Genomic DNA, 57,671 nt, shown 5'->3' with positions numbered 1-57,671 from the left:
GGAGCTGGCCGACGGCATGATCGCGCATCTGTGGGGCTATAACGGCCAGTCCACCGGCCCCACCATCGAGGCGGTGGAGGGCGACCGGGTGCGGATCTTCGTGACCAACAAGCTGCCCGAACATACCTCGGTGCATTGGCACGGGATGATCCTGCCCTCGGGCATGGACGGGGTCGGCGGCCTCAGCCACCCAGGCATCCCGCCGGGCAAGACCTTTGTCTACGAGTTCGACCTGATCAAATCCGGCACCTTCATGTACCACCCGCACGCGGATGAGATGGTGCAGATGGCGATGGGGATGATGGGCATGTTCATCGTGCATCCCAAGGACCCGGATTTCATGCGGGTGGACCGGGACTTCCTGATCATGCTCAACGCCTTCGACATCGACCCAGGCTCCTATGTGCCGCGGGTGATGGAGATGACGGACTTCAACCTGTGGTGCTGGAATAGCCGGATCTTCCCGGACATCGACCCGCTGGTTGTGAACCAGGGCGACCGGGTACGGGTCAGGACCGGCAACCTGACCATGACCAACCACCCGATCCACATGCATGGTTATGATTTCGAAGTCACCTGCACTGATGGCGGCTGGGTGCCCGAAAGCGCACGCTGGCCGGAGGTGTCGATCGACATTCCCGTCGGCGCCATGCGCGCCTATGAGTTCGACGCGGTGCATCCGGGCGACTGGGCGATCCACTGCCACAAGTCGCACCACACGATGAACGCGATGGGCCATGACGTCCCGACCTTCATCGGCACCGACAAGCGCAAGCTGACGGGCCAGATCCGCAATCTGCAGCCCGAATACATGCCGATGGGCACCGCCGGCATGGCCGACATGGGCGAGATGTCGATGCCGCTGCCCGACAATACCGTGCCGATGATGGCTGGCTGGGGCCCGTACGGGCCGCTGGAGATGGGCGGCATGTTCTCGGTCGTGAAGGTGCGCGAAGGCATCGATGCAAACGACTACAGCGACCCCGGCTGGTACGAGAACCCGCCCGGCACCCAGGCCTATGAGTGGACCGGCGAACTGCCGGACTTTGCCCGCGCCGAAGACGCGCAGACCCGCATTACCCCAAAACCAACCGCCAAAGGCTGAACGGCCTCAGGCACCCACCCAAACCTCACGAGGAGACAGACATGAACAAGATCCTTTCCGCAGCCCTGATTGGAGCTCTATCCGCTGCGCCGGCCCTTGCTGGCGGCACCCACGGCGGCGGCCATGGCGGCATGGAAGTGGGCAAGCCCGGCGATGCCGCCCATGCGGACCGGGAAGTCGCCGTGACCATGAAGGAAACCGATGACGGCGAGATGCTGTTTGAGCCGTCGAGCTTTTCCTTTGCCAAGGGCGAGACGGTGAAATTCGTGATCACCAACGCCGGCGAGCTGGAGCATGAGTTCGTGCTGGACACGGCAGAGCGCAATGTCCACCACAAGGAGCTGATGGCCAAGATGGAGATGGAGCATGACGACCCGAACTCGGTGCGTCTGGACCCGGGCGCCAGCGGCGAAGTGGTCTGGACCTTCTCCAACGCCGGCACCTTCGAGTTCGCCTGCCTGATCCCCGGCCACTACGAATCCGGCATGCACGGCCCGGTTGCCGTGCTCGAAGGCAGCGGCGGCACCTTCACCGCGGGAACGGTCAAGAAGGTCGATCCCAAGTCCGGCAAGGTCACCATCATCCATGAGGAGCTTGTGGATCTGGACATGCCGGCGATGACCATGGTGTTCCGGGTCGCCGATGACACGATGCTGGAGCAGCTGAAAGCCGGCGACGCCATCGAATTCGTCGCCGAACGGGTCAAAGGCAAACTGACCCTGACCGCCCTGAAATAACCGGTGGCGGAGGCCGCCCGCCGGCCTCCGCCTTTTTCAAACCCCAGCGGTCCCAGCCAGCGCCCAGGAGCAGAAAAACACTTACTTTTCGGCGCCGCTGGTGAACATCAGACAACAGGCAATCATTCCCGCGATGCTGGATCTGCATTCTCTCACACACGACGCCGCGGGCGCTTTCGGGTTCTGGTATGATGATACCGCGCCCGGATGGCTGCACCCGGTGATGCATCTGGTTCTGGTGCTGGCGCCCGCGCTGCTTGTGCTGACCCTGGCAGGTCAGGCCGCCTGGCTGCTGCGCCAGCGTTTTCTGCGGCGGGCGGCACCGTTTACGCCACCCCAGTTACCGGCAGGCGGTCTGGAGCCGGGACTGCCACGCCATATCCTGCGCACGACCGGTAAGCAGCAGACGGTCCTAGTTCTGCTCAGCCTCAGCGCGATGCCGATCCTTTACCTGACCCTGGAATTGCCAAAGCAGATCGTGAACCGGGTCTTCGAAAGCGGAGACGCCGCGATTCCGGTCCTGAGCTTCGAGGTCTCGCAGGTCTCGCTGCTGTTTCTGCTCTGCGGCGGCTATCTGGTCGCGATTTCGCTCAACGGGCTCAACAAATACTGGCTGAACATCCGCAAGGGCCGGGTGGCTGAAAGCTTCGTGCGCCGGCTGCGGCTTGCTGTCTACCGCCAGTGGAGGCAGGATCAGCCCGCGCAGCGCCAGCCTGCCATCATGCCGGTTCTTGGACCCGAGGTTGAACCTGTCGGCGGCTTTGCCTCTGAACTGCTGACCGTCCCGCTGCTGCAGGGCGGGACGCTGGCGACGATCCTTCTGTTCATGTTTGTGCAGGACCCGATCCTTGCGGCGGCCGCCCTGACGGTGCTTCCGCTGCAGCTGATCATCGTGCCGCAGCTGCAGCGGCGGGTGAATGCGGTGTCCCGCAAACGGATCCGCGAGATGCGCCTGCTGGGTGAGAATCTGGACCGGGACATGCGGGCTTCGGGGCAGGGCGCGCTGCCGGTTGCGCGCAGTTTCCGGCAGCTGCAGGACCTGCGGCTGCAAATCCACCGGCTGAAGTTCCTGGCCAAGGCGATCAACAACTTCCTGACCGCCCTGACCCCGTTCCTGTTCTACTCCTTGGGCGGCTATTTCGTGCTGCAGGAGCGGGTTTCGCTGGGCGCGCTTGTGGCGATGCTGTCGGCACACAAGGAGTTTTCTTCGCCGCTAAAGGATCTTTTCCGTTTCTATCAGCAAAGCGAGGATGTGCGGATCCGCTACCAAGAGATCCGCGCCTTCGCATCCGGCTCCCGCGGGGAGCCCGGACCGGCGGAGGCCAGCCAGCATCAGTATGGCCCGAACCCGGCTCACGGCAATTCATTCACCTATGAAAGAAAGAGACCCTCATGAATAAGATTCTCGCCATCCTCGCGGCCGCAGCCGTGGCAGCGGCGGCGGCCTATTTCGTCTACAGCAGCGCCGGCGGCAACGATGCAACTGCGCAGCGCGCCGTTCCGGAGCCCGGCGCCCCGCTCGCCGAGGTTCAGCTGCCGCCGGACCTGAGTGAGGCCGCAAAGATCGGCAAGCGCGCCTTTGACGCGGTCTGCGCCGACTGCCACGGTGACAATGCCGCGGGCCGCAACGGCATGGGGCCGCCGCTGGTCCACAAGATCTATGAACCTTCGCACCATGGCGACGCCGCCTTCTTGCTCGCAGTCCGCAACGGCGTGCGCGCGCATCACTGGGATTTCGGAAGCATGCCTGCTCAGCAGGGGCTGACCGATGGCGACGTCAAAGGCATCACCCAGTACGTGCGGGAGCTGCAGCGTGCCAACGGCATAAATTAATTCGCCGGATGGCCAGGTCAGAGGCAATGTGGATGTGGGATCAAGGTGCGGCCTCCCCGGCCAGCCGGTCAAGTTGTTTAAGCACCGCAAACTGCGCAAGAGCGGCGGTGATGGCCGCCGCAAAAACCGCGGGCGTGGCGATCAGGCTGGCGAGGATGGCGCCCAGCAGGGGTGAGAGGGCGGCAGGTGCAGCGAAGGTGTTGAACCACGCTGAATAGGCGGGACGCCGGTCATCGGGCGAGATTTCCATGAGAAAGCTCAGGTAGCTGATGGTCACGCCATTCATCATTGCGCCGATGACAAGATAAAGCGCCGCAAAGCCCAAAATTCCCGCTCCGGCGGCGAGCAGGGCAAGCATGAGGGCGGGCGCCATGAGGCGGAGGAACGTCACGCACCACAATAATGGCAGTTTGCCCATGCCGTCGCCGATGCGGCCCCAAAGCGGGTTCGAGACCAGTGCTCCTGCGGTCTGCGCGGCCAGGAGCGTGCCAACCCCGGCCAGCCCGATCCCGCTTTCACGTGCAGCTACGATGTAGAAGGGCAGCGCCATCAGCGTGGCGGAGCCAAGCCAGTGAAAGATCAGAAACAGGCGGAACGCGCGGTTCTGCCGGAAGGTGACCAGCCCCTCGCGCAGAAAGTCAGCCGCTCCCGCGCTCCGGACGGCGGGACGCCTGCCGGGCGATGAAGGCGGCTCTCCGGCCGAGACAAACAGTGCTGAGGATAGGAACATCAGCGCCGAACCCAGCGCAAACATGAACGCATAGGCCTGCAACGGGGGCATCACTTCGAGGGCCAGACGCAGCGCCCCCGCGGCGGCGATGGCGAGCAGCCCGCCACCGAAAAACCGCCACGCCAGCATCCGGCTGCGGCGGTTGGAGGGGATCGCACGCCCTACGATATCGTTGTACGGAACCGCAACGACGCCGCTGACAAAAGCATAGGCCGTCCAGAGCGCAAGAAAGCCAGCGGCGAGCGGCTCCGGCGGCCAGTCAACTTGCGGCCAATCCGCTCCACGCCAGAGCAGAAGCGCGATGGCTCCGGCTGCTGCAGCCCGGCCAAAAGCACCAAAAACATAGAACGGCATCCTGCGCTTGGCGCGTTCGGCGAGGTATCCCACCGGCAGCTGCGGCAGAAGCCATCCCAGCCGCAGCACGGCGCTGGCATAGCCGACGGCCAGCGCGCTGCCTGTCAGCATGTGGGTCAGGCTGGCTACAACTGTTGCGCTGTCCACTGCCGCGGATCCGCCCTGAAAAGCCGCGCCCGCACCGGCAATCCGCCAGAACCCCCGCCGGCGTACGGCTTCTTGCGCTTCATGGCCCGGCATTGCCTGTCTCCGCCTTTACACGGGCATGGCGGATGTCGAGACCCGATTGCCAAAGCACAACAAGCCCGATGCCGACCACAAGAATAATCGTGAGGATATAGCTGAAAAGGATCATCAGAAGCGCAGGCTCGTCAGCAACCCCAAGCGCCTTGAGCGCAAAGCCCGCACCGAACACAAAGCCCGCCGGGATCCGCACGAACCGCCCGAGGACCATGGCAAAGCCTGCGAATACCATCAGAAAGAGGTAGTCCCAGGGCCTCAGGAGCACTCCCACCGCAAGTCCCGCCCAAAGGAAATGCGTCGCCGCCACCAGCTTGCCCGCGACGGCCGCGATGATAGCCGCGATGCGCCGCGCGCGCGCCCTTGGCCAGACGATGCCCGCGCCTAGCGATGCCCGCAGCCCCGGACCGCTCGCGCCCATGCGTTCGGTGATCCAGTCGAAGAGACGGCAGATCAGCGGTTCCTCGCGGTTGAAGAGGTCACGGAAACGAAAGAGCACCCAGAGCAGCCCGCCGAAGAGCAGCAGATTCAAGGCACCCGCAACGCTAAGACCGAGGCGCAGATCCCCCTCAATCTGCGGAATGCGCCCTGCGGCAGCCACCGCTCCGGCAAAAAGCGCGAACACGACTCCGTCGAGAAACCTGGCGATGACTGCTGTCGAAAGCACCGTGGCCATTTTTAACCCGTGCAGGCGCGCGACCAGCCAGGCCCGCACCAGCGGGCTGACGCCCAGCGGTACAAGAACGTTCACGCCGTACCCAGCGAGCAGCGCACCTGTCAGTGGCAACGAACCGACCGGTTTCACATCAAAGAGGATTTGCCGCCACTTCCAGCCGCTCAATAGCTGTTCAAGCAGGATCGTGGCCGCCAGCACAGATAGCCAAACCGGATTGGCGTAGCGCAACCCGTCAAGGAAGCGTGCGAAGTCAAGGCTCCCGTACAGCCGGAAGATCAGCCAGAGCGCCAGTGCTGCACCCAAGACAGGAAGAAGCCAGCGTTTGATGAAAGGTCCCATGCAAATCCCGCTTGCAGTCCCGCTTGCCGGATATGCTACCCTCTGTATCATGGTACGGAGTCAATGGTTGATCCTGAGAGGAGGCTGCCATGGCAACTCTGACGATTGGAAAAGCCGCTCGTTCGGCGGGGATCGGAGTGGAAACTATCCGTTTCTATGAGCGCAAGGGGCTGATCCGCCAGCCGCCGCGGCCAACCGCTGGCGGTCCGCGGGACTATGGCGGCGGAACGCTGCAGCGACTCAGGTTCATTGCCGGGGCCAAGCGGCTCGGCTTTTCGCTGGCAGAGACCGCCGGCCTGCTCGCGCTTCTGGAAGCACCCGGCGCGAGCTGCAAGGACGTGCAGGCACAGGCTAAAGCCAAGCGCGGTGAAGTTCAGGCCAAGATCGAAGGTTTGATCCGCATCCGGGATTCGCTTGACCGCCTCCTTGGCGCTTGCCCTGGAAAGGGAAGTCTTGCGGGCTGTGCGATCCTAGAGGCAATTGAGAGTGCTGAGAACTCAGGAGGCACTTCCTGACAAGAGTACTGGTTGATGACGATGGTGTGATAACTGGTTGTCGCGGCCGGAAGCAGTTTCGCTGCCGCAGCGGATGAGTGCTTTCGTGGATGCCGTTCTCTGCCCGCCGTTTCCTGAATATATTGACGGATAACCTAACTGGTAGAACAAAACGTTCTGAGGACTATGAGCGCCGCCCATCGGCTTCGTGCCGGAATGAGTGGCAATGCGCTGTGCAATGAATACATATTTCAGCATCAACATGCCTGCCTGGAAATTTGCCCGCAACACATTGGTTGTCAGTTGCGCAGGCCTGTTTCCGCTACTGCTGCTCTATATCGCGCTCACGCCGGGTTTCGGGGCATTGCTATTGGGAAGCGGGCCCGCGTTCAGCCGGTTTTTTCGGCAGGTCGTGACAAATGGTTTACCTGTTGTATTTGCCGTCAACTACGTGAGCTTCTTTCTTTTTGCCGTAAGTACCGCCAAACAGCGTGAAGGAGCCGTGCCGGCCCGAATCCTCCTGATCGACCTGCCTGCAAGGGTCGTCATTTTCGTCCTGTTGCATGGAGTAATATATTTCATTTCGGCTGACTGGTTCGGCTCGTTCGGAGGGGACCATTGGCAGGCGCTGCAGGTGGTCGGCCCCACACTTGTCCGGTCCGCCTTCTTTGAGAACATTTCCGGTGTTTATCTTTACGCGACGCTGGTCAGCGCCTTGCCCCTATACGCAACAGTGATCGACAGCAGTCTTGAAAGGTGCTCCGGGCGATGGGCGTGGCTGCGCGGCCTGGCACACAGGCTGCCGGGCAAGCTCGGGCCGATCCTGCTTGCGCTGGGTCTCTTCGGCATATTCACGCTCGCATTGACGGGTGCGGCGGCGGTGATCATGCACCTGCAATCGGTTTGGATCTGAAGCGGATGAGACCCGTGGCGCTATGGCGGGCGGGGCGGGCCCGGGCGGTGGCGTGCAGGTCTGCGGTGGCGGGCAGCGGTACTGCAAATGTGAACGCCGCGCTTGATGAGTGACCCGCCCCGAGTTTGCCTGTGGCAGCGGATCAGCGGCGCGGCGTTCACGCCCCGAAACCGGAATTTCGGGGCTTCTGGCGCGGCTTCAATGCCGCGCCGGTCAATTCGGCATGATGGCACCGATTGCGTACATTCCGTCAGCGCCCTTGAACAGCATAAGGGTGACTTTGTCGCCGGGTGCGACGTCTCCCATGATCTGCGCGCCGGCCTGCAGTGGCAGGTCCATCGTCATGCCGGGCCAGCCGATTTCGGGAATCGGGTCGTGGCTGACATTTGCGGAACCCTCGCTGATCGCGTTGAGGACGGCGGTGGCGTGTACTGCACCCTCGATCTGGCTCTCGCTCATGTGCATGCCGGAGTGATCCATGCCGTGGGTTGTTTGCGCGAAAGCACCGCTGGCGCAGAAGGCCAGGACAATGCTGGAGAAGGTGAGGTTCTTCATTGGTTTTCCTCTCATGGGTCAGAATTTGGTGCGTTTCATTCGGCCGGAACGGCCCCTTCGTCTGCTGCTGGAGGGGCGCTGATCTCACGATTGACGCGCCGCAAGGCCAACCGCTTCCAGATGACGAAGATTGCGGGGATGACGAAGAGCGTCAGCAGCGTTGCCGTGACCATGCCTCCGACCATCGGCGCCGCAATGCGCTGCATGATTTCCGATCCGGTGCCGTGGCCGTACATGATCGGGATCAGGCCGGCGAAAATCGTCGCAACCGTCATCACCTTGGGACGGACGCGCAGCAGTGCCCCTTCGAACACGGACTCCTCGATGTCGAATGGCGTCAGGCTGCGGTTTTCCGAGATCGCAAGTTTCTTCCTCTTTTCCCAAGCCAGGTTGAGATACAGGAGCATCACGATCGCAGTTTCGACGGCGACACCGGCCAAAGCAATGAATCCCACCAGCACGGCGACTGAAATGTCGAAGCTGAGGTACCACAGGAACCAGACCCCGCCTGCCAGAGCCACTGGCAGCGCGGCAAGGATGATGCCCACCTCGATCACGCGGTTGAATGCCAGGAACAGCATCAGCGTGATGAGCAGAAGTGTGGCAGGTGCCACCAGTGTCAACCGCTCTTGCATCCGCTGAATGTATTCGTACTGGCCCGACCAGGTGATAGAGTAGCCTGGCGGGAGCGCTACCTCATCCGCGACGCGGGCGCGTGCCTCAGTCACGTAGCTGCCAAGGTCTCGGCCAGCGATGTCGATGAAGACGAAGCCGGTGCGCCGGGCGTTTTCGGACCGGATCATGCCCGGGCCGTCAACGATGCGGACCTCGGCAAGGGCACCAAGAGGGATGTGCGCCCCCGAGGGAGTTACAACCGGCAGACCCTGAAGGCGTTCAGGGCTGTTTCGCCATTCCTGCGGATAGCGCAGGTTGATCGGGAAGCGTTCGAGGCCCTCGACCGTTTCCGAGACTTGCATGCCCCCGATCGCTGTCTGCACGACATCCTGAACGTCACGCACGCTCATCAGGTAACGCGCGGCGGCTTCGCGGTTGACATCGATTTCGATGAAACGCCCGCCCACGGGCCGTTCGGCATAGGCCGATGCCGTGCCCTCGATCCCGGCCACGGCACGTTCGATTTCAACCCCGATCCCTTCGATGACAGAGAGATCCGCACCCGATATCTTCACCCCCACAGGGGTCTTGATACCGGTCGCCAGCATGTCGATCCGGTTCTTGATCGGCTGAATCCAAACGTTTGTCACCCCCGGCACCTGAACCGTGCGGTCGAGTTCCTCGCGGATCCGTTCCATCGTCATTCCCGGCCGCCATTCGGCCTCCGGCTTCAACTGGATTGTTGTCTCGATCATTGTCAGGGGCGCGGGATCGGTCGCCGACTCGGCGCGGCCCAGCTTGCCGTGGACCGTCTTCACCTCGGGCACCGTTGCGATCAGTCGGTCTGTCTGCTGCAGGATCTCGCGCGCCTTGCCGATGGACACGCCCGGATACAGAGACGGCATATAGAGGAAGTCGCCCTCGTTGAGTTCCGGCATGAATTCGGTGCCTATCCGCTGAAGCGGCCACCACATCGAGGCGACCAGCGCCACCGACAGCAGCGTTGTTGCCCAGGGCCAGGCAACCGCGGCGTCGAGAAACGGGCGATAGGCCCAGATCACTGCGCGGTTCAGCGGGTTCTTGTGTTCCGGCATGATCCGCCCGCGCACGAAGTACCCCATCAGAACCGGGACCAGCGTGATCGACAGGATTGCCGCCGCCGCCATTGCGTAGGTCTTGGTAAAGGCCAGCGGTTTGAACAGCCTGCCTTCCTGGCTTTCCAGCACGAAGACCGGGAGGAAGCTTACCGTGATGATTGCCAGCGAATAGAACAGTGCAGGCCCCACTTCGGACGCGCATTCGCCGACGATCCGCCATCTGTTCTGGCTGGTCAGCCTTTCGCTTTCCAGCCTGCGGTGCATCGCCTCGATCATCACGATCGCTGCGTCCACCATGGCACCGATGGCAATGGCTATGCCGCCCAGTGACATGATGTTGGCATTCACCCCCTGCAGTTTCATGATGATGAAGGCAGCGAAGATCCCAAGGGGCAGAGACAGCAGGATCACCAGCGATGAGCGCAAGTGCAGCAGGAACGCCGCACAGACCAGCACGACGACGATGAACTCCTCGGTCAGCTTGTCCTGCAGGTTGTCGATGGCGCGCTCGATGACGCCGGCGCGGCTGTAGGTGGTTACCAGTTCGACGCCTTCCGGCAGGTTCGGGCGGATTTGCTCGATCCGCTCCTCGACGTTCTTGATCGTGGCAAGCGCGTTGCCGCCCCAGCGCAGGATCACGACGCCCCCCACGGCGTCGCCTTCGCCGCCGAATTCTCCGACGCCGCGGCGAAGCTCGGGCCCAAAACGGATATCGGCGACATCTCCAAGTGTGACTGCCGCGCCGCGCTCGTTCACCATTAGCGGTGCGCGGGCGAGATCGGCCAATTCATCGACATAACCGGTCGAGCGCACCATGAATTCGGCCTCGCCCATTTCAATGACACTGCCGCCGGTTTCCCGGTTCGAAGCCTGAATGGCTTCGCGCAACTGCGGAAGCGTGATGTCGTAGGCGCGCAGCTTGTCCGGGTCGACCACGACCTGGTACTGACGAACCATGCCGCCGATGGTCGCGACCTCTGACACGCCGTCGACGGTTTGCAGCTCGTACTTCAAGAACCAATCCTGCAAAGTCCGGAGCTGCGCCAGGTCGTGGTTCCCGCTCCGGTCGATCAGCGCGTACTGATAAATCCAGCCAACGCCGGTCGCGTCGGGCCCCAGTTGCGGAGACACCTCTTCAGGCAGGCGGGATGCGATTTGCCCGAGGTATTCCAGGACGCGGGTCCGCGCCCAGTACAGGTCGGTGCCGTCCTCGAAGACAATATAGACATAGCTGTCGCCGAAGAACGAAAAGCCGCGCACATCGCTGGCGCCCGGGACGGCAAGCATCGCGGTGGCAAGCGGATAGGTGATCTGGTCCTCGACAACCTGCGGCGCTTGCCCGGGGTATGGCGTGCGGATGATCACTTGGACGTCCGAAAGGTCGGGGATGGCATCCACCGGGGTCTCGCGGATCGCCCATATCCCGGCAACTCCCATCATCACCGAAAGCGCGAGGATCATGAACCGGTTGGCCAGGGAAAGGCGGATGATAGCAGGTATCACGAGCTCACCTCCGGCACAGCTGTGATGCCGACCAGCGTCAGCGAGAAATCGGGGTTACGGCGGAACAGAAGGCCTACTCTCTCGCCGATCGGCAGGGTTGCCTGATCCAGGGTCTCATCCACCGCGAAATCCATGGTCATTCCCGGCATCCCGATCTCGGTCATGGCGTCATGGGTGATGTTCACCATGCCCCGCTCCGGATCCGCCGAGTTGATGGTGCCTGCGACTTTCATCGGGGCGATGACAGGTTCGGCATTCGCCAGCACCAGCGTCATCCCGTCGGGTCGGGCAAAGGTTAGGGTCATCTCGGTCCCAGTGGCCAATGCCGCCGGTTCCAGCTCCTCGGAGATGGGAAAGTCCATCGTCATGCCGGGCATCCCGAGTTCGGTCATCGGGGCATGGCTTATCGTCGCCGTGCGTTCAGCGGGGTCGACGGCGTCGATGGTGCCGCTGACGACGATTGGTGCCGCTGCCGCCATCTCGGTTTTCCCGGACGCCGGCGCCGCAGTGGCAGCTTTTTCCCGGACCGCGATAATGCTGAACATGCCCGCGTCGTTCTTGGCCAGATCGAACTCGACTGGTCTGTCCAGAACGACCGCCTCGGGATCCAGCCCGGCCACCTCGAACTCCATTTCCATTTCGGGCCAGCCAAGCGCCGGAATCGGATCGTGCGACACGGTCAGTGTGCCGTCCGGGTTCACCTCGTGGATCGTGCCAGTCCCCGTGGCGGCAATCCCGTCATCGGCACCGATCTCTATCAGTGCAAGAAGGTTATCCGCGCCCCGGGCAACCGTGAAAGCGATCCCGGAATCTTCGGCCAGATGATCAAGCGGCACATCTGCCCGCACTGGGAAAACGGAGGTCATTGCCGGCCAGTCGAGGCTGTCGAGGGGGCCGTGCTTGATCGTCGCCAGCCGGGTTTCGTGGTCCAGCGTGACAAGCCTGCCAGCGCCGTGCGCGGGCTCTTCGTCTGTTGGCGCCATGCGCATTAGACCGGCGCTGAGCGCGCTTTCGCTGTCAATCAGGAACTGCGCCGACGCGACGACTTCCTCACCCGGCGCGAGCCCTTGTACGATTTCAGTCCGGCCGCCCTCACCGAAACTGTCGCGCAGGCCGGATGTAACCAGCCGCGGTTTGAAGGTTCCTTCACCGGTCTTCAGAATCACGCGCTCGGCCGAACCGGTCCGGATGACCGCCTCGGACGGCACGGTCAGCGCTGTTCGTGTCCGGGACGGAACAAGACTGACGGTTCCAAACATGTTGGGCCGCAAAAGCCCCGCAGAGTTGTCGAACTTTAGCCGAACCGGCAGCGTGCGGGTTTTGGGGTCGAGTTCGGGATAGATATAATCGATTTCGCCTTCGAACGTGCGCCCGGCCAGATGCTCGAAGCGGGCGACCGCGCGCATGTCTTCGCTGAGCCGCGCGATGTCCCGCTCGAATACGTCAACGATCAGCCAGACAGTTTTCAAGTCGCTAAGTGAAACTGCAAGCGTTCCCGGCTGAAGGTACATGCCATCGGCAGCCGAAAGCGAGATCACGACGCCGTCTTGCGGAGCTTCGATCCTGATAGTCCGTGCAAGCTCGCCGCTAGCTTCGATCTCCGCAATCTGAGCCTCCGACATGCCGTGGCTAAGAAGCTTGTTCCGGGCGGCGTCGAGGATCCTGGCGTCTCCGGCCTTGACCGCGCGGACCAAATCTCCGGTCGCCGCGCTGATCACTGGCGAGAACATCTCGAACAGGACATCGCCTTTGAGCACGCGATCGCCGATGGCTCGGGTTTTCAGTTTCTCAATCCACCCGTCTGCACGGGTATGGACATGGCTCGTGCGATGCTCGTCGTACCGCACGAAGCCGACGGTCTCTATCCTCGACGATATGTCCGACATCCGTGAAACAGCGGTGCGTACACCGATTGCGTTGACCTCGGCCGGTGAGAGCGACACTTCAGCGGGATCACCTGCGGGCTCATGGCCGGCATAGACAGGGATCAGGTCCATGCCCATCGGCGATTTCCCGGGCTCGTCGCGCCGGTAGTTCGGATCCATCGGAGCAACCCAGTACAGGATCTCCGGGTCGCCCGAGGTCGGGCTTTCAGTGAGGTTGAGATATGTCCGTTCCAGAAGAACCCCGCCCACCGTTCCTGCGGCAAGGGCAAGGATGCTGAGCGCTGTGTAACGTCCGCGCATGATATCCTCCAGGCTGATCTTCCCGAAGCAGCCTACATAGTTGACAAATTACCGGCGCGTCTCATGAGCTCCGCCGGAAGCGAAATTTGTCAAACGTGCTTTGGAGGCCGGACCGGCGGCGGTGTTTCCAGGTGAACACCGAAATTACCCGCACCAGCTTTCAGGTGGAGCGAGGAGGCTGTCTGGGCTGCAGACGGGATGGCCGCGGACGGCAAGTCGGAGCTGAAGCATGAGCTGCCGATGCAACGGGAAGAAACCTGATCGTTTGCACAGCATGCAAGGTCAAGACTTTGCGATGGAGCCGCCAGGTGCAGGGAATGACCGGACCCGGAATGTGATGAGGGACTGGCTTCTTCCGCGAGGCTTTCCTGGTGCGGCATGTGCATGGCCATCGCTGACGTAAAATTCGCCGCAAAGGAGAAAGCCAGTGCGACGAGAATGATGGTCACGCGCCGTGCCAGACATATCAAGAATCTTCTGCCCACGGTCTGCATATAGCTGCGCTTTGTCTGGTTGCCAAGCTGTCCCGCTAAGGATCCTGTCTCCCAGAGTGCCGACCGCTGTCACAAACCGAGCGGCAGTTCACTTCGCGCTCTTCCAATGGGATGTGTTTCGTGAGTTGGAGCTGCTGGGGAACCTGGCGTGAGTTAGAGTGAGAAGAGGCCGCGCAAGGAACGTACCGGGAAGCTCGGTCAGATTTTGGAAGCTGGGCGTCGAGGCAAGAGTCCTTTCATTGTTACGAACAAAGCATCGGGTGCCCGCTTTTAGGATTTCGGTTTGCGCGATCCGTGATTTTCTATGCCTTTTGGGTTTGCCGTCGTTTCGTGCTGAGACTACGTGGCCTTAACGATGTGTGGGTGGAACGGGGTGTAATCTCCTCGTATGGATCTATCCGCTCGTGGTACAGGTGTTTCGGGTTTGATTTCGCTCTGTGGACACTCTCGGTGCATGCTGGAGCTGCGCAAACACCTCGCGGCTGCGACGACCATGTTTCCGCTCTCCTTCGAACCAGATCGGGCCAAAACTCGCCAGTTTGTACGCCGCCCGCAGCAAGGCCATGGATTCGCTGCCCTGGCAGGCTTTCGCACCGCTGCTTTCTCCCCCATGACCTGTTGCGCGTTGATGCGGCTCCAAGTATTGCGCTGGTTCAGCCACCGTTCACAACGTGGCACTGTCTACTTCCCATTCCGCTTTTCAGAGTTCCGCTTCGGTCTGGGTTTCGCAGAAAACCCGAAAGTGCTCTTCATCGTCCCAATCGTCTGCAACAAATTGCACCAACGAGCTCAGGTTGTCGGGATCCTGCACTGCGTCCAAGAGTATCTCAAAAGCTTCAGGGCTCTCGGCGGCATTGTAACGGGTCATATAATGCTGGTCATTTTCGGCAATGTCTGAAGAAATCGAGACACCCCAGTTCACCTCCATATCACCATCGCTGTCTGCTTGTACGATTTTATCGACAAACAGGAACTGGGTGGACAGCCTGGCGATGGCAGATTCACGGCTACCGCACTCCCATACGTATTCAGAGAGTGCTTCCTCGCAGACCAGGTGGAGAAGATTTTCCGCGCGCATGATGCGGACAAGGTTTTCGTTCATCTGGTGGTTCACCTTTCATCCTGAATTTAGACTTGGGAGTAATGTGGGCGATGAGGTCGAAAATCCAAAGAGGCATTTGTCAGTTCTCCACAAGTCACGGGAGACATGAACCGCAGCCCCCGTTAACCTTCGAGGATCCCGCGCCGAGACCTGCTGCTGTTGCGGCAAGACCAGGGCAGGCTGCCTTTCAAGCCGGCCATTGCCCCCAGATGGCGCTTTCCCTTCTGTTCAACACAGGCATCAGGGCTCGATTAGCATGCAGGTTCCGTTACATCTTTGAAAACATTTGGTGATTGTCTTTATTTCATTGGCCGCCATACACCGAGGAGCTTGAAAATGCGATGTTCCTACCGCAGGCGGGGGCAGTGGCTCTGAAAAAAGTCATTTAAAATCAACGATGTAACGGTGTTACGCTGAGCGTTACACGCCTGTTACGGGGTTAAGTTATTGAAAATACTGGAAGTTTGTATGTATGTCTATGTATGTAACAAATAAATAGTTATATATATAAAGAGAGAAAGAGATATCCTGCCGGAGAGAGTAAGAGGTATACACTCTCCCCCGCCGTTACAGGCGTTACGGCGTTACGCTTTGTCTAAGCCATTGAAATTATTGAGGCGGTCCGTAACGCTCCAGCTCGATAAACATGAACGTAACCCCTGATATGTAACGCGGGGGTAGCTTCCCGCTGTACCGTGGCGACCAAATCACCGCCCTTCATGCACAGAGGGGATTGCGGATGTTTCCCAAGACGACGGAAGGCAGTTCTTCTGTCATCCGTACCAAGCGCACACTGCTGCAGACGCGGCATTCCCGGGTCGCCTTCCCGGAAGCGGAGGCCCGGTGAGGCGGTACAGCATACTTTGATGCTGTCGGCTGCAATGGCGTCAGCGAAGCGCAATAGGCGTGCATTACATGGTCCAGGCGCAAGTACCTATCTGCCGAAGCGCTTGCAGCGATGGCCTGCGGTTTCCACTATCGCCAGGGGATAGTCTTTCGTCTCCATGTGCGGCCTTTGGAATGCGGTTTGGTGATTTGGCGACTCTCATTGCGACCGGAGCAGGGGAGGGAATCAAATTTAGATCGATTGCCGTGAACATTGCGCGAACACGGCTGCACGGATTTTGCACGTGAATCACGTGCAGTTCCGCAAAGGTTCCCTGAAAACCGGGGAAACTCCCTGTTTTGCTGGCGCGGAAAAAAATTGAAAAAACGCCTTGTTTCTCTGGGTTGCGGCACATATACGGGTCAGCGGAGACGTGGCCGAGTGGTCGAAGGCGCTCCCCTGCTAAGGGAGTAGGCGGGAAACCGTCTCGTGGGTTCGAATCCCATCGTCTCCGCCATAAATCACTGAAAATTATGCGGAATTTCTAAAGCGCTTTGGAGCGCTGAAGAAGTTTTTCGAAGCTGCACAATTCCCGGGCGGCAAATCCAGCAGAAGCCTAAGCTCAGTAAACGCTGCAGTCCAGGAAACGCGGTCAGGAGGACGAGGCCCGTCTGCATCACTGCCGCGGCTTGCCGGTCAACTCGTGCAACTGGCAGGGGATTACCGCGTAAGGCGCCGGCAATGCCAAATGCCGCGGATCAAGCGGACATGCAGGTTCTGGCTGTCCCGGCCTTCGGGACCTTTCCGGTCAAAGGTGCCGGATACGCCTCTGCATTTGACCGCAGGGGCGGCGGTCAGGTTCTTGCCGGGCACCCGGAGTGCGACCGCGGGTGCCTGGTGCTTCATTAGGGCTGGCCCGAAGGAGCCGGGCTGTAAGTGACACGTGTTCCAGCTGCGCGCCGCGCTCACAGCAAAGCTGTGCCCTGCAGGGCGGCTTTCTCCGGCAGGCCCTGCCATTTCCGGCGGAGCCAGCCGCTAGGGTTCAATTCTCTGACCGTGCTTCAGCCGGTTTCTCGGCACTTGCAAACTGGTGGTCGTACAAGGCCTTGAACGGGCCGTTGTTCTCGAGGAGCTCGCTTGCGCTGCCTTTCTCGGCAACCTGCCCGTTTTCGATCACCACGATCTGCTCCGCGTGCAGGATGGTGGACAAGCGGTGCGCAACGATGATGGTCGTCCGCCCCGCAGTCAGCCGCCGCAGCGCTTCCTGAACCAGATGCTCGGAGTTTGAATCGAGGGCGCTTGTCGGCTCATCCAGCAGCAGAATCGGGCTGTCCCGCAGCAGCGCGCGGGCAATCGCCAGGCGCTGCTTCTGACCGCCGGACAGGAAGGCGCCATTCTCACCCACCATCGTGTCGAAGCCGTTTTCCAGGTTCATGATGAAGTCATAGGCGTTGGCCGCCTTGGCCGCTTCGATCACCTCTTGCCGCGATGCGCCTTCGCGGCCCAGCTGGATATTCTGGGCGATCGAAGCGGAGAACAGGAATGTCTCCTGGCCGACAAAGGACATGTTTTTGCGCAGGGTTTCGAAGGAGGCGTATTTGATGTCCTGATCGCCAATCATAACCTTGCCTGACTGCGGGTCATACAACCGCAAAGCCAGGTTCAGTATGGTTGATTTTCCGCCGCCAGACTGGCCCACGAGCGCGGTTGTCTTGCCGGCTTCGAACGTCAGCGACAAATCCCTCAGGATCGGCTCCTTGAGGCGGTAGCCGAAGGTAACGTTTTCGAAGGTGACGTTTGCCGGACCATACGGCAGGCTTTGCGGGTTTTCGCCTTCCACCAGAACTTCGGGCTGGTCCAGAAGCCTGAACAGCATCCTGACGCGGCGCAGGCCGATCTCAAGGCCCACCCGCACACGGGAGAGGCGCTTGGCAGGCTCATAGGCCATCATCATCGCGGTCACGAAGGACATCAGTTCACCTGGTGTCGACCCGTCGGAGCCGAACAGGTTTGCGGCGCTCAGCCCGATGACGGAGGCAATGGCAAAACCGGCAAGGATATCCATCAGCGGGCTGGTTGCGGCCTTGAGGCGCTCCAGCTTGTTGCGCCGCTTTTCGACAGACTTCACGGAGGCGGACATGCGCTCTGCCATCCGTTCTTCCAGTCCGAACGACTTGATGACCCGGATCCCGGCAGAGGTTTCCTGAATGACCTGCATGATCGCGCTAAGAGACTTTGTCTCCATATCCGCGATTTGGCGGACTTTCCGCAGAAGGGTCCTGACACCCCAAATGGCTAGCGGGCCAATCACCAGCGTGAATAGCGACAGCATGGGCTGCTGATAAAACATAACCGCCAGCAGGCCGACCAAGGACAACGTATCCCTGACGGCGGTTGTCACGATAAGTTCGATCACGGTGCGGGCAGCCTGCGCCGACTGCGTGACCTTCATCAGCAGGTCAGAGCTTTCGGTAAAGTTGAAGAAGGAGACGCCCTGCCGCAGAAGCTTGTCGTAGAGCTTGATTTGCTGATGCGAAACGATCCGGTTTCCGGCACGGGTCAGCGCGACGACCTGAACATAGGTGGCGATCCCCTTGACCAGAAAGATGACAAACACGGCGATGGAAACGCCCATGACCTGAGCGGAGTTTTCAGCCTCAAACAGGGAATCCACGACGTCCCGCATGATCCAAGCGATGGCCGCGGTGGTGCCCGCGACAAAGACCATTGCGACGATGGCGATCATATACGGCGTGGCCTGGGACCGGATGTTTTCCCTGATCAGGCGCCACAGGATTGACTCGTCCAGATTTGCGGCAAAGTTTTTCTTCAGTTTTTGCAAAGCAAATTCCTACATTTGGCGGCGCTGCAACATGCCGTGCTCGATTTCAAGCCGCGATGCAACCTTGCTTGCTTGATAGTCGTCGGCTCCCCAATGGGCAAGTACACCGGCCCGGTTGCCGTCAGCGTGCCCGCCGGGCGGCGCGACGGCACTTTCCTGCCCGCAACAATTCCAGCGCTCCGACGGGGCTGCAGGCCATGGGCCGCGCAGCCGGAATCAAGCAATTATCCTTTATCCGGTGACAGGACAGGCCGCTTGCTTGCCTGCACGCTTAAAAATCGGGGCCCGGCCTTTCGGTGCAATGACAAGCGGTGCTCAGCAACCGCCTGGATATGGGCATCGCCTTCGGCAATTCCAATACCGTCGGCAATGGGCAAAAACTTGCCTCACTGCTGTTTTCCAGTTTGCTTTCGTGAATGTTTGGCGCGCTTAAACCGTACCGCCTTTGCTTGCCACAGGCAGCGCGAGACCCAGCCCAACAGGCCGCGTTCCTGGGGCAATTTCAGCTCATGCGGCAGGGAAATAAGCCATCTGGCCAATCCAAGATTGCCGAGGAGAGGTTCTTCGCGCAATGCGACGATCATTCGGTAAAGCCGGTCGTCATCAATCGTCACCACATCGCGAACCGCGCTGCCCAATTCGGGGGGCGGCGCAAAATCCCCGCGCTCCAGCCTGGGATAATCGAAATCAGGAAAAGTCACTCCGTACTGGTCACGCAATGTCAGCGCCATCGCGTTGCCAAAGTCGAAATAATCGCGAAGTTCCGGGCGCAATACAGGGCGGGGAGCGGCATGGTCTTCGTCCAGCTGGCAGAGGCGTTCCCTGAAGCGCGCGGTTTCCTTGGTGAACACATCATTGCGGTCGGCAAAGAAGTTGTGCCTGAAGGCCTGCAGCAGCGCCATGCCTTCCGCCGAAAGCGTTTCATTTCCCGAAACCTTCCGCGCTGCCTGCTGCACTGCTTCAAGGCATTCCGGAAAATAAAGCGACGCAAAGTCTGTCACGACGTCGCCCCCGGCCAGACTTGCCCGGTCGAAAAGGCGCACCGTGATCCGGGCTTTGGGGAAGGCCTTTGCATACGCATCAAGAACATGGCTGAAATCAAGAGATTCAGCGGGATACAAGTGAGTTGACGCGCGGAGGCTCTGCTGGGCCGCTGACAGGAAAAATGCTGACGGGCGCCGCACATAGGCCAGGAATTCGATGTCTCCAGCGCCAAGCCTGGCAAGCAGGCTCTGCAGTTTTGCCAGCACCTGCGGCTCATCCAGCCGCCAAAGATATTCTGACGACAGTATCAGGACGGCGGGCCGGACTTCCTTTACCTGCCTCTGCAGCCTCTCCAAGAAGCCTTCGACGCGCTCCGCGTGCTCCTGTTCTGAAACACGGCGATACACTCGGGGGCCGTCTTCATACGGCAGCACGGCCCCCGCGAGGAGGCCGTGATTGTATATCTTGTTCAAACCGGGGTCCGGGTAGAGAGCCCCGTTAGCAAGCAAAGTATCCCGTTCCAGGAACAATGTATCTTGCAGCACGGTACTGCCGGCCTTCGGCATGCCGATGTGAACAATCGTTTTCATTGCATTCCTCCGAATGCACTATTCACGAATTTTCAGTCAAGCGCCAGAAAGGCGCTATGCCGTCGTGAGGGAAGAAGCAGGCAGGCGCGGTATCTTCCGCCAGCATGCTTTCTCCGGTCCGTTGCTTCAAAGCTGCGTCAAGCGGGACGAGACGGGCTGCTTCAAACGGGCTGATCTGCGGAGCGGTCCAGCCGTCGATGGACTCCTTCAGCGTGCGGCGCAGCCCGGTAGCCAGGCGTTCTCCGGCCTCGCTGTCCCAGGGCCGCAATCCGGTCCCTTCAAGCAGGGTGAACAGGTTTACCCAGCTTTGCAGGTTAAAGGCGCAGTAATGCTGAGTCAGCGTGCGATCCATTTCGTGCGGCTGGACACCGTCCGGCGTGATTGAGCCAAGCAGCCTAGCCTGAGACCGCAGGTTTATTGCCTGCAGGTTTTCTGTATTGCCCAGGAAGGCTGACAGCGCTGCGTCCTGCAAGTCAAAGCAGGTGCCATGATTGTTGGCGGCTTTCCGCTCGCCAATGCCTTGCTCGCTCGTAGCGAACCACTGATGGAATTCCCGGAACCAGGGTTTCACAGCGTCAGTAAGTTTTGGATTGTCCAGCAGGCGCAGTGCATCGAGGAAGAAGTAGAAATCCTTGGTTTCGATCAGGCCGTGCGTCTGTCCCTTGTTTCCGTTCCTGCCGAGGCAAACCTGGGCATAGGTCAGGTTAGGGTTCATTCTGGTGCCGGCGTCGACAAACCAGGTCTGCACCAAACGTTCTGCGTGCTCGCGGTAGCGGTTCTCGCCAGTGATACACCCGGCCAGCGCCAGTGCAGTTGTGTCATCGAACAGGCGCTGCAGCCTAGTCCGGTCATAGCGGTCGCTTTCAGCCTCGTAGAGCAGGGTGCCGGGCACGCGTTCGCCGTCGCGCTTGATGTAGGGCAGCCCGTCCTTCTTTTTGGGGTCCGGCCACCAATAGGGCGCCGGGTGGAAATAGTCATGCAGGTCGCCGCTGGGGCCTGGCTCCGGCTTGTCAGTGACCGAAAACGGCCCGCGCGTCAGGGCTTCTTCCGCAGCAGAGATGATGGCGGCATGCAGTGGGTCCGCGGCGGTCCCGGACAGTGCCTCAATCCGGCCAGTATCGAAGAAGACTGGCTCACCGGATGTCAAATGCGGGGCGACCGACCGGGCTTCCAGCATATCCAGCGTCGCCTGAATGGCCTCTGACCGGGCAAGCCCGCGGTTCTTCAGGCTCTTCTTGCCTTCTTTTTCCAAGCTTGCCTGCCCGGAAAACAACCGCGCTACCCATCCGGCCCGTCCAGCCCGGTGCCCTTCGGAGTGAACCGGGCGAGGCGGCGTGTCGAAAGACTCCAGGAGCCACCTCTCCCACGGGCCGGGGACCCCCAGATGCAGAAGCAGTTCAACCTTGGGGCGGCGCCCGTAAGGATGCGCCTCGTCAAACCGAAGCGGCGCATCGCAGCGGAAGGCAATCTGCGGCTCTTCAACTGCATTTGGCACGTGGTCCGGATCCAGCAAATCGGCGTTGTCCGTCATCCGGGCCATGGGGACCACGAAATACCGGTTCTCACGGTTGCTCAGAATGTCGCCCTTCAAGGCCGAAAAGGCGGCTTGGGTGAAGTAGCAATTGCCGTCAAAGGGCAGCGCCCATTTTTCACCGCTGCGGATACACATCTCGAGCGCGGCGTTACGGGCGCCGTTGTTGTGCATGACGTAGTTGTTCTTTGCCCTGTAAGCCTGAACCTGTGCCGAAATGCGCTGCGTTGCCTCCAGGGAGTCCAGGCTGCCGTCGGCAAACGCCATCGGTGCATCAAATGTTTCGAAGTCGAAGCCGGTGCGCATGTAAGCGTCCTGATCAAAAGGCAGGCGCTCGTATTTCTGGCCATGGCTCTCGAGCAGCTCAATCAGGCGCGCTTCGTTTTCCGGATCAAAGATCCGGTTGAGCAGCCAAAGTTTCGTGCAGCCCTCAAACTCCGGCTCATTTTCGAGAATGAATTTCACGTTCTCAAGTGATTGCCCGGCCCGGTGGCGCGGAACCAGGTCGTTGCCGATGATCCGGCACAGAGCAAAAGTGTCCGGCATGGCATCCATACTGGCCTCGGCAGCGGCATCGGCTTCCGGCTTCGGAACCGCCGAAAGGGAGCCGGAAATTGAACCAAGATAAGGCAGTCGTTTGGGGGACAGATTTGCTTTCTTTTTCGAACGGCCTTTGCGCCAGAAGAAGTAGACAGGCAAAAGAACGGGAGACAGGAGCAGCAGCACTGGTGACAGGAGCACCAAGATGCGGTTACGCACGTATTTCCGCCGCCGGCGGCGATCAACATGCATGATTTGCTTTTCTGCTTCGGCCAATCGTATGCCTGCCACTGATTTACCCCTTTGGTAGCGCCTGTCTTGAAAACACTTGCTGGCGGCGCAGTGTTCCGTTCGAGGAATGCCCGTGTGGATTCCTCAGGCAGGCCTATAAAGACAACCGGCTTTGCTGAACAGCCCTCGGTCCGGTCTTGACCGGCAACAAACCGAGCAATGGCCGCTTTATTGCCAGAGGTTGCAATCGTGACACGCAGTCTGCCTGGGGTGGTCGGTAACGGGACGCCCTTTTCGTGCTTTGGACCACAAACCGGGGCCCGGCGGCGTGGGCCTAACAGCCGGTTTGCCGTGTCCGCTGGTCCCGGCTCTTTCAACGGCTTGTGCCACCCGCCCCGGCCTCGGTCCAACCGGACGGACGGGACCTTTCGCGGGCGGTTTCACTCCGATTCCGTAGCAGCCCTGAACCGCTGCTCAGGGCGTCTGTGATTGCGGTGCTTGAAGGGCGGGGCTGCTGCAAAGAGGCGTGGGTGCACGATAAGCCGCTGAAGGAGAACAGATATTCCCGGAGTGCATAGCCCTGATGTGCAACCTGCATACCCTATGCGATATCGGCATTTCACAGTTCCGGCGCCGCAGGCTAGCGTTTGCGGCATAATCACAGGGGAGTATGCCTAATGACGAAATTTGTCAGAAGCCTGGCGGCTGCTGCGGTGGTGGCGATGGCACCGGTTGCCTATGCCGAAACCACCGTGCGCGTCGCCTATGACGCTGACCCGGTCTCGCTGGATCCGCACGAGCAGCTGTCCGGCGGCACGCTGCAACTGTCGCACATGGTCTTTGACCCGCTGGTGCGCTGGACCCAGGACCTGCAGTTCGAAGCGCGCCTGGCCGAAAGCTGGGAGCAGATCGATGCAACCACCATGCGCTTCAAGCTGCGCAGCGGTGTCACCTTCCACAGCGGCAATGCGCTGACCGCCAATGACGTGGACTGGACCTTTGACCGGCTGAAGGAAAGCGACGACTTCAAGGCGATTTTCGCACCGTTCACCGACATCGAAGTCATCGACGACATGACCTTCGACCTGAAGACTTCCGAGCCCTATCCGCTGGTTCTGCATACCGCGACCTACATCTTCCCGATGGACAGCGCGTTCTACACCGGCACCACCGATGGCGGCAAAGACAAGTCCGAGATCGTCAAGCACGGCGACAGCTTTGCCTCCCGCAACGTCTCCGGCACCGGCCCGTTTGTCGTCTCTGAGCGCGAGCAGGGCGTGCGCGTGGTGTTCGACCGCTTTGACGGCTACTGGGACGCTGACGCAGGCAACGTCGACAAGATCGTGCTGACCCCGATCAAGGAAGACCCGACCCGCGTGGCGGCCCTGCTGTCCGGCGATGTGGACTTCATCGCGCCGGTTCCGCCGACCGACCTGAAGCGCGTGGAAGAGGCCGATGGCGTTGATCTGATCACCATGCCCGGCACCCGCATCATCACTTTTCAGATGAACCAGAACCGCGTCGAGGCCTTCAAGGACGCCCGTGTCCGCCAGGCCATCGACTATGCCGTGAACAACGCAGGCATCGTTGACCGCATCATGCGCGGCTTCGGCACCGTGGGCGGCCAGGCCAGCCCGGCCGGCTACCTGGGCTACAGCGAAGATCTGGCCCCGCGCTACGATCTGGAAAAAGCCAAGGCACTGATGGCCGAAGCAGGCTATGCCGACGGTTTCTCGATCACCATGATGGCGCCAAACAACCGCTATGTGAACGACGACAAGATCGCCCAGGCGGTGGCTTCGATGCTGGCTCAGATCAACATCAAGGTTGACCTGCAGACCATGCCCAAGGCGCAGTACTGGCCGACCTTCGACGAGCGCGCAGCGGACATGATGATGATCGGCTGGCACGCGGATACCGAAGACTCCGCCAACTTCCACCAGTTCCTGACCGCCTGCCCGGATGAAGCAACCGGCAACGGCCAGTACAACTCCGGCAACTACTGCAACGAGGAAGCCGACAAGCTGATGAACCAGGCCAACGCGGAAACCGATCCGGCCAAGCGTGCGGAGCTGCTGCAGAAGCTGGAAGGCATCCTGTATGAAGAAGCGGCCTTCATCCCGCTGCACTGGCAGAACCTGGCCTGGGGCGCCAAGTCCGGCATGAACGCCGCGGAGATCGTGAACGCGCTGAACTTCCCCTACTTCGGTGACCTGGTTGTCGAGACCGGCAGCTAAGCACTGAATACTTCCGGGCCGGTCCCCCCCGGCCGGCCCGGACCTTTCGAATAACAAGCGGCCGCCAAGGCTGCACCTGCAGGATCCGCGCCCCGCCGGGATGCCCGAGCCTGCTCTGTCATTAAACTCTACAAAGGTCAGGACGATGTTTGCCTATCTCGCGAAGCGAGTCATCCAGGCGGTTGCGGTGATGTTCGTCATCTCGCTGATTGCCTTTGCCATCCAGGGCAACCTGGGCGATCCGCTGCGCGAGCTGGTCGGGCAGTCGGTTTCGGAAGAAGTGCGCCAGCAGCTGCGCGATGAGCTGGGGCTGAACGACAGCTTCTTGACGCAATACCTGCGGTTTGCGGGCAATGCTCTGCAGGGCGACCTGGGCACCTCCTATTTCTTCAAGGAACCGGCGCTGGACGTGATCCTGAAGAAGCTGCCCGCGACGCTGGAGCTGGTATTCGGCGCCACGCTGATCATCGTCGGCTTCTCCGTGCCGCTGGGCGTCTATACCGCGATCAAGCCGGACAGCATCCTGAGCCGCATCATCATGGGCCTGTCGATCGTCGGCATCTCGATCCCGGTGTTCCTGACCGCCATCCTGATGATCTTTGTGTTTTCGGTGGAATACGGCTGGTTCCCCTCCTACGGGCGCGGCGACACCGTGCATGTCTGGGGCTATTGGGAGACCAACTTTGCCACCGCTGACGGCTGGATGCACATTATCCTGCCCTCGATTGCGCTGGCCTCCATCATGCTGCCGCTGTTCGTCCGCCTGATCCGGGCCGAGATGATGGAAGTGCTGCAGTCCGAATACGTCAAATACGCCAAGGCCAAGGGCATTAACCCGTGGCGCATCTACTTTGTGCACGCGCTGAAGAACACGCTCCTGCCGGTGATCACCGTGGGCGGCGTTCAGATCGGCACCATGGTGGCCTACACCATTCTGACCGAGACGGTGTTCCAGTGGCCGGGCATGGGCTTCATGTTCCTTGAGGCGGTGAACCGCGTCGACACCCCGCTGATCGTGGCCTACCTAATTGTTGTCGGCTTCATCTTTGTGGTCACCAACACCATCGTCGACCTGATCTATGGCCTGGTGAACCCGACCGTGAATATTGCGAGGATGGGCGCATGAGCACCGAAACGCTTTCCCCGAAATCCGAACCGTCGCGCTGGTCCAAGGCCTGGAACTCCAACATGGGCTACAGCTTCCGCCGCAACCCGGTGGCGGTGGTCAGCATGATCGTTTTCCTGGTGATTGCGGCCGCGTCCTTCCTGGCGCCGGTAATTGCCCCCTATAACCCGTACGATCCGGCGCAGATCGACATCATGAACTCGGAATACCCGCCGGCCTGGGTCAGCGGATCGCTGCCGGAGTTCGTGCTGGGCACCGACGATCAGGGCCGCGACCTGTGGTCCACCATCCTCTATGGCACCCGGCTGTCTCTGCTGATCGGCATCTGCGCTGTGGCGCTGCAAGCCTTCCTCGGCATCTCCATCGGCCTGATCGCGGGTTACGTTGGCGGCCGCCTGGACAGCCTGCTGATGCGGCTTGCGGATATCCAGCTGTCGTTCTCCACCCTGATGGTGGCAATCATCTTCCTGGCGGTGACGCAGGCGATGTTCGGCTCCGACACCTTCAACCAGTATGCGGTGATCTTCCTGATCGCGGTGATCGGGGTGGCAGAATGGCCGCAATACGCCCGCACCGTGCGCGCCACCGTTCTGGCCGAGAAGAAGAAGGAATATGTCGACAGCGCCCGGGTGCTGGGCTTTGGCCCGATGCGGATCATGGTGCGGCACATCCTGCCGAACTCGCTGTCGCCGATTTTCGTGATCTCCACCGTGCAGGTCGCCAATGCGATCATCTCGGAGGCTTCGCTCAGCTTCCTGGGCCTGGGCATGCCGCCGAGCCAGCCGTCGCTGGGCTCGCTGATCTCCTCCGGCTTCGACTACATCTTCTCCGGCAGCTGGTGGATCACCGCCATTCCCGGGGTGGTGCTGGTGGTGCTGGTCCTTGTCATCAACCTGCTGGGCGACTGGATGCGCGACGTCCTGAACCCGAAACTCTACAAGGGGTAACGCGATGAGCCTTCTTTCCGTTCGCGACCTCACCGTCAAATTCGCCATGCGCGACCAGACGGTCACCGCCCTCAACGGCATTTCCTTTGACCTGGCCAAGGGCGAGCGTCTGGGCATTGTCGGCGAAAGCGGCGCTGGCAAGTCGATCACCGGGTTCTCGCTGATGAACCTGCTGAGCCGACCGGGCTATATCGACAGCGGCCAGATCCTGTTCAACGGCGAGGATGTCGTTCAGATGAACGACAAGCGCCTGCGCAATCTGCGCGGCAACCGGATGGCGATGATCTTTCAGGATCCGATGGTGACCCTGAATCCGGTGCTGACCATCGGCCAGCAGATGATCGAGACGCTGATGGCGCACCGCAAGCTGAGCCGCGAGGAGGCGCGCCAGATCGCCATCGTCAAGCTGCGCGAGGTCTATATTCCGTCGCCGGAGGAGCGGCTGGAACAATACCCGCACGAGCTGTCGGGCGGCATGCGGCAGCGGATCATCATCGCGATTGCGCTGTTGCTTGATCCGCAGCTGATCATCGCGGATGAACCGACCACCGCGCTGGACGTGACCATCCAGGCCGACATCATGGAGCTGATGCTGGAGCTGTGCCAGTCCAACCAGGTGGGGCTGATCCTGATCACCCACGACTTGGGCGTCGTCAGCCAGATGACCGAGCGCACGCTGGTGATGTATGCGGGCCGGATCATCGAATCCGGGCGCACCCGCGAGATCATCAACGACCCGCAGCACCCCTATACCCAGGGCCTGATCAACGCGCTGCCGCAACAGACGGTGCCGGGCCAGCGGCTGAAGCAGATTCCGGGCAACATGCCGGGGCTGGCCAGCATTCCCGCCGGCTGCGCCTTCAACCCGCGCTGCAAATACGCCACCGACCTTTGCCGCAGCCGGGTGCCGGAAACCGTGCACTATGGCGAGGTCGAAGTGGCCTGCCATGAGGTGCAGCGCCTGAACAGCGATGAAGACCGTCAGGAGGCACGGGCATGAGTGACGCAAAGACAGACCGCCCGCTCTTGGAGATCAAGAACCTGGAAAAACGGTTCGATCTTGATCAGGGCTTCCTGGAAACGCTCAAGTTCAAGCAGGGCAAATTCGTGCGCGAAAGCCGATCTGTCCATGCGGTGAACAACATCTCGCTGGAGGCCAACCGCGGCGAGGCGCTGTGCGTGGTGGGTGAGTCGGGCTGCGGCAAATCCACTGTCGCCCGCCTGGTGGCGGGCCTGCTGACCCCGACCGCGGGCGAGATCCACTATGGCGGCCAGCGCATCGACAACCTGTCGCGCGGCGACATGCAGCCGTTGCGCAAGAAGATCCAGATGATCTTCCAGAACCCCTATGCCTCGCTCAACCCGCGCATGACCATCCGGCAGGCGCTGGAGGAGCCGGTGCGCCACCATTACCCGAGTGCGTCGGCAGCAGAAGTGCGCGACAAGGTGACCGAGGTGATGCTGTCGGTGGGTGTCGACCCCAGCTGGGCCAAACGCTATCCGCACGAATTTTCCGGCGGCCAGCGACAGCGGATCGCCATTGCCCGCGCCCTGACGGTGGACCCGGAATTCATCATCGCCGACGAGCCGATCAGCGCGCTGGACGTGTCGATTCAGGCGCAGGTGCTGAACCTGATGCTGGAAGCCAAGGAAAGCCGCGGCCTCACCTATCTGTTCATCACCCACGATCTGAGCGTGGTGGAGCACTTCGGCACCCGGGTTGCGGTTCTTTACCTTGGGTCGGTCTGCGAGGTTGCGGACACCCGGACATTGTTCTCCAGCCCCAAACACCCCTATACTCGGGCCTTGCTGTCCGCGGTGCCGCAGCTGAAGGACGACCGGCCGAACCATATCCGCCTCAAGGGCGAGATTCCGACGCCGATCAACCTGCCCACAGGCTGCCCGTTCCAAAGCCGCTGCGCCTTTGCGGACGCACGATGCAAGAGTGAAAAGCCCAAGGCCATTCACCAGCCAGACGGAAGCACCGTTGCGTGCCACGCCGTCGAAGAAGACAGGCTGGATGCGGTGGCCGCCGGCTAGGACGGGACGCCCAGTTGGATATCATCTGGCTCAAGGATTTCGAGGCTTTGGTCGCGTGCAAGAATTTCTCGCGCGCGGCCGAAGAGCGCAATGTCAGCCAGCCGGCCTTTTCGCGCCGGATCCGGGCGCTGGAGAATGAGATCGGCGTGCGGCTGATCAACCGCGAGACGTTGCCGCTGACACTGACCCCGGCGGGGGAGGTGTTCCTGTCGCAGTCGCGCATCATGCTGCGCACCTACGAGGAAACCATCGAGCGCTGCCAGACCATCGATGCGGCAGGCGAGAACGTGATCCGCTTCGCCGCCTCGCAGTCGCTCTACATGACCCATTACAAGGCTCTGATTGCGCCCTTGGCCAGCGAGGGCGGGGTGGATACCGATCTCAACTCCACCTCTTGGGCCGCCGACCAGTTCGTCAGTGCGCTGCAGCAGGGCTATTGCGACGTGATCCTGACCTACTGGCACCCGTCGATGGACTTTCTGGGGCCTTTGGAGGTCGCCAATTTCGAGTATCTGACGCTGTCCACCGACCGGTATGTGCCGGTCTCGCGCACCACCCCGGACGGCACGGCTGAGTTCGGCTTCAAGACGGGCGGCAAGGAGGCGGTGCCGCTCTTGTCTTATGGCGCGGTGTCGGCGCTGCGCTCGGTGCAGGAGTTTGCCCTGACCCAGCTCTTGTCCGGGCAAAAGGTGTTTGTCGTCAACCAGAACGCGCTGGCCAACAGCGTCAAGGCGATGATCCAGGAGGGGTTCGGCATGGGCTGGCTGCCGCTAAGCCTGTGCCGCCAGGAAATCGCCTCCGGCCGGTTCGCAATTGTGGACGAGCGGCTGGGCACCGACCTCGAAATCCGCCTGTACCGCGACCCGCGCAGCACCAAGCAGACGCTGGATGTGCTGTGGAAGCAGCTCAAGCGCTCGGCGATGAAAGCGGCCTGAAGCGGGCATCCTGCCTGGTAGTCGCCCGCTGATTGAACTGGCGCGCTTTCCATAAATCTGCCAATGCTTAGGGGAGGGCGCATATTGGCGCTGCAGTGCTTCATGGCCGGAAGGGCAGGCGGAAATGCATTATCTCAAACGCGAGTTGTATGATCTGGTCAAGCATGATGACGCCATCTTCGATTTTCTGCAGATCGGCTCGCTGGACGGCCTGTGGTACTGGGACCTGGAAAAGCCGGAACACGAATGGATGAGCCCGGAATTCTGGCGCCTGTTCGGGCTGGACCCGGAGACAAAGCAGCACTTTGCATCCGAGTGGCAGGATCTGATTCACCCCGACGATCTGGCGCTGGCGCTTGAGAATTTCCACAAGCACCTGGAGGACCCGGAACACCCCTATGACCAGATCGTCCGCTACCGCCATGCCGATGGCCATATGGTCACGGTGCGCTGCCGCGGCTTGGCGATCCGGGATGAGACGGGCAAACCGGTGCGGATGCTGGGGGCACATAACGATCTGACGGAGCTGAAGACGCGGGAAGCGGAACTGGCCGCAGCAATTACCGGACTGGCCGCGGAGGTGACGCGGGCCAACTCTGCCGTAGAGGCCCGCACCGCCTTCTTGGCAACCATGAGCCACGAAATCCGCACGCCGTTGAATGTGATCCTTGGCTTGCTGCATCTGATCAAGAGCGATGAAACCGCCTCAGAGAAAACCCGGGAGCGGGCGGATGTCGGGCACCGGGCCGCCGAAATGCTGATGACCCAGCTGGTCAACGTGCTGGAAGCCGCACGGATTGATTCCGATGCGGTGGAGTTCAGCCCCAAACCTGTGGAAACCGCAGGCCTGGCCGTACAATGGCAGGACGCGCTTGAGGCCAGCGCCAGCCGTTACGGCAAGCCATTGCGCACCTGGGTGTCTACGGCAGCTAATGTGCCGGAACAGCTGGTTCTTGATCTCCCGAAGGTCACCCAGATCGTGAACAACCTGATCGACAATGCGGTGAAATTCACTCCCAAGGGGAGCGTCTCCATAGCACTGGAGCATGACAAAGCGGCGGCCTGTCCGATCAGCATCACTGTTCTCGACACTGGTCCCGGCATAGCAGCAGAGGACAGCGGCAAGGCTTTCGAACGGTTCACTCAGCTCGAAAACGCCGTTTCCCAGCACAAGGGCGGTTCCGGCCTGGGCCTGTCGATCTGCGACGAACTGGCGGAGCTTATGGGCGGCAGTATGTCCATTCTGGACAATCCGCCGGAAGGGTTCAATCTGGGGATCCGTTTGCAACTGCCGGAACCGGACAGCGGCATGGCAGCCGGCTGACTGCTTGGGCCAGAATTTGGCCTGAACCTGATTGTCCCTTGCGGCCAAATGAACCGGCCAACAAAAAAGGCGCCCGAAGGCGCCTTGTTTTATTGGTCGGAGTGAGAGGATTCGAACCTCCGACCCCTGCCTCCCGAAGACAGTGCTCTACCAGGCTGAGCTACACTCCGACCGTGGAGGGCGAAATAGCCCAGGGCGCGGGGTTTGACAAGGGCGATTCCACAGAAAGATGCGGTTTTTGAGAATTCTTTTTTGCCGTGCAAGCCGGCATCCGGGCGCCATGAAAAAGCCCCGCGCCGGAGACCGGGCGGGGCTTTGCGATCATGCAGATTTGCGGCCTTAAATCAAAGACTTGCGTCCAGGGCGGCAACCACCGCGTCGCCCATCTGGCTGGTGGAGACAGGCTCCACGCCTTCGCTCGCCAGCAGGTCCGCAGTGCGCACGCCATCGGCCAGCACCTTCTCGACCGCGGCTTCCAGGCGGTCGGCCTCGGCGCCCTGGTCGAAGCTGTAGCGCAGCGCCATCGCAAAGCTCAGGATGCAGGCGATCGGGTTGGCCTTGCCCTGGCCCGCGATGTCGGGGGCGGAGCCGTGCACGGGTTCATAGAGCGCCTTGGGGCGGCCGTTGTCCATCGGCGCGCCGAGCGAAGCGGAGGGCAGCATGCCAAGCGAGCCGGTCAGCATTGCCGCGCAGTCGGACAGGATGTCGCCGAACAGGTTGTCGGTCAGGATGACGTCGAACTGCTTGGGCGCGCGCACCAGCTGCATGGCGCCGTTGTCGGCGTACATGTGGCTCAGCTCGACTTCCGGGTAATCTGCTGCCACGCGGGTCACCACCTCGCGCCACAGGATGCCGGATTCCATCACGTTGGCCTTCTCCATCGAGCAGACCTTCTTGTTGCGGCGCATTGCCAGCTCGAACGCGGAGCGGGCGGCACGCTCGATCTCGCTCTCGGTGTAGCGCTGGGTGTTGATGCCGACGCGCTCGTTGCCTTCCTCGAAGATGCCGCGCGGCTCGCCGAAGTAGACGCCGGAGGTCAGCTCGCGCACGATCATGATGTCGAGGCCCGCGACGATGTCCTTCTTCAGCGAGGAGAAATCCGCCAGCGCGTCAAAGCACTGCGCCGGGCGCAGGTTGGAGTAGAGGTCCATCTCCTTGCGCAGGCGCAGGAGGCCGCGCTCGGGCTTCACGGAGAAATCCAGGTTGTCATAGGCCGGGCCGCCAACGGCGCCCAGAAGAACGGCGTCGACTTCCTGGGCCTTGGCCATGGTCTCATCCGCCAGCGGCTTGCCGTGCTTGTCATAGGCGGCGCCGCCGACCAGATCCTCGCTCACATCGAACTGCAGACCGCGCTTGTCACCGAACCAGGTGATGATCTTGCGCACCTCGGTCATGACTTCGGGGCCGATCCCGTCGCCGGGCAGAATCAGAATCGATGGGTTGGGCATGGGGATCCTCCAAAAAAACAGCTGGCAAGGGCGTAGCGGGACCGCGGGGCAGGGTCAATAACGGCCCTTGGAAATAAAGGGGAAAGATGGGGATTTGCCCGCGCAACGAAGTTGTGGCGGGCCGGTCAGTCCAGCAGTAAATCGACCCAGACCAGCCGGTGGCGGCTGGCGGCTGCTGCGGGGGCATCCGGACCGTCTGGCCACACCACACCGCTGGCGGCCACGGTCAGACCGGCAGACGGCAGCACATAGTCCACCCGCATCCGCCCTGCGCTTTGCCAGTCCACGGTGGCGGTGCCGCCTTCGGCGCTCTCCGGGCGGGGGTCCTGAAGGCGCGGATCCGACAGCAGGCTGCGGATTGCTTCCCTGCGTCCCTCACCGCGGTCCGGGTCGAGATTGGCGTCGCCTGCGATGACAAAGGGTCCACCAGGCACTGGCCCCAGCCGGCCGTCCAGCAGCAGCTGCCACAGGCGGATTTCATCGTGGTTGCGCCTGCCGTTGCGGTCTTCCGGCCCGTCGAACAGCGGCGGAGTTGCGTGGAAGGTCATTACACTCAGGCGGCTGCCATCCGGCAGTATCAGCGGCACCAGCCAGTGTGCTGTTGCAGACAGGCGTTGCACACTCTGCGCTTCCGCAGAAGGGAAAGGGCTTCCATCATTGCGCTGCGGCAGCAGGGCGCCGGGCAAGTCCTGCCACAAGAGTGCAGAAAAGTCCCGGATGCCCTCGCGGTCAACCGGCAGCCGCGACAGCAGCGCGATGCCGCCTTGGCCGCGGAACCGGCCATAACCCTGGTTGTCGCGCGGCCCGCCGGCCTTGCCGTCCCCGTCCAGATCCAGCGGAGTTGGCGGCGGCCGGCCGGAGTTGGGCTGCAGTGCAACGTGGTAGGGATAGTCCAGCCCGCGTTCTGCCAGCCGTGCGGCCAGCGCCGCCAGCGCACGGCCCTCAAGGTCCCAGTCGATCCCCTGGAGCGCCAGCACGTCAGCCTGTGCGGCGGCGATAACGTCCACCGCGGCAGCAACTTGCGTGTCCCCGCCGCGGGTCAGGTCCCGCAGCAGCAGGCCCGGCCCGGCGCGCGACAGCTCTGTGTTGAAGGTTGCGATGCGGAGGCTTTCTGCCCAGCCCGCCCCGGCAGCAAGGATGAGGAGGAGCCCCGCCGTCAGCCGCTTCATGCGGTCTGCATTGCCTCGTCGGCATCAATGCAGGCGGCGCGCCGCTTCTGCGCGATCAGCCCGGCGATGCGCAGCATCGCCATGCCGCGCATGATCATCGAAGCCGGCACCAGCGCCCAGGCGCTGATTACCCAGATCAGCATGTGCGGAGCCGCCAGCAGGCCGGGATCCACCAGGCCGGAGGCCAGCTGGACGGTGGCAGGCAGGGCAAAGGGCAAAAGCACCCCGGCGGTGATGTTGACGCGCCCGTCGCGCTGCAGCCGCTGCACCACGTCGCCGCCGGTTGTGGGGTCGAACAAGGGCAGATTGACCCAGACGTTGAAGGCGCCGCTGCCCACCGGCCAATGGCCCACCCGGATCACAAGGCCAAAGAAAAAGATGGCGGTCCCGGCAACCGCGCAGGCGAGCCCTGCGGCATCGCGCACCATCAGAACCACCGCCTCTGGCACCTGCGGCGGCATCATCAGCACCGTCAGCTGCACCGGCGAATAGGCAAAGTCGAGCTGGCCGCCCAGCCAGCCGCCCAGGCGCTGCACCAGTGCGGTCAGCCCGGTCGGCGCCAGCGGATGTGCCGCCAGCAGGCTCAGCGCGCCGACGGTGGCGGCGGCCGCGGCAAAGCGCATCCGGTTGATTGGCGGCGCGTTGCGGAATTCCACGAAGCTGGGGAAATGCGAGTAATACTCGGTGAAGGCCAGAGCAGAGCCCAGGAGCGCGATGAACAGGATGATTTCCGGCGACTCGGTGGCGGACGCCGGCAGAATCAGCGTCGGCATCGCAAACAGCATGGCCACCAGTATGCCGCGGAACGCCGCGCCTGTGATGCGTGCAAACACGTCTTTGTTTCCCTTCAAACCGGCGCGGGCATTGTTTGCCTCTGGGTCCGGACTTGAAGCCCCCCGGGGAGAGTGGTCCGGGGTGCTCTGCCTCATTTTTGCCCCATTGTGGCCGGCAGGCAGCTTTCCGCTCAAGGGGCCGCGGCAGGTCCGGGGCCACTTTCGCCGCCGGACTGGTGCCGGATTGCATCATCGTTTCGGTTGAATTTGAGGGTGTTGGCCGGCTTTCTACCAGATGCTGTGTGCCGGTGCGCCGGGCGCACAAGGCAGCCGGGACGATGCAATTGCGGCGGAAATGCGGCGCGAATCTGGCGGGCCAAAAAGAAAACCGCCCCAGGGCAGGGCGGTTTCCGGGTGTTTCTGCGGTCAGGCCTGGATCAGACCCAGGGGCGTTCTTGCGCGGCCTTGTCCTCGAACGACTTGATCGAGTCGGCTTTCTCCATCGTCAGGCCGATGTCATCGAGGCCGTTCAGCAGGCAGTGCTTCTTGAACGCGTCCACTTCGAACTTGATCACTTCGCCGTCGGAGGTGGTGATTTCCTGCGCTTCCAGGTCCACGGTCATGCGGGCATTTTCGCCCTTCTCCGCGTCGGCCATCAGCACATCGACCTGCTCCTGCGGCAGCACGATCGGCAGGATGCCGTTCTTGAAGCTGTTGTTGAAGAAGATGTCGGCGAAAGAGGTGGAGATGATGCACTTGATGCCGAAGTCGGCAATTGCCCAGGGCGCGTGCTCGCGCGAGGAGCCGCAGCCGAAGTTGTCGCCCGCCACCAGGATCTCGGCGTTGCGGTACTGCGGCTTGTTCAGCACGAAATCCTCGATCTCGGTGCCGTCGCGGTTATAGCGCATCTCGTCGAACAGGTTCTTGCCGAAGCCAGTGCGCTGGATGGATTTCAGGAACACCTTGGGGATGATCATGTCGGTGTCGATGTTCACCAGCGGCATCGGGGCTGCGATACCCTGCAGTTTCTGGAACTTTTCCATTACTCGTTTCCTTGTTTCTGGTGCTTCAAGCCGCTGAGATCAAAGCCGATCTCCTGCGCGTGGCGTGCGATGAAGCTGTGTTTTTCGGGCCGGTGCGCCTTGTGGTAGCGGCGCACCATGGATGCATAGAGATGAACGGCCAGCGTGTTTTCCGTCAGCCAGCCGTCTTGCTGGCAGCTGCCGCTGAACAGCACGTCGGTCAGAACGCCGCGGATCGGGTAGAACACGTCCGGTTCACGGACATGTTCGATCTCTCCGGTCAGGTTCAGCGTGTAGTCCAGCGCCCGGGGGCCAAGCGACGGGCGCTGCAGCTCAAACGCTGTCAGCAGCCGCTTGCCGGGCGGTGCGGCTTCCACTTCCTTGCGGATTCTGCGGCTGAGCCAGGGCGGAACGAACTCGGGGTCCTCGAACCAGTCCAGCAGGTGGTTCAGCGTTGCGGAGCTTTTCGGCAGCCGCAGCACTGCGCCGTTGATCGACCGTGTCGGCTCATAGCCGACATGATAGTCCGCGTCCGGCAGCGGTCGGCAGCAGAGCATATCGGTGTCGATCCAGATCATGTCCGTCTGTTTCAGCAGATAGAGACGGAACAGATCCGACAGCATCGAGGCCGGCGCCTCCCCGTGCCCTGCCGCGGCAGGGTCCCAGATTTCCGCCGCCGGGCAGGTGCGGACACCTGCCGGGACCGGCGGTGCCGCAGGCCCGGTGTGGAACAGCACAACCTCGTGGCCGCGCTGCACGAAACTTGCCAAAGACAATTCGTGCAGCCAGTTCAGGCTGTCGCCGATCCACAGGCTTGCGACCGCTGGAAGGGAAGGGCTGGACGGCATCGGTGGCCCCTCAGGCTCAGATCAGCTCACGCACATCCGTCAGCCGGCCGGTCAGCGCCGCGGCGGCTGCCATGGCGGGCGACACCAGGTGGGTGCGGCCCTTGTAGCCCTGGCGGCCCTCGAAGTTGCGGTTCGAGGTTGCGGCGCAGCGCTCTTCCGGTGCCAGCTGGTCGGGGTTCATCGCCAGGCACATGGAGCAGCCCGCAAGGCGCCACTCGAAACCGGCGGCCTCAAAGATCTCGGCCAGGCCTTCTTCCTCGGCCTGGGCGCGGACCAGGCCGGAGCCCGGAACGATCATGGCGCGCATGCCGTCCTTAATCTTCTTGCCTTTGACGACCTCGGCCACGGCGCGCAGATCCTCGATGCGGCCGTTGGTGCAGGAGCCGATGAACACTGTGTCAATCTCGATATCGGTCAGCTTCTGGCCGGGAGTCAGGCCCATGTACTCGATCGAGCGGCGCGCCGCCTCGACCTTGCCGCCGGTGAAGTCCTCCGGGTGCGGCACCACGCCGGTGATCGGCAGCACGTCCTCGGGGCTGGTGCCCCAGGTCACGACCGGCTGGATGTCTTCGCCCTTCAGGGTGACGACCTTGTCGAAATGGGCGCCCTCGTCGGTGTAGAGCGTCTTCCACCAGTTCAGCGCGGCTTCCCACTGGGCGCCCTTGGGCGCGTGCGGGCGGCCTTTGACGTATTCAAAGGTGGTCTCGTCCGGCGCGATCAGGCCTGCGCGGGCGCCGCCTTCGATCGCCATGTTGCAGACGGTCATACGGCCTTCCATCGACAGATCGCGGATCGCTTCGCCGCAGTATTCGATGACATAGCCGGTGCCGCCGGCGGTGCCGGTCTCACCGATCACGGCGAGGGTGATGTCCTTGGCGGTGACGCCCGGCTTCAGCTTGCCGGTGATCTCCACCTTCATGTTCTTGGACTTCTTCTGGATCAGCGTCTGGGTGGCCAGCACGTGCTCCACCTCGGAGGTGCCGATGCCATGCGCCAGCGCGCCGAAGGCGCCGTGGGTGGCGGTGTGGCTGTCGCCGCAGACCACGGTCATGCCGGGCAGGGTCCAGCCCTGTTCGGGGCCGACGATGTGCACGATGCCCTGGCGGACGTCATCCACCGGGTAGTAGTGCACGCCGAATTCCTTGGCGTTCTTGTCGAGCGCCTCGACCTGGATGCGGCTTTCTTCGTTCTCGATGCCTTTGGCGCGGTCGAGCGTGGTCGGCACGTTGTGGTCCGGCACCGCGATGGTCTTTTCGGGCGCGTGCACCTTGCGGCCGGCCATGCGCAGGCCTTCGAAGGCCTGCGGGCTGGTCACTTCGTGGACCAGGTGGCGGTCGATGTAGAGCAGGCAGGTGCCGTCCTCTGCTTCATGCGCAACATGCGCATCCCAGATCTTGTCATAGAGTGTCTTGGGGGACATGGGTCCTCTCCCGTGATGTATTGGGTATGCTGGCTTTGGGCTGGGCAACGGCCTTATAGGCGCGCCAGGACCGTGCGGGCGGCGCCAAAGAACCGTTCGCGCAGCCGTGCGCGGTCTTGCAGTTCGATCTTTTGCGCCAATACGAGGGTCATGGCTGTCAGATACATCCGCAGGGGCCGGCAATCAAGATTCGTTCGCAGGCAAGCGCCGGCGATGCGCAGCGGCGGCATGGACTTGGTCTGCGTTGAATGGGGAGCCGGTCAGCCAGAGCCGCGTTCGGCCGCCCGCCGCTTGGCATCCGCGCGCGACATCGACTGCAGCACAAGCCGGATGCCCAGGGCGCCGGCAATGCCCAGGCCGAACATGATCAGCGGCACCATCCAGGTGGTGAAGAACCCGTGCCGCTCCTGCACCCAGCCGCGGTTTTCCTCATGGTAGAGGATTTCGAACGTCTGCCCGGCCTCGGGTTCGAAGAACACTGGCAGATGCGTTTCGGCCTGCCACCAGCCGCCGGCAGCATCCTGATACCGGACAGTCGGGTAGTAGTCGCCGTTTTCCACCGTGCGCTTGGTCGTGGTGTCGGTGCGGCTCTTGTAGACATAGCGCACCGACAGGATCTCTGCCTCTGCGGGTTGCGCATTGCGCACGAAGCGCCAGCTGTCGAGGAACGCCAGTGCGCCGAACAGGACGAAGATCCCCGGTATCAGATACATCAGGATGCGCATCCACAGCGGTTGCGTGACGGTGTCTGCCATTTGCCCCTCCGGTTTTCCGGCAGCCTAGCAAACTGCCCGGGTGCTGGCGATATGTTCGCTCCGGCTTGATCGAAACCGGGCAGGGCGGCACACTGGCCTGAAAAAGGGGCGCGCGATGGAGCCGGAAGAGCAGACACCACCCAGGGACGCGATTGCAGAAAGCACCGCCGAGGCGCTGGAGCTTGGCCAGCAGCTGTGGGAGCTGGCGGCCGAGGGCATCGAGCTGCTGCTCAGGCCGTGGAACGCATATCAGGCGGGGATCGCGCTGGCGGTCTTTGTGCTGGCAACCCTGATCGCCCGGCCGCTAAAGAGCGCCTTCCATGACTGGTTGCGGACGCGGGAAGGCTGGCCGCGCTGGCGGATGCGGGCGGGGCTGGTGCTGCACAAGCGGATCCGCGGCATCCTGTTTGTATTGCTGATCTGGATGGTTGTTCTAATCATGCAGGAAGCCACCTGGCCCAGCCGGTCGCGGCTGCTGACGGTGTTCGCCAACCTGTCGCTGGCCTGGCTGATCGTGGCGCTGGCCACCCGGCTGGTGGGCAATCCGCTGCTGCGCAACCTGGTGAAATACGGCGCCTGGACCTGGATCACCCTGCGCATCCTCGGCATCACCGAAGACGCGATACACCTGCTGGACGGTGTCGCCATCGATTTCGGCGATCTCAGGATCTCGCTCTATCTGGTGGTTCAGGCGGTTGTGATCCTGGGTGTGATGCTGACCCTGGCGCGGGTGATTTCCCAGGTGACGGCAAACCGGATCCGCGCCAATTCCGACATTTCGCCCTCGATGCAGGTGCTGGCGGCCAAGCTGGCGCAGATCCTGCTGTTCGGCGGCGCCTTCTTCATCGGGCTGAGGGCCATCGGCATCGACCTGACCGGCCTGGCGGTGCTGTCCGGCGCCATCGGCGTCGGCCTGGGCTTCGGCTTGCAGAAGGTGGTGTCGAACCTGGTGTCGGGCCTGATCATCCTCCTGGACAAGTCGATCAAGCCAGGCGACGTGATCTCGCTGGGCGACACCTTCGGTTGGATCAACGCGCTGGGCGCCCGCTATGTCTCTGTGGTCACCCGCGACGGGCGCGAATACCTGATCCCGAACGAGGATCTGATCACCACCCAGGTGGTGAACTGGTCGCATTCGGACAAATACGTCCGGCTGGACCTGACCTTTGGCACCGGCTATGGCGATGACCCCCACAAGGTCCGCAAGATTGCGATCGAGGCGGCTTCCGGCGTCAAACGGGTGCTGCAGTACGGCAGCAAGAAGCCTGTCTGCCACATCACCGGTTTCGGCGACAGCAGCGTCGATTACGTGCTCAGGTTCTGGATCGACGACCCCACCGGCGGCCTTACCAACATCCGCGGCAATGTCTATCTGGCGCTGTGGGATGCGTTCCAGGAAGAGGGCATCTCGATCCCGTTCCCGCAGCGCGAAGTTCGGATGCTGAACGACCCGCTGCCGGTCAGGGTTGCACCTGGCAGCAATGACGGATAAAGCACATGGCTTGCGCTGCCGGGGCGGGGTTTCATTGAAAGTTCACCATCCGGTTGCTACATTATTAACAGGCCCGGCGCCGGGGCTAGGCGGCGCGTTGCAAGGAGGACTATGTCCTGTCACCCGTACCTCAAGCGGCGGATGCCGCTGTTAATGGGGCAGCCGTGATGGCCGCCCAGTCCCAGCCCACCAGCGAACAGCTGCTGGAGCGGATTCTTTCCTCACTCAGCGATGACAAAGCCGAAGATGTTGTGCAGATCGACCTGCGCGGCAAGACCTCGATCGGAGATTACATGGTGCTGGCCTCCGGCCGCTCCACCCGCCAGGTCGCTGCGATGGCGGAAAAGCTGACCGACCGGCTCAAGCAGGAGTACCGGATCACCTGCAAGGTCGAAGGCAAGGATGCCGGCGACTGGGTGCTGATCGATTCCGGTGATGTGATCGTCCATATCTTCCGCCCGGAAGTGCGCGAGTTCTACCAGCTCGAGAAGATGTGGATGCCCGCAGGCACCGCGGCAGCTCCGGCTGTTGAAGGCTGATCCAAGGCTGATTTGATGCAGGCCCGCGCGCGCGGTGCGGGCCGGATTGCTTCAGGAATTTCATGCGTCTGCATATCTGTGCGGCCGGCCGTCTGCGCTCTGGCCCGGAAAAATCCCTCATCGACGATTACCTCAGCCGGTTCGACCGGACCGGCCGCGCGCTGGGCCTGGGGCCTGCGCGGGTGGTGGAAATCGAGGACAAGAAGAATGCAGGCATGGCGGCAGAGGCTGCACTCCTGCGCAAGGCGCTGCCCAAGGGCGCGGTGATCTGCACCCTGGATGAGCGCGGCAAGGTGCTGTCTTCCCCTGATTTCGCCGGCAAGCTGGCCGGATGGCGTGACAGCGGCCGCCAGGACCTGGCGCTGATCATCGGCGGCGCGGACGGGATCGACCCTTCCTTGCGGGCCGAGGCCGATTTCTCGATCTCCTTCGGCAAGATGGTCTGGCCGCATATGCTGGTGCGGGTGATGCTGGCGGAGCAGATTTACCGCGCCGCGACCATCTTGGCGGGCAGCCCCTATCACCGGGTGTGAATGCGCCTTAAGGCGCATGCCTCCCGCGGGGGATTTTTTAGCCAGAAGAAGATCAGGGCAGGGTGAGGACGTAGGTGTCCGAGCCCCATCCGTCCACCAGGCAGCGGGCCTGGATCTGCACCTGGGTTATTCCCTCGGGGACCTTCACGCCGCCTAGGGACCGGGTGAAGGGCTGTTCCTGTTCGTGCGGATGTGCCAGCACCCGCAGGCCCAGCTCGTTGCCGTCCATGTCCAGCACCCGCCAGCCATCGGCGTAATGCTCCCATCCGGTGTCCGGGTGGGACAGGGTGACGCTGAAGGACCAGCTGCCGCCAGAGGCACGGGCGGTGGCGTTCTCGATCACCGGTTCATCTGCAAGGGCGGGCAGGGCCGCGGCGCTGAGCGCGCAGGTCAGAAGCAGGTATTTCATGCCCGCACCTTAGCTGTGGGGAAGCTGCAGTGCAGTCACGAAACCGTGTCCCCTTTGCTTTCAGGAGGGATGCGCAGCAGGATCCGGCGGGAGTGCGAGACGAATTCGCGCCGGTACAGCACAGCAACAGTGACCAGCGCCGCTCCACCCAGCGGCAGGGCGCCCGCCAGCCAGGCCACGGCAGCAAGCGCGAAATAGGTCGAGCGCATGCCGCGGTTGAAACTGCGCGCGGCGGTGATGCTGATTTCGGCCGCCTGCGCGGCGCGGGGATAGGCGAGCTCATGGGCGGGATCATTCGGCACTGCTGCCATCAGCACGGCGCAATAGCCAAACAGCCGGTGCGACCAGACAAATTTCAGAAACGCATTGGACAAAAGCAGCAGCACCACCAGGATTTTCACCTCCCAGACAAAGGCGGGGGCGCTGTCCTGGATCAGGTCCTCTGCGACGCCCGCCAGCTGTTCGGTATTGCCGATCAGCGCCAGCCCGCCGCCGATGGCAATCATCGCGGCGGAAGCAAAAAAGGCGGTGGCCTGCCGCAGGTTGCCGGCCAGTTGCGCGTCGAAGATTCGCGGGTCGCGCTCGACCATCCGCTTCATCCAGTCGCGCCGGAAATCCTCCATCAGCAGAGAGACAGAGGGCCGCCCGGCGGGCGGGGTCTCGATCCGCCAGCCGATCCACAGCCAGCCTGCGATCAGCAGGGTCAGCGCGGCAAGGTCAAGGAGGGAAAACTGCGCAAGGCGGGCGGTCCAGATCATGGCCTGACCCTAACGCGGCGATCCGGCACTTGCCAGACATGTAAAATTGGTAATATTATCTTACCAAAGAGGAGGCCCAAATGGAAATGCCATCCCCGAACCCCGCCATTCTGGCACGCAAGGCGCGGCTTGCCGAGCGGCTTCTGACTGTGCTGCCCGCGGATGCGGTGATCCGGGACGAGGCGGAAACCCGCGCCTATGAATGCGATGCGCTGACCGCTTATAGATGCCCGCCCTTGTTGGCGGTACTGCCGCGGAGCACGCAGGAGGTCTCCGATGTGCTGCGGATCTGCCACGAGGAAAGCGTGCCGGTTGTTCCGCGCGGCGCCGGCACGTCGCTGGCGGGCGGCGCGCTGCCGACGGCGGATTGCGTCATACTGGGTGTGGCGCGGATGAACGAGGTGCTGGAGACCGATTTTGAGAACCGCATCATCCGGGTGCAGACCGGGCGCACCAACCTGAGCGTCTCCGGCGCGGTGGAGGAAGAGGATTTTTTCTACGCCCCCGATCCATCCTCGCAGCTGGCCTGTGCTATTGCCGGGAATATCGCGATGAATTCCGGCGGTGCGCATTGTTTGAAATACGGGGTGACCACCAACAACCTGCTGGGTGTCACGATGGTGATGATGGATGGCACCGTGGTGGAAATCGGCGGCGCGCATCTGGACGCCGGCGGGCTGGACCTCTTGGGTGTGATCTGCGGCAGTGAGGGGCAGCTGGGGGTGGTGACCGAGGCCACCCTGCGCATCCTGCGCAAGCCCGAGGGCGCACGCCCGGTGCTGATCGGTTTTGATAGCAACGAAGTGGCCGGTGCCTGTGTCAGCGACATCATCAAGGCGGGTGTGCTGCCGGTGGCCATCGAATTCATGGATCGCCCCTGCATCGAGGCTTGCGAGGCATTTGCCAAGGCGGGTTATCCGATGTGCGAGGCGCTGCTGATCATCGAGGTCGAGGGCAGCGAGGCCGAGATCGAGCACCAGCTGGGGCTGATCACGGAGATTGCCCGCTCCCACAACCCTGTGGAGCTGCGCGAGGCGGGGGATGCCGATGAGGCTGCCCGCATCTGGCTGGGCCGCAAGTCGGCTTTTGGCGCCATGGGGCAGATCAACGATTACATGTGTCTGGACGGCACGATCCCAGTGTCCTCTCTGCCTTATGTGCTGCGCCGCATTGGAGAAATGAGCCAGGAGTTCGGGCTGGACGTGGCCAATGTGTTCCACGCAGGCGACGGCAACATGCACCCTTTGATCCTGTTCGATGCCAACAAACCGGGCGACCTGGAAACCTGCGAGGCCTTTGGCGCCGAGATCCTAAAACTCTGTGTCGAGGCGGGCGGCTGTCTGACCGGCGAGCACGGAGTGGGGATCGAGAAACGCGACCTGATGCTGCATCAGTACAGCGAAGCCGATCTGGAGGCGCAGCTGAAGGTCAAGGATGTGTTTGACCCCAAGTGGCTGCTCAATCCGGCCAAGGTGTTTCCGCTTTCGGTGACCGCGAGCCGCCGGATGGTGGCGCTGGCAGCTAAATGATCTTTGGGGGCCTTGCCCCCAAACCCCCAGAGTATTTTCGGGAAAGATGAATATGATGACACCAGGGAGCGAGCCAGAGCTGGCCGAGATGATTGCAGGTGCAAGCGGCCCCTTGTGCATTCAGGGCGGCGGCACCCGCGGGCTGGCTGTGGAGGGTGAAGCCCTGAGCACCCGGGGTTTGTCCGGTATTGAACTCTATGAACCCGGCGCGCTGACGCTGGTGGTCAAGGCGGGAACGCCAGTGGCGGAGGTGGAGACGCTGCTGGCGGCGGAGAACCAGCGGCTGGCGTTTGAACCGATGGATCACCGCGGGCTGCTGGGCTCGGACGGCGAGCCAACCATCGGCGGTGTCATTGCGGCAAACATCTCTGGCCCCCGCCGCATCCAGGCGGGCGCGGCGCGGGATCACTTGCTGGGGGTGCGGTTCGCGGATGGCAGCGGCCAGGTGGTGAAGAACGGCGGCCGGGTGATGAAGAATGTGACCGGCTATGACCTGGTCAAGCTGATGTGCGGCGCCCACGGCACCCTGGGGGTGCTGACGGAAGTGTCGCTGAAGGTGCTGCCGCGGTCCGAGGCAGCCGCGACCGTGACCCTGACCGGCGTTGACCTGCCCGGCGCGGTGCGGGCAATGTCGGCGGCGCTGGGCTCCCCTTTTGACGTGACCGGCGCCGCCTATGATGCGGAAACCTATCAGGCGCATATCCGGGTGGAGGGGTTCCGTGAGTCTGCCGCTTACCGCAGCGCGGAGCTGGTTGAGCTGCTGTCGCCCTTTGCCATGGCCGAGGTGCAGGAGGATGCAGAGAACTTGTGGCGGGACATCCGCGACGTGGCTGCTTTTCACGAACGGGAAGGCGATGTCTGGCGGATTTCGGTGAAGCCGACGGATGCGGTGGAGCTGGTGCCGCACCTGGAGGCAGAGGCGCTGCAGTTCGACTGGGGCGGCGGGCTGATCTGGGCGCTTGTTCCCGCAGGGACGGAGCTGCGAAGCCGGATCAATGTGCCGGGCCATGCCACTCTGGTGCGCGCCGCGCAGGAGGCCCGGGCGCAGCTTGGCGTGTTCCAGCTGCAGCCCGCGCCCTTAGCCGCACTTTCCGAAGGGCTGCGGCGGCAGTTCGACCCGCGTGGCATCCTCAATCCGGGACTGATGGGGTAACACATGCAGACCACATTCACCGAAAAGCAGCTGCAGGACCCCGGCACCAAACGCGCCAACGAGATCCTGCGCTCTTGTGTCCATTGCGGATTCTGCACCGCCACATGCCCGACCTACCAAGTGCTGGGGGATGAGCTCGACAGCCCCCGCGGGCGGATTTACCTGATCAAGGACATGCTGGAAAACGAGCGGGTGCCGGACGAAAAGACGGTCAAGCATATCGACCGCTGCCTGTCCTGCCTGGCCTGCATGACCACCTGCCCGTCGGGTGTGCACTACATGCATCTGGTGGACCATGCCCGCGCCTATATCGAGAAGCACTACGACCGTCCCTGGAGCGATAAGGCCCTGCGCTGGCTGTTGGCGCGGATCCTGCCCTATCCAGCCCGGTTCCGGCTGGCGCTGATCGGGGCGAAGCTGGCAAGACCGTTCAAGGGCCTGCTGCCGGACGCGCGGCTGCGGGCAATGCTGGAGATGGCGCCAAAGACCATCCCGCCAGTCAGCCGCAATGACGACCCGCAGAGCTTTGCCGCTGCCGTGCCGCGGAAGAAGCGCGTGGCGCTGATGACCGGCTGCGCCCAGAAAGCGCTGAACACGGATATCAACGACGCCACAATCCGGCTGCTGACCCGGCTGGGCTGCGAGGTGGTGGTGGCAGAAGGCGCGGGATGCTGCGGCGCGCTGACCCACCACATGGGGCGCGAGGCGGAAAGCCACACAGCTGCGGCCAGGAACATCCGCGCCTGGGCGGCGGAAATCGACGGGCAGGGGCTGGACGCAATCGTCATCAACACCTCCGGCTGCGGCACCACGGTCAAGGACTACGGGTACATGTTCCGCAATGATGCACTGGCGGCAGAGGCTGCTCGGGTGTCAGAGATCGCCATGGACGTCTCTGAGCTGCTGATGCAGCTGGATCTGCCGGAGGGCGCGGACAAGGGGCTGACGGTGGCCTATCACGCCGCCTGCTCCTTGCAGCACGGGCAGCAGATCAAGACCCACCCGAAGACATTGCTGAAACGGACCGGCTTCAAGGTGGTTGAGCCCGCCGACAGCCATTTGTGCTGCGGGTCGGCCGGCACCTATAACCTGATGCAGCCGGAAATCTCTGCCGAGCTGAAAGCGCGCAAGGTGAAGACGCTGGAGGCCAAACAGCCCGACCTGATCGTGGCGGGCAATATCGGCTGCATGATGCAGATCGGCTCCGGCACTGAGCTGCCGGTTGTGCACACGGTGGAACTGCTGGACTGGGCCACCGGCGGCCCGCAGCCGCCTGCGCTGACGGCGCCGGGCAAACGCCCGCCGGAGGTTCCCATCCTGCGCTGACACCCATCCGGAAAGAATCGGCTGCACATTTTGCGGGCTTGCCGTAATTTTGCCTGAACAGACAGTTAATCTCCCAGCCGGTGGATTAGAGGAGACGCATGTGAGGCAGTGGGTACTGATGGCTCTGGCAGCGCTGCTGCCGGCCGCGGCGATGGCGCAGGACAGCCGTTTGCAGCGGATGGATACCCTGGATGCGGGACGCAAATGGGAGGCCGTGGGGCGGCTCGACGTGAACGGCGAGGGGTTCTGCACCGGCGCGCTGATTGCCCCTGACCTGGTGCTGACCGCTGCCCATTGCCTCTATGACAGCCGCACCAAGGCGCCGATCGACCCCACCACAATTGAATTCCTGGCCGGCTGGCGTAACGGGCGCGCCTCGGCCTACCGCAGTGTGCGCCGGGCGGTGCAGCATCCGTCCTATGTCTATGACGGCGAGCTTTCGACCGACCGGGTGCGCAATGATATTGCCCTGCTGCAATTGCAGCGCCCGATCCGCAACACCACAGTAACTCCCTTTGAGACCGACGAGCGCCCCCGCAAAGGGGCCAAGATCGGGGTTGTTTCCTATGCCCATGACCGCTCCGAGGCGCCTTCGCTGCAGGAAGTCTGCGCGGTCATGGCGCGGCAGCGGGGCGTGCTGGTGATGTCCTGCGACGTGGATTTCGGCTCGTCCGGGGCGCCCGTGTTTTCCTTCGAGGAGGGGACCCCGCGCATTGTCTCGGTGATCTCCGCCAAGGCTGAGGTCAGCGGCGAGCGGGTTTCGCTGGGATCCGCGCTGGCAGAGGAACTGACCCTGCTGCAGGCACAGCTGACCGGGGTCGCCACCGGCGGGCGGCTGCCGCCCGGTGTCGGCCGGGTGAAGGTGGGCGAGGGGCGCAGCTCCTCCGGTGCCAAGTTTTTGAAACAATGATCTGGCGTGCGCTGATACTGGGAGCGGCCACCCTGGCCTATGCCGCCGGCGCAATGGCTCAGGGCACCGGATTGCGCCGCCTGACCGACCGGGATGACCTCCTGGGCTGGGAGGCGGTGGGGCGGCTGGAGCTGAACGGGCAGGGGTTCTGCACCGGCTCGCTGATTGCGCCGGATCTGGTGCTGACCGCGGCGCATTGCGTTTATGATGAGGCCGGGGCGGTGCGCCCGGCGGAGCAGATCAAGTTCCGCGCCGGGCTGCGCGACGGGGTCGCGATTGCCGAACGCCAGGCGCTGCAGATCGCGGCGCATCCCGGCTACAGCCCGCAGCGGCGGCTGGGGATCGACAACATACGCCACGACGTGGCGCTGATCCGGCTGTCGGAGCCGATCCTCAGCGGCCAGGCGGATGCCTTTGCGCTGCACTCAGGCCGGGATTACGGCAGTGATATCTCTGTTACCTCATATGGCATGGGCCGCGCCGAGGCGCTGTCGCGGCAGCGTCAATGCAACCTGATGGGAGAGCATGACGACGTGCTGATGATCGACTGCAACGTTACCTTCGGGTCTTCCGGGGCGCCTGTGTTTTCCCAGGTCGGCGGGCGCGGGCGCATCCTGGCGCTGGTGTCCGGCGGCGGCAATTACCGGGGCAAGCAGGTGGCATTCGGCATGAAACTGCCTGAGCGGGTGGCGGAGCTGAAAGCGCAGCTGCGCCGCAATCCGGTGGCAGCACCGGACCGGCGGATCAAGAGGATCCGGGTTGGCGGCGGTGGCTCCGCGGGTGGTGCGAAATTTGTCAGCGTCGGTGACTGACACCCCTCTTGAAGCCGCATTTTCCCTTACTATCTCAGGATTATCCGGGCAGCCGCTGATTGGGGCCCGGGACAAAACCAGCCTGTCCCTGCGGGGAAGGCACTCTGAAATCGCTCATGAATGAGGATGGAAAATGCGTACTTTTGATTTTGCACCGCTGCACCGTGCCACCATCGGCTTTGACCAGATCGCCAGCCTGATGGACCGCGCCCTGAGCGCCGATGCCGCTCAGTCCAGCTACCCGCCCTACAACATCGAGAAAACCGATGCCGACAGCTACCGCATCTCGATTGCTGTTGCCGGCTTCTCCGACGACGACCTCAATGTCGAGGTGAAGGAAAACGCGCTGGTTGTGTCCGCCAAGAAGGCAGAGGACGGCGAAGGCCGCACCTTCCTGCACCGCGGCATTGCCACCCGCGCCTTTGAACGCCGTTTCACTCTGGCCGACCACGTCCATGTGACCGGTGCCAGCCATGAAAACGGCATGCTGCATATCGATCTGCACCGCGAGGTGCCGGAGGCGCTGAAACCGCGCCGGATCGAAATCTCCTCCTCCCGCCCGAACCGCCCGGAGATCGAGGCCAAAGCGGTCAACTGATCCTGCGGATCCCGGTTCGCGCGTACCCGCCCTCCGGCACTGCCGGGGGGCTTTTTCCGTTTGCGGCTGTGCCTGCGCGGAAACAGCTGCCCGGATCCGTCCGCCGGGCAATGAAATCTTAGGATTTCGGGCGCAGGGTTGCCGGGGATGTACCCCTGCGCCGGCGTGTCCGGTGCCGTGGATGAGTGCAGTGCAAAGGCGGTTTTATGCAACCTCAGGATATTCAGCATGTGCAGAAAGGCCTGGCGGCCATCTTTGCCCGCAAGGCCGATCTGGCGGAACGGTTTTACGTGCATCTGTTCACGCGGCTGCCGGAAGCCCGTGCAATGTTCCGCGGAAATTTCGTGAAGCAGAAGGCGATGCTGATGGGCATGATTGCAGCCTGCGTGCGCAAGCTGGATGATCCGCAGGCGCTTGCAGCACTCAGCGGGCAGCTGCTTCAGGCCCACGCCCATCTTGATTTGGGGGCAAGGGAAACCGACGCGGCAAGGCGGGCGCTGATGGCTGCTTTGCGGGATGTGCTGGGGGCGGACCTGGACCTTGAATCCGAGGCCGCCTGGAACCGCGCCATCAGCCTTGTAACGGCGGCGATGGCGCGGCACTGAGGCCGGATCAGACCGACATGCAGATGTATTTCATCTCCAGGTAATCCTCGATGCCGTGGTGGCTGCCTTCGCGGCCCAGGCCCGACTGCTTGACACCGCCGAACGGTGCCACCTCGGTGGAGATGATGCCAGTGTTGACCCCGACAATCCCGTATTCCAGCGCCTCGGCCACCTTGTACACGCGGCTGAGGTCCTTGGCGTAGAAATAGGACGCCAGGCCAAAGATGGTGTCATTGGCCATGGCGATCACCTCGTCCTCGTCCTCGAACTTGAACAGCGGCGCCAGCGGGCCAAAGGTTTCGTCGGTAGCAAAGGCCATGTCCTGGGTCGCGCCGGTGACGATGGTCGGCTGGAAGAAACTGCCGCCCAGTTCTGACGGGTTGCCGCCCAGGATCACCTCGCCGCCCTTGGAAGTGGCGTCGGCAATATGCTCCTGAATTTTGTCCACCGCTTCCATGTTAATCAGCGGGCCGAAGTGGATGTCTTCCTTGAGGCCGTCGCCGACGTTCATCTTCTCGACCGCGGCTTTCAGCTTTTCCGCAAAGGCATCGTAAACGCCGGCCTGCACATAGATCCGGTTGGCGCAGACGCAGGTCTGGCCGTTGTTGCGGAACTTGCACATGATGGCGCCTTCGACGGCGGCATCCAGATCAGCGTCGTCAAAGACGATGAACGGTGCGTTGCCGCCCAGCTCCATCGAGCATTTCATCACCGTGTCGGCCGCTTGGCGCAGCAGGATGCGGCCCACCTCGGTGGAGCCGGTGAAGGTCAGCTTGCGCACCGCGTCGTTCTCGCAGAACTCCTTGCCGATGTCGGAGGCGCGTGAGGACGGCACCACGTTGAACACGCCCGCCGGGATGCCGGCCCGGTCTGCCAGCACCGCCAGCACGATGGCCGACAGCGGGGTTTCGGCCGCGGGGCGGGCGATGAACGAACAGCCTGCGGCCAGTGCAGGGCCTGCCTTGCGGGTGATCATCGCGTTGGGGAAGTTCCACGGCGTGATCGAGGCGGCAACACCGATCGGCTGCTTCAGCACGGTGATGCGCTTGTCGCGCTGATGGCCGGGGACGGTCTCGCCGTAAATCCGCTTGGCCTCTTCCGCAAAGAACTCAATAAAGGAGGCGCCGTAGGCGATCTCGCCGCGGGATTCCGCCAGCGGCTTTCCCATCTCGGCGGTCAGGATCACCGCCAGGTCTTCCTGGTTCTCCATCATCAGGTCGTACCACTTGCGCAGCACGTTGGCGCGCTCCTTGCCGGTCCATTTGGCCCAGTCCTTTTGAGCGGCTTCGGCCTGGGCGATGGCGCCTGCCACCTGGGCGCGGCTGGTGTCGGCCACCTGGGCGATCACGTCGCCGCGGGCCGGGTTGGATACGTCAAAGGTGCCTTCGCCATCGGCAAACTTGCCGCCGATATAGGCGCGGGTTTCCAGCAGGCTGGGGTCTTTGAGCAGGGATTTCAGGTCTGTGGTTGCGTCGAGCATTGCGGGCCTCCCGGGTGTTCTGTTGCTGGAATGGAAATCAGCTGCGCATTGATATGTCCAGAAGGATTAATGAGTCCAGAATTTGATCAAATTTCCGGCAAAGAATTTTGGGTCAAGCAATTTGACATGTGCTGTGCCAGACTGTCTGGTAGCCGCAAAGAATAAGAACAGGGGAGATTGGGCATGGAATTGGATGATGCCTATGCCAACGGGGCCTATATCGAGAATGCAGACAAGTACCCGCCGCGCTGGGCGGCCTCGGCGGAGGATTTCCGCAACAGCCTGCATGAGCGCGCCCGGCTGGATATCCCCTATGGTGAAGGGGCACGGCAGTCATTCGACCTATTCCTGCCGGAAGGCACCCCCAAGGGCCTGTTTGTCTTTGTCCACGGCGGCTATTGGCTGGCCTTCGACAAAAGCTCCTGGTCGCATCTGGCGCGCGGGGCGATGGCGCATGGCTGGGCGGTTGCGATGCCGTCTTATGACCTGTGCCCGGAGGTGCGGATTGCCGATATCACCCGTCAGATCGCGGCCGCGGTGACGCGGATTGCAGCGGAAGTGGACGGCCCGATTGCAATGGCGGGCCATTCGGCTGGCGGCCATCTGGTGGCGCGGATGCTGGACCGGGCGCTGTTGCCCGCGGAGGTGGGCGAGCGGATCAAGACGGTGATCCCGATCTCGCCGCTGGCGGATCTGCTGCCGCTGCTGCGCACCTCTATGAACCAGAAGTTCAAGATGGATTCGGCTGCTGCGGTGGCTGAAAGCCCGGTTGAGATGCAGGACCGCTATCCGGCGGAGGTGACGGTCTGGGTCGGCGGCGAGGAGCGCCCGGCGTTTCTGGATCAGGCCATCTGGCTGGTGGAGGCTTGGGGTGCGGACCATGTGATCGCCTTTGGCAAGCACCATTTCAACGTGATCGATCCGCTGGCGGATCCGGAAAGCGACCTGGTGGCGCTGATCGTGAATTGACCGCGGGCGGCGGCGGGCGGAAACGCCCGCCCTAGGACCGCCCAGGCCTCAAAAAACTTCTTGCCAGAATCCCGTTTCCGCCGCATCTTCCGCGCAAGGGCCAGGCGATGGCGTCGCCGCATGGGATACATGGTGCCCCCACATTCCAAAACTGTCCTGAACGCCGGGACCTTTCTTGTAAGAAGGAAGGGTCTGATATGACTGCACGTCCTGAAATGTACCGTTTTCACAATGGTGAAAAGGCGCCGCTGCAATTCGCCGTCTCCGAATACGAGGCGCGGATCGCGGGCCTGCGCAAGATCATGGCCGACACCGGGGTCAGCGCTGCTGTCTTCACCTCGATGCACAACATCTCCTACTACTCGGGCTTCACCTATTGCGCCTTTGGCCGCCCCTACGGCCTGGTGGTGACGGCGTCCGAGGCTGTGACCATCTCGGCCGGCATCGACGCGGGCCAGCCCTGGCGCCGCTCGTTCTGCGACAACATCACCTACACCGACTGGCAGCGCGACAATTTCTGGCGCGCAATCAAGTCTGTAAGCGGCGAAGGAGTTGTGGTTGGCTACGAAAGCGATCACCTGACCCTGCTGCAGAAGGGCAAGCTGGAAGCCTTCCTGGCGCCGTCCAAGCTGGTTGACCTCTACGAGCCGACCATGCGCCAGCGGATGGGCAAATCCGCAGCCGAGCTGGACATGATCCGGGCTGGTGCCGCGGTGGCCGACGTCGGCGGCTTTGCGATCCGCGAGGCGGTCAAGGAAGGCGCGCGGGAGATCGACGTGGCGATGGCTGGCCGCGACGCGATGGAGCTCGAGATTGCCAAGCGCTTCCCGGATGCGGAATACCGCGACACCTGGGTGTGGTTCCAGTCCGGCATCAACACCGACGGTGCCCACAACCCGGTGACGGGGCGCACCCTGCAGCGCGGCGACATCCTGTCCTTGAACACCTTTCCGATGATCTCCGGCTATTACACCGCGCTGGAGCGCACCATGTTCGTGAAGGAAGTGGATGCCGAGAGCCTGAAGATCTGGGAAGCCAACGTTGCCGCCCATGAATACGGTATCTCGCTTTTGAAACCGGGTGCAAGCTGCGCGGAAATCACTCATAAGATCAACGCCTTCTTCGAAGAGCGCGATCTGCTGCAGTACCGCACCTTCGGCTATGGCCACTCCTTTGGCGTGCTGTCCCACTACTATGGCCGCGAGGCCGGGCTGGAGCTGCGCGAGGACATCGACACGGTGCTGGAGCCCGGCATGGTGATCTCGATGGAGCCGATGCTGACCATCGCCGACGGCCAGCCAGGCGCCGGCGGCTACCGTGAGCATGACATTCTGATCATCCATGAGGACGGCAACGAGAACATCACCAAGTACCCCTACGGGCCGGAGTTCAACGTTGTCGGCTGAGGCCGGCTGAACACGAAAATGCAGGGGGTGCCATGCGTGCACCCCCTGTACACCCCCTGTGCACCGGGCAGGCGCCCCGCGGGTCCGGGGCTAGTGAAAGGCTTGGCCTTGGGGGCGAGCAAGCGCGGCCTCTGACGGCGGGCAAACCGGAGCCTGCGGAGCCGCCGGGCCGCCGTCGGCCAGCAGCTGGCGGTGCGCGTTCCATCCGCGGGTCATCCACAGGGTGGCGGAAGGCTGTTCCGCGGCGCGGGGCAGAGCACCCTGCACGGAAAGGCTGAGCTGCGAGGCATCGTGCTGCGCGGTCACGCGCAGGCGGTCCCCGGGTGCCGCCAGATGCAGATGATCCAGCAGGTAGGCGGTTCGCCCCCAATGGCCGCCGGAGTTCACTCCGTTCGACACCTGGATGCCGGGGGCCAGGTCCATTTCGAAACTGACAAGGACCGCATGGATGGTGCCTGCGGCTGCACAGGCGAGATCCGCTGTGGTGCGCCCCGGATTGATGTTTGGCCGGGTGAAGTCAAACGCGAACAGCTCTGCCGCCGGGCCCAAGGAGCGAAGCTTGCAAGCCTCGAAATCGTTCGGGGTGAGCTGCGCCACGCGGGCAAAATGGTGGAAGGCGCTGAGGTCGAAGCCCTCGGCCTCATGCGGCCGCCAGAGGTTCAGGAGGCCGGGGCTTTCCACCGGCTGGGCCAGCAAAGTTCCGCGCTCCGGGATCGCGCGGGCGTCCGGTTTGGCCAGCGCAGAAATGGCATGGGTAAGGGTCGCAAGGGCGCCTTCGCCCAGCAGAACGGTATCGACGATTTCCGAGATCACCACATCTGCCTGCTCCGGAATGTCCGCGCCGACGACGATCTCATGCGACCATTTCGGGATGACGGTGATGCGGTCGCTCAGGCCGTTTGCCTCGATGACCTGCGTGGCGGCCTGGGCGATCAGCGGCTGCTGCTCGCAGGTGTAGACATGTTTCGCGCCCGCACGCGCCGCCAGCATGGCGGTCAGGCCGGCGCCGCAGCCGATATCAAGCACCACATCGCCGGGCTTCACCTTGGCCGCGATGGCCTTGGCATAGGCGCTGTTGCGTGCCGTGTCCGACAGCATCGGAAAATGCCAGCGGGGAACAAAGGTCTGGTGCAGCCGTTCCTGCAGGATCAGCGCTTCGTGGTGGCTGGGATCCAGGCTGAGCGCCTCAGAGAGCAGCTGCGAGGTTCGGATGCCGCCATCACTCAGGGGGGCGGATTTGGCGGTTTGGACGAGGTCTTCCGCCTTCTGCGGTCCCGAATGGCCGAATTCCTGTGCCGGAACGGGTGTCTGTCTCTCAAGCAATTTTTATTTTTCCTCATTTGAAGCAAATGCCACTGACCTGCATAATCGTCATGCGCATCTAACAAATGATGAAGGAAAGGCCCGGGCTGCGAGAATGCCCGCCGGCGCCCCTGGGAGGTGCCGGTGCCAAAGCGGCCTGAGGGCCCGATCCGCGGGCCAGCCAACTGAACGGAGGCAATTCAGCGCGGGCGGGCACAAGCGTTGCGCCGGGGTGGGTCTTGGGGCATATGTGCGCCACGGCACAGCCTGCCGATATGTTATCCTCTCGCAGCAGCGCGCGTATGTGCCGCCGCGAGGAAGAAAGAGCCACCGCCATGTATGATGCCCCGGAAAAGAAGAAATCCGAATTTGCGCTGATTCAGCTGATGCCGAACCTGATGACGATCGGTGCGATCTGCGCCGGGCTGTCGGCGATCCGCTTTGCCATCTCCGGCAACTTCAAGCTGGCTGTGATGCTGATCCTGCTGGCGGCGGTGCTGGACGGGCTGGACGGGCGGCTGGCGCGGGCGCTGCGCAGCGTCAGCAAGATGGGGGCGGAGCTGGATTCGCTGGCCGATTTTCTGAACTTCGGGGTGGCGACACCGATGGTGATCTACCTGTGGGCGCTGCAGGACATGCGGGGCATCGGCTGGATTTCGGTGCTGGTGTTCTCGGTCTGCTGCGTGGTGCGGCTGGCGCGGTTCAATGTCAGCAGCAAGTCGGAGGAGGAAGCGCCAAAGCTTCGCAAGGGCTATTTCGAAGGCATTCCCTCGCCCGCGGGGGCGCTGCTGGCGCTGCTGCCGATGTTTGCCTCCTATGCTTATGGCAGCCGCGAACCGGTGCTGCATGAGCTGCTGATCTGCCTCACCATGGTGCTGGTGGGGCTGGCAATGATCAGCCACATTCCGACCTGGTCGCCGAAAGCGGTTAAAATCTCCCGCGAGAATGTTAAGTACCTGCTTGTGGGCTTTGCCTTCATGGCTGCGGCATTACTGACCTATGCATGGACGGTGCTGGTTGTGCTATGCCTCGGTTACGTTGCGATGGTGATTTGGGGGCTGGTTTCCAAGCCAAAAGACTAGCCCAAGACGTCCGGGGAGGGACGAATTGGATATCAAGGCAGTTGAAGAATCCTATGCGCGCTGGGCGCCGGTTTATGACAGGACGTTCGGCGCGGTGACGCGCTCTGGCCGCCGCAGGGCGACCCGTTACATCAATTCCCGAGAGGGCAAGGTTCTGGAGGTTGGGGTCGGCACTGGCCTTTCCTTGCAGCATTACGCGCCGCATCTGCAGGTGACCGGCATCGACTTCAGCCACGACATGCTGAAAAAGGCGCGGGGAAAGGTGCAGGAGCAGGGGCTGAAACAGGTCGAGGCGCTGCGGCAGATGGATGCCCGGCAGCTGGATTTTCCGGACAATTCATTCGACACGGTGGCGGCAATGCATGTGCTGTCGGTGGTGCCGGACCCTGACAAGGTGATGCATGAGATTGCGCGGGTGCTGAAACCCGGCGGCAAGCTGGTGGTCACCAACCATTTCAAGAGCGGCAAGGGGGTTCGGGCCTCGCTCGAAAAGCTGTCTGCGCCGCTGGCCAATGTGATCGGCTGGCATTCGGATTTCGCGCTGGAAACGGTGCTGCAGGAGGACCGGCTGCAGGTCGAGGTTCAGGAAAGCATCCCGCCCTTCGGGATGATGACATTCCTGGTGCTGGGCAAGCAGCAGACGATGTGAAACACCCTGTTTCCGCAATGCAGCCCCGGGGGGATCCTCCGGGGCTTTTCTTTGTGCGGCCTGTCTGCAACAGTGCGTCTGAAACGGGTGGAATTGCACCGCCCCAGGGGATGTAAAATCAATTTACATCCCCATATCAGGCTCAGTTATTTACAGGGAAGGAGCGGATGCGATGAGTGTGTCCCAATTTGAAAAAATGGTGTCGGAAAGCCAGGACAAGGTCCGCGAGTCGCAGTCCAAGATTGAGGCGCTGACGGCGCGGATCGAGGCCGCGCGCAGCAAGATCGAGGCGGGCGAGGATGCCAGCATCGACATCGAGAACGCGACGCTGGAAGACGTGCACGCGCATACCGAGGTGATGAACGCCAATATCGCCGAGCTGATCATGGGGCTGGATGATGTGACGGCGGCGTTCTCCAAGGATTTTGACGAGATGCGGTCCAAGACCGGCTGGGAGAGTTTTGTCGGTTTCTTCTCCAAGGGAAAGTCGGACTCGATGCGCCAGGAGCGGATGCGCACTGCCAATATCGACGACAAGCTGCAGGATCTGATCGCCAAGTCGGACGTGATCGTGAAGCTGCTGGAAGGCCAGCTGGCCACCCTGGAAGAGCAGCGCGAGAAGGTGCAGGTGAACCTGTCGGCCACTCTGGACGACCGCGAGTTCACCGTGCAGGAGCTGGAGGGCGTGCGTGCGCAGATTGTGGCGCTGGACCCGCAGATCATCGAGCTGGAGAACAAGATCTCGGTCGAGCAGGACGCCGCCGCGCGCACCAAGCTGGAGACCGAGCTGGCCGAGATCAACGCCAAATACAACGCGCTGGTGCAGGAGGAGCAGGTGAAGCTTGCGAAATCCCAGACGCTGGAGCGATATATCGAGAAGGGCAAGACCTGGGTCGACAGCCTGCAGAACCAGGCGGCGACGCAGATGGTGCTGATCAACAAGCTGCAGACGGACACCCAGCAGCGGGTGGTGCTGTATGACGCGCTGACCAAATCGCTGAAGACCGCGCAGCAGCAGGATGTGGCGCATAGGATCAACGAGATCGGGGTGCAGACCGACAAGGAAGCCCAGACCGCAATGGCGGCGATCGGCACCGCGACCAACCAGAAGATGGCCGATATGCTGGAAGCGCATGAGGGCAACATGGTGTTCGCCCGCGACGTGCTGGAGAAGAAGGCCAAGGCGGATGAACGCTTTGCCCGCCGGTTCGCGGCGATTGTCGAGAAGCACGACAAGAACCTGTATGGGGGGTGATCATCCTTGATGGTCTTTTGTGAGCAAAACAGGGCGGAGCCCGGCCGCGGGTGGAAGCGTAGCGCCCGCCCGGGGGGGCGGACGGGCGCTGCCCGTGCCGCAGGCGGCACGTCCGAAGAAGAAAGCCTGCGGCGATGACCGATCCCGCCAAGGACCACGCAGGCCTCAGCGATACCTTCGCCTCGCGTCGGTATTTCAAGAAGTTCGAGACCATCATCCGGCATCTGACCCGGGTGGCGGCGGCGATGCAGGCGGAGGGGCGGCTGTCGAAATCCGATGTGAAGGTGCTGACCGCCTACCTGA

51 protein-coding genes and 2 tRNA genes (2 of these 53 running past the window's edge) are annotated in these 57,671 nt (G+C 62.4%); 30 read left to right on the top strand and 23 right to left on the bottom strand.

Annotated features, from left to right (window positions below; genetic code table 11):
* The 4 genes from LHL23_RS05050 to LHL23_RS05035 form a co-directional block, all read left to right on the top strand.
* Positions 1-1,105, top strand: partial view of a multicopper oxidase family protein gene (locus tag LHL23_RS05050; RefSeq protein ID WP_027236572.1) — the 3' portion only. Its footprint begins 254 nt before the window's first position; 1,105 of the gene's 1,359 nt are visible here — the last part of the coding sequence; its start codon lies off the left edge, out of view; it ends in the stop codon at positions 1,103-1,105.
* Positions 1,106-1,146: 41 nt separating this feature from the next.
* Positions 1,147-1,842, top strand: a complete 696-nt coding sequence (locus LHL23_RS05045) for a copper-binding protein (RefSeq protein WP_027236573.1) — start codon at positions 1,147-1,149, stop codon at positions 1,840-1,842.
* Positions 1,843-1,942: 100 nt separating this feature from the next.
* Positions 1,943-3,238 carry an ABC transporter ATP-binding protein gene (locus LHL23_RS05040; RefSeq protein ID WP_193747987.1) on the top strand — a complete coding sequence of 432 codons (1,296 nt, stop codon included), beginning with the start codon at positions 1,943-1,945 and terminating at the stop codon, positions 3,236-3,238.
* Entirely contained in the window at positions 3,235-3,675 is a 441-nt protein-coding gene (locus LHL23_RS05035) for a c-type cytochrome (protein ID WP_027236574.1), read from the top strand. Before LHL23_RS05040 ends, LHL23_RS05035 begins: the two co-directional genes overlap by 4 nt.
* Before the next feature lie 40 nt (positions 3,676-3,715).
* Here the strand turns inward: LHL23_RS05035 and LHL23_RS05030 are convergent, their stop codons facing one another.
* Positions 3,716-4,999: a hypothetical protein gene (locus LHL23_RS05030; protein ID WP_027236575.1), complete on the bottom strand. Its 1,284-nt coding sequence runs from the start codon at positions 4,997-4,999 to the stop codon at positions 3,716-3,718.
* Positions 4,986-6,014, bottom strand: a complete 1,029-nt coding sequence (locus LHL23_RS05025) for a lysylphosphatidylglycerol synthase transmembrane domain-containing protein (RefSeq protein ID WP_226429029.1) — start codon at positions 6,012-6,014, stop codon at positions 4,986-4,988. The genes LHL23_RS05030 and LHL23_RS05025 overlap by 14 nt, the downstream gene beginning before the upstream one ends.
* Before the next feature lie 89 nt (positions 6,015-6,103).
* Between LHL23_RS05025 and LHL23_RS05020 the strand changes: the two genes are divergently transcribed.
* Positions 6,104-6,529 carry a MerR family DNA-binding protein gene (locus LHL23_RS05020; RefSeq protein ID WP_226429028.1) on the top strand — a complete coding sequence of 142 codons (426 nt, stop codon included), beginning with the start codon at positions 6,104-6,106 and terminating at the stop codon, positions 6,527-6,529.
* Positions 6,530-6,746: 217 nt separating this feature from the next.
* A complete protein-coding gene (locus LHL23_RS05015) occupies positions 6,747-7,421 on the top strand; it encodes a hypothetical protein (RefSeq protein ID WP_226429027.1) in 675 nt (224 codons plus the stop codon).
* A gap of 213 nt (positions 7,422-7,634) precedes the next feature.
* On the opposite strand, the gene LHL23_RS05010 is transcribed toward LHL23_RS05015, so the two are convergent.
* The 5 genes from LHL23_RS05010 to LHL23_RS04985 all read right to left on the bottom strand — a co-directional run bounded on the left by LHL23_RS05010 (position 7,635) and on the right by LHL23_RS04985 (position 14,985).
* Positions 7,635-7,976 (bottom strand): copper-binding protein, encoded by a 342-nt coding sequence (locus LHL23_RS05010; RefSeq protein ID WP_027236579.1) that lies wholly within the window; start codon positions 7,974-7,976, stop codon positions 7,635-7,637.
* 35 nt (positions 7,977-8,011) lie between these two features.
* Positions 8,012-11,191 (bottom strand): efflux RND transporter permease subunit, encoded by a 3,180-nt coding sequence (locus LHL23_RS05005; RefSeq protein WP_226429026.1) that lies wholly within the window; start codon positions 11,189-11,191, stop codon positions 8,012-8,014.
* Positions 11,188-13,377, bottom strand: coding sequence for an efflux RND transporter periplasmic adaptor subunit (locus LHL23_RS05000; protein WP_226429025.1), 2,190 nt, complete (start codon positions 13,375-13,377; stop codon positions 11,188-11,190). The genes LHL23_RS05005 and LHL23_RS05000 overlap by 4 nt, the downstream gene beginning before the upstream one ends.
* A gap of 89 nt (positions 13,378-13,466) precedes the next feature.
* Positions 13,467-13,826 (bottom strand): hypothetical protein, encoded by a 360-nt coding sequence (locus tag LHL23_RS04995; protein ID WP_206539696.1) that lies wholly within the window; start codon positions 13,824-13,826, stop codon positions 13,467-13,469.
* Positions 13,827-14,571: 745 nt separating this feature from the next.
* A complete protein-coding gene (locus tag LHL23_RS04985; protein ID WP_152612218.1) occupies positions 14,572-14,985 on the bottom strand; it encodes a hypothetical protein in 414 nt (137 codons plus the stop codon).
* 1,241 nt (positions 14,986-16,226) lie between these two features.
* On the opposite strand from LHL23_RS04985, the gene LHL23_RS04980 reads away from it, so the two are divergent.
* A tRNA-Ser gene (locus tag LHL23_RS04980) sits at positions 16,227-16,316 on the top strand.
* A 525-nt stretch (positions 16,317-16,841) separates the two neighbouring features.
* Here the strand turns inward: LHL23_RS04980 and LHL23_RS04975 are convergent.
* From LHL23_RS04975 to LHL23_RS04965, 3 genes are all read right to left on the bottom strand, one after another.
* Positions 16,842-18,641 (bottom strand): ABC transporter ATP-binding protein, encoded by a 1,800-nt coding sequence (locus LHL23_RS04975; RefSeq protein WP_222478961.1) that lies wholly within the window; start codon positions 18,639-18,641, stop codon positions 16,842-16,844.
* 386 nt (positions 18,642-19,027) lie between these two features.
* A complete protein-coding gene (locus LHL23_RS04970; RefSeq protein WP_226429024.1) occupies positions 19,028-20,215 on the bottom strand; it encodes a hypothetical protein in 1,188 nt (395 codons plus the stop codon).
* Between the two features lie 22 nt (positions 20,216-20,237).
* A complete protein-coding gene (locus LHL23_RS04965; protein WP_226429023.1) occupies positions 20,238-22,562 on the bottom strand; it encodes an alginate lyase family protein in 2,325 nt (774 codons plus the stop codon).
* A gap of 632 nt (positions 22,563-23,194) precedes the next feature.
* Between LHL23_RS04965 and LHL23_RS04960 the strand changes: the two genes are divergently transcribed.
* The 7 genes from LHL23_RS04960 (at position 23,195) to LHL23_RS04930 (ending at position 31,126) form a co-directional block, all read left to right on the top strand.
* Positions 23,195-24,754 (top strand): ABC transporter substrate-binding protein, encoded by a 1,560-nt coding sequence (locus LHL23_RS04960; protein WP_226429022.1) that lies wholly within the window; start codon positions 23,195-23,197, stop codon positions 24,752-24,754.
* A gap of 145 nt (positions 24,755-24,899) precedes the next feature.
* Entirely contained in the window at positions 24,900-25,880 is a 981-nt protein-coding gene (locus tag LHL23_RS04955; RefSeq protein WP_222478968.1) for an ABC transporter permease, read from the top strand.
* Entirely contained in the window at positions 25,877-26,827 is a 951-nt protein-coding gene (locus LHL23_RS04950) for an ABC transporter permease (RefSeq protein ID WP_226429021.1), read from the top strand. The genes LHL23_RS04955 and LHL23_RS04950 overlap by 4 nt, the downstream gene beginning before the upstream one ends.
* Before the next feature lie 4 nt (positions 26,828-26,831).
* On the top strand, positions 26,832-27,827 hold the full coding sequence (locus LHL23_RS04945) for an ABC transporter ATP-binding protein (RefSeq protein WP_222478974.1): 996 nt from the start codon (positions 26,832-26,834) through the stop codon (positions 27,825-27,827).
* Positions 27,824-28,867: an ABC transporter ATP-binding protein gene (locus tag LHL23_RS04940; protein ID WP_222478976.1), complete on the top strand. Its 1,044-nt coding sequence runs from the start codon at positions 27,824-27,826 to the stop codon at positions 28,865-28,867. Before LHL23_RS04945 ends, LHL23_RS04940 begins: the two co-directional genes overlap by 4 nt.
* A 14-nt stretch (positions 28,868-28,881) precedes the next feature.
* Positions 28,882-29,802, top strand: coding sequence for a LysR family transcriptional regulator (locus LHL23_RS04935; protein WP_226429020.1), 921 nt, complete (start codon positions 28,882-28,884; stop codon positions 29,800-29,802).
* A 124-nt stretch (positions 29,803-29,926) separates the two neighbouring features.
* The gene (locus tag LHL23_RS04930) at positions 29,927-31,126 is read left to right on the top strand and encodes a PAS domain-containing sensor histidine kinase (RefSeq protein WP_226429019.1); all 1,200 of its coding nucleotides are present in this window, start codon (positions 29,927-29,929) and stop codon (positions 31,124-31,126) included.
* A gap of 93 nt (positions 31,127-31,219) precedes the next feature.
* Here LHL23_RS04930 and LHL23_RS04925 read toward each other — a convergent pair.
* The 9 genes from LHL23_RS04925 to LHL23_RS04885 form a co-directional block, all read right to left on the bottom strand.
* Positions 31,220-31,296, bottom strand: a tRNA-Pro gene (locus LHL23_RS04925).
* A gap of 174 nt (positions 31,297-31,470) precedes the next feature.
* Positions 31,471-32,574 (bottom strand): 3-isopropylmalate dehydrogenase, encoded by a 1,104-nt coding sequence (gene leuB, locus LHL23_RS04920; RefSeq protein WP_226429018.1) that lies wholly within the window; start codon positions 32,572-32,574, stop codon positions 31,471-31,473.
* Positions 32,575-32,699: 125 nt separating this feature from the next.
* Entirely contained in the window at positions 32,700-33,743 is a 1,044-nt protein-coding gene (locus tag LHL23_RS04915; RefSeq protein ID WP_226429017.1) for an endonuclease/exonuclease/phosphatase family protein, read from the bottom strand.
* Complete coding sequence (locus tag LHL23_RS04910; RefSeq protein ID WP_226429016.1) at positions 33,740-34,576, bottom strand: hypothetical protein; 837 nt, start codon at positions 34,574-34,576, stop codon at positions 33,740-33,742. Before LHL23_RS04910 ends, LHL23_RS04915 begins: the two co-directional genes overlap by 4 nt.
* A gap of 377 nt (positions 34,577-34,953) precedes the next feature.
* Positions 34,954-35,559, bottom strand: coding sequence for a 3-isopropylmalate dehydratase small subunit (gene leuD, locus LHL23_RS04905; RefSeq protein ID WP_222478989.1), 606 nt, complete (start codon positions 35,557-35,559; stop codon positions 34,954-34,956).
* Positions 35,559-36,386, bottom strand: a complete 828-nt coding sequence (locus LHL23_RS04900; protein WP_226429015.1) for a hypothetical protein — start codon at positions 36,384-36,386, stop codon at positions 35,559-35,561. The genes leuD and LHL23_RS04900 overlap by 1 nt, the downstream gene beginning before the upstream one ends.
* A gap of 16 nt (positions 36,387-36,402) precedes the next feature.
* Positions 36,403-37,806, bottom strand: a complete 1,404-nt coding sequence (gene leuC, locus LHL23_RS04895; protein WP_226429014.1) for a 3-isopropylmalate dehydratase large subunit — start codon at positions 37,804-37,806, stop codon at positions 36,403-36,405.
* 53 nt (positions 37,807-37,859) lie between these two features.
* The gene (locus LHL23_RS04890) at positions 37,860-37,958 is read right to left on the bottom strand and encodes an isopropylmalate isomerase (protein ID WP_226429013.1); all 99 of its coding nucleotides are present in this window, start codon (positions 37,956-37,958) and stop codon (positions 37,860-37,862) included.
* Between the two features lie 108 nt (positions 37,959-38,066).
* Entirely contained in the window at positions 38,067-38,561 is a 495-nt protein-coding gene (locus LHL23_RS04885) for a DUF3592 domain-containing protein (protein ID WP_226429012.1), read from the bottom strand.
* 115 nt (positions 38,562-38,676) lie between these two features.
* Between LHL23_RS04885 and LHL23_RS04880 the strand changes: the two genes are divergently transcribed.
* The 3 genes from LHL23_RS04880 to rlmH all read left to right on the top strand — a co-directional run bounded on the left by LHL23_RS04880 (position 38,677) and on the right by rlmH (position 41,125).
* A complete protein-coding gene (locus LHL23_RS04880) occupies positions 38,677-40,053 on the top strand; it encodes a mechanosensitive ion channel family protein (protein ID WP_226429011.1) in 1,377 nt (458 codons plus the stop codon).
* A gap of 167 nt (positions 40,054-40,220) precedes the next feature.
* A complete protein-coding gene (gene rsfS, locus LHL23_RS04875; RefSeq protein WP_222478999.1) occupies positions 40,221-40,592 on the top strand; it encodes a ribosome silencing factor in 372 nt (123 codons plus the stop codon).
* Positions 40,593-40,654: 62 nt separating this feature from the next.
* On the top strand, positions 40,655-41,125 hold the full coding sequence (gene rlmH, locus LHL23_RS04870) for a 23S rRNA (pseudouridine(1915)-N(3))-methyltransferase RlmH (protein WP_222479001.1): 471 nt from the start codon (positions 40,655-40,657) through the stop codon (positions 41,123-41,125).
* Between the two features lie 52 nt (positions 41,126-41,177).
* Here rlmH and LHL23_RS04865 read toward each other — a convergent pair whose 3' ends face one another.
* Complete coding sequence (locus LHL23_RS04865; protein WP_226429010.1) at positions 41,178-41,534, bottom strand: hypothetical protein; 357 nt, start codon at positions 41,532-41,534, stop codon at positions 41,178-41,180.
* A gap of 35 nt (positions 41,535-41,569) precedes the next feature.
* The gene (locus LHL23_RS04860) at positions 41,570-42,292 is read right to left on the bottom strand and encodes a DUF599 domain-containing protein (RefSeq protein WP_226429009.1); all 723 of its coding nucleotides are present in this window, start codon (positions 42,290-42,292) and stop codon (positions 41,570-41,572) included.
* Between the two features lie 80 nt (positions 42,293-42,372).
* Here LHL23_RS04860 and LHL23_RS04855 point away from each other — a divergent pair, with 80 nt between their 5' ends.
* The 7 genes from LHL23_RS04855 (at position 42,373) to LHL23_RS04825 (ending at position 49,225) form a co-directional block, all read left to right on the top strand.
* Positions 42,373-43,821: an FAD-linked oxidase C-terminal domain-containing protein gene (locus LHL23_RS04855; RefSeq protein ID WP_226429008.1), complete on the top strand. Its 1,449-nt coding sequence runs from the start codon at positions 42,373-42,375 to the stop codon at positions 43,819-43,821.
* Between the two features lie 55 nt (positions 43,822-43,876).
* Complete coding sequence (locus tag LHL23_RS04850; RefSeq protein ID WP_226429043.1) at positions 43,877-44,974, top strand: FAD-binding protein; 1,098 nt, start codon at positions 43,877-43,879, stop codon at positions 44,972-44,974.
* Positions 44,975-44,977: 3 nt separating this feature from the next.
* On the top strand, positions 44,978-46,300 hold the full coding sequence (gene glcF / locus LHL23_RS04845; protein ID WP_226429007.1) for a glycolate oxidase subunit GlcF: 1,323 nt from the start codon (positions 44,978-44,980) through the stop codon (positions 46,298-46,300).
* A gap of 118 nt (positions 46,301-46,418) precedes the next feature.
* Positions 46,419-47,210, top strand: a complete 792-nt coding sequence (locus tag LHL23_RS04840) for a trypsin-like serine peptidase (protein ID WP_222479731.1) — start codon at positions 46,419-46,421, stop codon at positions 47,208-47,210.
* The gene (locus tag LHL23_RS04835; protein WP_222479012.1) at positions 47,207-48,022 is read left to right on the top strand and encodes a trypsin-like serine peptidase; all 816 of its coding nucleotides are present in this window, start codon (positions 47,207-47,209) and stop codon (positions 48,020-48,022) included. The genes LHL23_RS04840 and LHL23_RS04835 overlap by 4 nt, the downstream gene beginning before the upstream one ends.
* A gap of 133 nt (positions 48,023-48,155) precedes the next feature.
* Complete coding sequence (locus LHL23_RS04830) at positions 48,156-48,620, top strand: Hsp20 family protein (RefSeq protein ID WP_222479014.1); 465 nt, start codon at positions 48,156-48,158, stop codon at positions 48,618-48,620.
* Positions 48,621-48,826: 206 nt separating this feature from the next.
* Positions 48,827-49,225, top strand: a complete 399-nt coding sequence (locus tag LHL23_RS04825; RefSeq protein ID WP_222479016.1) for a globin domain-containing protein — start codon at positions 48,827-48,829, stop codon at positions 49,223-49,225.
* Between the two features lie 7 nt (positions 49,226-49,232).
* Here the strand turns inward: LHL23_RS04825 and LHL23_RS04820 are convergent, their stop codons facing one another.
* Positions 49,233-50,705: an NAD-dependent succinate-semialdehyde dehydrogenase gene (locus LHL23_RS04820; protein ID WP_226429006.1), complete on the bottom strand. Its 1,473-nt coding sequence runs from the start codon at positions 50,703-50,705 to the stop codon at positions 49,233-49,235.
* A gap of 183 nt (positions 50,706-50,888) precedes the next feature.
* Here LHL23_RS04820 and LHL23_RS04815 point away from each other — a divergent pair, with 183 nt between their 5' ends.
* Both LHL23_RS04815 and LHL23_RS04810 read left to right on the top strand, forming a co-directional pair.
* Complete coding sequence (locus tag LHL23_RS04815) at positions 50,889-51,674, top strand: alpha/beta hydrolase (RefSeq protein WP_226429005.1); 786 nt, start codon at positions 50,889-50,891, stop codon at positions 51,672-51,674.
* Positions 51,675-51,871: 197 nt separating this feature from the next.
* Entirely contained in the window at positions 51,872-53,080 is a 1,209-nt protein-coding gene (locus LHL23_RS04810; protein ID WP_222479022.1) for an aminopeptidase P family protein, read from the top strand.
* Positions 53,081-53,170: 90 nt separating this feature from the next.
* Here LHL23_RS04810 and LHL23_RS04805 read toward each other — a convergent pair whose 3' ends face one another.
* A complete protein-coding gene (locus tag LHL23_RS04805; RefSeq protein ID WP_226429004.1) occupies positions 53,171-54,403 on the bottom strand; it encodes a 50S ribosomal protein L11 methyltransferase in 1,233 nt (410 codons plus the stop codon).
* A gap of 314 nt (positions 54,404-54,717) precedes the next feature.
* On the opposite strand from LHL23_RS04805, the gene pssA reads away from it, so the two are divergent.
* The 4 genes from pssA to LHL23_RS04785 form a co-directional block, all read left to right on the top strand.
* Positions 54,718-55,464 (top strand): CDP-diacylglycerol--serine O-phosphatidyltransferase, encoded by a 747-nt coding sequence (gene pssA / locus LHL23_RS04800; RefSeq protein ID WP_222479026.1) that lies wholly within the window; start codon positions 54,718-54,720, stop codon positions 55,462-55,464.
* Between the two features lie 25 nt (positions 55,465-55,489).
* Positions 55,490-56,113 carry a class I SAM-dependent methyltransferase gene (locus tag LHL23_RS04795; protein ID WP_222479028.1) on the top strand — a complete coding sequence of 208 codons (624 nt, stop codon included), beginning with the start codon at positions 55,490-55,492 and terminating at the stop codon, positions 56,111-56,113.
* 172 nt (positions 56,114-56,285) lie between these two features.
* Entirely contained in the window at positions 56,286-57,368 is a 1,083-nt protein-coding gene (locus LHL23_RS04790; RefSeq protein WP_222479030.1) for a hypothetical protein, read from the top strand.
* A 134-nt stretch (positions 57,369-57,502) separates the two neighbouring features.
* Positions 57,503-57,671, top strand: the 5' end (the start) of a protein-coding gene (locus tag LHL23_RS04785; RefSeq protein WP_226429003.1) for a hypothetical protein. Its footprint extends 953 nt past the window's final position; only the first 169 of its 1,122 coding nucleotides appear in the window; its start codon is at positions 57,503-57,505; its stop codon lies beyond the right edge, outside the window.

Source organism: Leisingera sp. McT4-56, from assembly GCF_020514995.1.
Lineage (GTDB): Bacteria > Pseudomonadota > Alphaproteobacteria > Rhodobacterales > Rhodobacteraceae > Leisingera > Leisingera aquaemixtae_A.
Note: the sequence above shows the minus strand (reverse complement) of the source record. Positions and strands in the feature narration are given on the sequence as shown.

Bases quoted from the DNA above. Each gene is read 5' to 3' on its own strand.
- LHL23_RS05045 (WP_027236573.1), top strand. From the start codon at position 1,147: ATGAACAAGATCCTTTCCGCAGCCCTGATTGGAGCTCTATCCGCTGCG.
- LHL23_RS05035 (WP_027236574.1), top strand. From the start codon at position 3,235: ATGAATAAGATTCTCGCCATCCTCGCGGCCGCAGCCGTGGCAGCGGCG.
- LHL23_RS05030 (WP_027236575.1), bottom strand. From the start codon at position 4,999: ATGCCGGGCCATGAAGCGCAAGAAGCCGTACGCCGGCGGGGGTTCTGG.
- LHL23_RS05025 (WP_226429029.1), bottom strand. From the start codon at position 6,014: ATGGGACCTTTCATCAAACGCTGGCTTCTTCCTGTCTTGGGTGCAGCA.
- LHL23_RS05020 (WP_226429028.1), top strand. From the start codon at position 6,104: ATGGCAACTCTGACGATTGGAAAAGCCGCTCGTTCGGCGGGGATCGGA.
- LHL23_RS05015 (WP_226429027.1), top strand. From the start codon at position 6,747: ATGAATACATATTTCAGCATCAACATGCCTGCCTGGAAATTTGCCCGC.
- LHL23_RS05010 (WP_027236579.1), bottom strand. From the start codon at position 7,976: ATGAAGAACCTCACCTTCTCCAGCATTGTCCTGGCCTTCTGCGCCAGC.
- LHL23_RS05000 (WP_226429025.1), bottom strand. From the start codon at position 13,377: ATGCGCGGACGTTACACAGCGCTCAGCATCCTTGCCCTTGCCGCAGGA.
- LHL23_RS04970 (WP_226429024.1), bottom strand. From the start codon at position 20,215: ATGAAAACGATTGTTCACATCGGCATGCCGAAGGCCGGCAGTACCGTG.
- LHL23_RS04960 (WP_226429022.1), top strand. From the start codon at position 23,195: ATGACGAAATTTGTCAGAAGCCTGGCGGCTGCTGCGGTGGTGGCGATG.
- LHL23_RS04955 (WP_222478968.1), top strand. From the start codon at position 24,900: ATGTTTGCCTATCTCGCGAAGCGAGTCATCCAGGCGGTTGCGGTGATG.
- LHL23_RS04950 (WP_226429021.1), top strand. From the start codon at position 25,877: ATGAGCACCGAAACGCTTTCCCCGAAATCCGAACCGTCGCGCTGGTCC.
- LHL23_RS04945 (WP_222478974.1), top strand. From the start codon at position 26,832: ATGAGCCTTCTTTCCGTTCGCGACCTCACCGTCAAATTCGCCATGCGC.
- LHL23_RS04940 (WP_222478976.1), top strand. From the start codon at position 27,824: ATGAGTGACGCAAAGACAGACCGCCCGCTCTTGGAGATCAAGAACCTG.
- LHL23_RS04930 (WP_226429019.1), top strand. From the start codon at position 29,927: ATGCATTATCTCAAACGCGAGTTGTATGATCTGGTCAAGCATGATGAC.
- leuB (WP_226429018.1), bottom strand. From the start codon at position 32,574: ATGCCCAACCCATCGATTCTGATTCTGCCCGGCGACGGGATCGGCCCC.
- LHL23_RS04915 (WP_226429017.1), bottom strand. From the start codon at position 33,743: ATGAAGCGGCTGACGGCGGGGCTCCTCCTCATCCTTGCTGCCGGGGCG.
- leuD (WP_222478989.1), bottom strand. From the start codon at position 35,559: ATGGAAAAGTTCCAGAAACTGCAGGGTATCGCAGCCCCGATGCCGCTG.
- LHL23_RS04900 (WP_226429015.1), bottom strand. From the start codon at position 36,386: ATGCCGTCCAGCCCTTCCCTTCCAGCGGTCGCAAGCCTGTGGATCGGC.
- leuC (WP_226429014.1), bottom strand. From the start codon at position 37,806: ATGTCCCCCAAGACACTCTATGACAAGATCTGGGATGCGCATGTTGCG.
- LHL23_RS04890 (WP_226429013.1), bottom strand. From the start codon at position 37,958: ATGACCCTCGTATTGGCGCAAAAGATCGAACTGCAAGACCGCGCACGG.
- LHL23_RS04885 (WP_226429012.1), bottom strand. From the start codon at position 38,561: ATGGCAGACACCGTCACGCAACCGCTGTGGATGCGCATCCTGATGTAT.
- LHL23_RS04880 (WP_226429011.1), top strand. From the start codon at position 38,677: ATGGAGCCGGAAGAGCAGACACCACCCAGGGACGCGATTGCAGAAAGC.
- rsfS (WP_222478999.1), top strand. From the start codon at position 40,221: ATGGCCGCCCAGTCCCAGCCCACCAGCGAACAGCTGCTGGAGCGGATT.
- rlmH (WP_222479001.1), top strand. From the start codon at position 40,655: ATGCGTCTGCATATCTGTGCGGCCGGCCGTCTGCGCTCTGGCCCGGAA.
- LHL23_RS04865 (WP_226429010.1), bottom strand. From the start codon at position 41,534: ATGAAATACCTGCTTCTGACCTGCGCGCTCAGCGCCGCGGCCCTGCCC.
- LHL23_RS04860 (WP_226429009.1), bottom strand. From the start codon at position 42,292: ATGATCTGGACCGCCCGCCTTGCGCAGTTTTCCCTCCTTGACCTTGCC.
- LHL23_RS04855 (WP_226429008.1), top strand. From the start codon at position 42,373: ATGGAAATGCCATCCCCGAACCCCGCCATTCTGGCACGCAAGGCGCGG.
- LHL23_RS04850 (WP_226429043.1), top strand. From the start codon at position 43,877: ATGACACCAGGGAGCGAGCCAGAGCTGGCCGAGATGATTGCAGGTGCA.
- glcF (WP_226429007.1), top strand. From the start codon at position 44,978: ATGCAGACCACATTCACCGAAAAGCAGCTGCAGGACCCCGGCACCAAA.
- LHL23_RS04840 (WP_222479731.1), top strand. From the start codon at position 46,419: ATGGCTCTGGCAGCGCTGCTGCCGGCCGCGGCGATGGCGCAGGACAGC.
- LHL23_RS04835 (WP_222479012.1), top strand. From the start codon at position 47,207: ATGATCTGGCGTGCGCTGATACTGGGAGCGGCCACCCTGGCCTATGCC.
- LHL23_RS04830 (WP_222479014.1), top strand. From the start codon at position 48,156: ATGCGTACTTTTGATTTTGCACCGCTGCACCGTGCCACCATCGGCTTT.
- LHL23_RS04825 (WP_222479016.1), top strand. From the start codon at position 48,827: ATGCAACCTCAGGATATTCAGCATGTGCAGAAAGGCCTGGCGGCCATC.
- LHL23_RS04820 (WP_226429006.1), bottom strand. From the start codon at position 50,705: ATGCTCGACGCAACCACAGACCTGAAATCCCTGCTCAAAGACCCCAGC.
- LHL23_RS04815 (WP_226429005.1), top strand. From the start codon at position 50,889: ATGGAATTGGATGATGCCTATGCCAACGGGGCCTATATCGAGAATGCA.
- LHL23_RS04810 (WP_222479022.1), top strand. From the start codon at position 51,872: ATGACTGCACGTCCTGAAATGTACCGTTTTCACAATGGTGAAAAGGCG.
- pssA (WP_222479026.1), top strand. From the start codon at position 54,718: ATGTATGATGCCCCGGAAAAGAAGAAATCCGAATTTGCGCTGATTCAG.
- LHL23_RS04790 (WP_222479030.1), top strand. From the start codon at position 56,286: ATGAGTGTGTCCCAATTTGAAAAAATGGTGTCGGAAAGCCAGGACAAG.